Origin of the sequence: Bdellovibrio sp. HCB117 (assembly GCF_047305915.1) — a bacterium.
GTDB lineage: Bacteria > Bdellovibrionota > Bdellovibrionia > Bdellovibrionales > Bdellovibrionaceae > Bdellovibrio > Bdellovibrio bacteriovorus_B.
In genome coordinates, this window is sequence record NZ_CP178622.1 from 2462979 (window position 1) to 2520649 (window position 57671).

Here is a 57671-nt window from a genome sequence, read left to right on the forward strand (position 1 = left end):
CTTTTGCAAAACACCGTTTATTTTTTTACCTGTTCTTCTATTGAAACTATCTATCTCATACTCAATAATATTACCGTTAGCTAAGATTACTTTTATAAGGTTTCCGAAATCATCATAAAGGTATTCTGTCGTGCCTAGCAAAACATATGGCCAACTCGAGACATTATAATCTGTTCTCTTCTCGAGCTCACCGTCTCTTTTATATGTGAACTGTGCAGAATAAGTTTGGTTATTCAAAGTATCGTCGATTGTCATGTAGTCTAAGCGTTCATCGTTAGAGTAACTATATATAATATCTTTATTATTAATAGTTGCCGTCATCCGCGCATTATTAACAACTATACCATTACCAAATAAATCATATTCATAAGTATTAATTTTAGTTACTGACGGAACGGTATCCGTAGTATTCGAAGATCTCTTTAGTCTTCTATTCGTATCGTACTGATAAATTTCAGTATCTTGTACACCATCCAGATTCTGTAGTCTTCCAACTATCAAGCCTCTAGTAAGCTCGATATCGAAGCTTTCTTTATAGATCGTCACACCATTATGCTTAACTAATATCTGAGAAACATCGCCGTAAGAGTTACGTGCAATTTCTTCCGTAACGTTATCAACTATTGATCCCGAAGATTGACCGTTAGAATCATATGTAAGATTAGCGCCACCAATACTCGATAACCGTAGGCCAGAGTCGTACCCATACGTTAATTGAGATGTTGTGCCCCCTACCACTACCTGGTCTTGCTGAGTTAAACCATTCAATGGCGCAAGGACATAGGAATATGCTCCGATAAGATTCCCGACATGATCTTTATAAGTAAATTGAACAGGCGCATTCCCCGTGTAACTTATTTCCGTGGAGAGCCCAACAGGAGTAGTTATGCTAGAAACTAAACCGTTGGCGTTATGCGAATATATATATTCGCCAGCTGAAGTTGTTATCTTCGTTAATACCCCCGTTAAAAGTCCATAGGTGTAAGTAACGGTTCTCCCCGAGGGCTTTTGAATTTGAGTTAATTGCTTATCGGCGTTGTACACGTATGAAGTTGTATTTCTTAAAAAAGTTCCATTCACGTCAACGTAAGGAGTCGAATAACTGTTAATTAAGTCATTTATGTCGAAAGAAAAATCATGAATTCTATCTGTTGCCGAATAGTTTCCTATACTGACTTTCGTATTATTTCCAGCAGAGTCATACGAGTACCGAACTTGATGACCATTATTGTCCAACATCCCAGACAGTCTGCCATATATATCATAATACAACGTATAAATATTCGAATACTCTGAGTCAGAGACTGTTTCAAGTTCACCGAAACTATTGTAGGTGAATGTATAACCTCTTTGTCCCTGCCAAATCCCCGTCATTAAATCGTTATTATAGGTATACGTCGTTGGTAACAAATTACCAATCTTTTCTGAAACCACTCTCTGATATGCATCAATCTTTACTTCTACTGTGGGTCCTCCAGTTGGCACAGATGTGAACGTCTTTGTCGTTGGATTATAAGTAGTCGTTTTAGTCAAAGCTCCCACGGTATCAGTTGCAGTCATTGCTGTTATTGAATATGGGTCGTTTATATTTCCCAACGTAACTGATTGAGTGGACATTGAAGAAATATTTATACCATTTGGCAGTTCGAGTACTGTGCTAGCGGGATAGCGCGATTCAGGGAACCTAGGATCCTGCATGAAATCCGTCGTGAGGATTGAGCCGCTTGACTCAAATATTTCTTGAGAACTATCAAAAGACCTAACCGAAGAAACACCGTTAGGCGTCGTTACCGTTTGCTTTGTCTTTCCTTGACCTGCACCCCTTAACTTAATCCACCCTACATGGTATTATTGCGGGGTAAATAGAGGTTTGTCTATGGCAAGAAAGAGGTATAGCCCAGAACAGGTCGTTCAATTTCTAAGAAACATTGAAATAGAACAAGGACGCGGAGCTACCCAAGAAGAAGCTGTTAAAAAGGTTGGAATCACCCTCCAAACTTATTTTAGATGGCGCAAGGAATATGGCGGACTTAAAACCGATCAAGCAAAGAGACTGCGCGAGCTTGAGTCCGAGAACCAAAGACTGAAGAAGTTGGTCGCGGATCTCGCCCTGGACAACTCAGTCTTAAAAGAAATCAACAAGGGAAACTTCTAAGCCCGTCTCGAAAACGAGAGGCAGTCGAACATGCGATCGAAACATTCTCGATATCTGAACGGCGGGCTTGCAAAATCCTGGGTCAATCTAGATCTTCACAGAGATACACAATTCAATTTGCCCCAGACGAAGACCGCCTAACCCGAGACATAATCGAACTTGCCAATCTTTACGGAAGGTATGGATATCGTCGGATCACAGCTCTTCTACGTGCCAATGGATGGCACGTGAACGCCAAGCGAGTCGCTCGCATCTGGCGTGAACGCGGTCTTAAGGTTCCAAAGAAACAACAAAAACGTGCACGCCTCTGGGATCGTGAAGGATCTTGCATTCGCTTACGTCCAGAGTATCCAAACCACGTTTGGTCTTATGACTTTGTTCACGATCAAACACACGATGGCAGGACGATTAAAATGTTTAACGTAATTGATGAGTTCACGCGAGAAAGCTTAGTAATTAAAGTTGGAAGGAAGTTCACCAGTGCCGACGTCATTGAAACTCTTGGAGACTTATTCTTATCCCGAGGGGTGCCAACCCATGTTCGCTCTGACAACGGACCCGAGTTCATAGCATCAACCCTTCGTCTTTGGTTTGAGCAACTAGAGCTAAAACCATTGTTCATTCAACCAGGGAGTCCTTGGGAAAATGGGTACTGTGAATCTTTCAACGGAAAGCTTCGAGATGAACTTTTGAACGGAGAAATATTTTACTCCCTGAAAGAGGCAAAGATCCTGATCGAACGATGGCGCAGCCATTACAACACAGTTAGGCCGCATAGCTCATTGAAGTATCGTCCACCTGCTCCAGAAACTTTTTCACCAACACCGATAAAAATTGAAAGGCGTCTGATCGCATTATAACTGGTACTGAAATTGGGTTCAGGTCAACAAATGCCTCTAAACAGTACGATGTGTATAAAGAAACGGTTAATATAACAATCTTTTGATTTTTTTGTTTTTATCTTTACAACGATATCTCTACACAACTGTTATCGGGAATAACATTTGTTTCCGTAAAACCCCGCTCTAGAAATGATACCCGTACCACCAACCTCAAAAAAGGTACTGCATGTGTACGTCACACTTCGAGGCGGCAACTTATCAGCGTTTGATTCATAGACAGCCTCTTTTCCAAAAGGCAGATAATAATCCATGACAAGATAGTGGGTCTTTTCACCGATCACTTTTTGAATAGGTGCTGCCGGAGCAAGTTCTGAGTCTACCATCTGAAAATAGATCAACCGAGTTCCATCAACATTTTTAACAACTTTGGTAGGCTCGCCCCAAGCTTTTTCAAGCTCTTGATCTGTAAATCCAATCCAACCATCAATCTTCTTTTGATACTTCTTTTCCGTCGCGCAAGAGACAATACCGAGTAACAGCGTAACAAGGCTGAAAACTTTAATGAAAGGTTTCATTTCACCCCAACTTGTCTGGTTGTCCTTCAAAATAGGCAGGACTATTATCGGTGCTTTACAAACTGCTCAAAATTCCTCTTGTTTTCAAAATACAAAACATTGCCGGCAGGGTTTGCGGCAATGACGGCGCTCGCTTTATCCACCGTTTTTCCCGTCAAAGCGTCTTTAGCTATCCTTGAACTTTGGTTTTCACTTAAAGTCTTTTTACAGTTTTCGCAGCAGCCGTAATAAGTTTTGCCGCCAACCGGTACAGCGATTTGTGGTCTTGCAAAATGGGTTTCGTTCACCATGCAGACTTCTTTATTTGGAACGATCTTCCAGTTTGAAGAAAAACCTAACACCGAAAAAAGGAAGGTCATTGCAAAGGCGATAAGAAATTTCATTTCGATACTCCATTTTGTAGTGGGCAAACAGCTCCTACCCTAACATAGGAGCCTTCGGGAGCTTTTGTGACAGGATAATACTTGAACCTACGGACTAGGTGCTTCCTCTTCGGAAGGATTTTGCTGTTCCGTTTCTTCTTCTTCCTCGTCATCTGGCGGAAGCTCGGCTTTGTTCTTCTTTAGATTTTCATCAACAATAGACGAAGGAGTTTTAGCTAAGACGGAATTACAAACCTCTTTGGATCTGAAGAAGTGCTTCCACATCTCGTCATCCGATTTGCCTTTTAATTCTGGATCTTGCAACTCAGAGCCCATATAGGAACTATACTTCGCAAATTCTTTTTGACGTTTTAGACGAGGCAGCTTGCGTTCGCCATCACACTCCCCTTGAGAAGCTTTTCCACCTTCCGCGATAAAGCTGTAAGCTTTCGGAGGAGTTCTTCTTTTCGCCAAAGCATAAGAGCCCGGGCTTAAGATAGGTTGAAGAAGTAAGACGCACGCAACAGTCATTATTTTTTTAAATCGAATATTCAACATATTCAAAAATGCTAGCAAGAAAATACCCCTAAGAGAAGTTTCTTACTCATTCTTTATGCTCTAAAAGACTCGGGTACCCAACCGCGTCGAAGCAAATTACATATTATTGCCCCTGATCGTGGCGCGCATATGCGCTTGGGTATATAATCCATGAATCGATAGGAGTTTTTGTGAAAGTATACGTCTTCAAATCTCTACCACCGTTTCTATGGGGATACACACGTGACATCAGAGCAATGTGGGCCTTAGAAGAATGCGGAATCAACTATGAAACAGTAGGATTGGATTGCGGCCCCAACGGCCTTCAAGACGAAACATGGTTTGAAGAAGTCTCCCCTTTCAAACAAGTCCCAGCAATTGACGACAATGGATACTTACTAACAGAATCCGGCGCGATCTTACTTTACATCGCAGAAAAATCAGGAAAGTTGATTCCCTCAGATCTTCAAGGAAGAGCCCAAGTCTATCGCTGGTTAATCACTTCATTAAACAACATCGAACCCTTCGCACTCCCCATTTTCTTCGCAGATCTACAAGGTGATTCAAATCCTCATTTAAAAGCGTTACGTCCGTGGTACGTCGAAATCCTAGAAAGATTCTTCCCTACCATCGATGCCATGTTAAAAAATCAACCCTACATAACAGGATCTGATTTCACCGTAGCCGACATCGCGTTCACCTGCGTTTTAAGAGAACTCAGAAAAAATGAAGTTCTAAAAAAATATCCACAAATAGAAGCCTACCGCCAAAATTGCGAGTCCCGCCCCGCATTTAAGAAAGTACTAATCAACTACGAAGAACGCCTCAATATCCCAAAGGAAAGCGCAAAGTAATTGCATGCTCAAAGCGTCTCATTTTCGGCCTCTACAGCCCAATAACCAGTGAGATATTGACAAAATATCTATCTCGGACAATAATTATCCGAGATAGATAGGAGTTAACATGCAAAGACTTAATTATTTCGCTCTTGCCATGCCCGCATTCCAGCACTTAGGAGCTATCGACCAATATTGCAAAAGGAGCTCGGTCGACCAGTCCATCATGCGACTCGTTCAAATTTATGCGTCCCAGTTAAATGGTTGCGCGTTTTGCGTAGACATTCACTGCAAGGAAGCTAAGATTGCAGGAGAACGCGAGCTTAGAATTTACCATGTGCCCGTCTGGGAGGACTCCCCACTTTTTACGGAAAAGGAAAAGGTTGCTTTCGCGTGGACGAAAGCCGTCACTTTGATAAACCAGGGGCCTGTATCTGATGAGTTATTTCAAAAGATGCAACAACACTTTAGCGATCAAGAGATTGTAGATCTTAATATGCAAATCGCATTTATTAATTTGTTCAATCGCTTCGCGGCAACATTTAAATCAGTCCCAGGCGATCGAGATAAAGTGTTAGGCCTGGAGAAAGCGAATCTCTCGTGATTTTAGGCAACCAGGTTGAGTGGGCACTTCACTGCGTGATGATCTTGGCTTTTGCACCAGAGGGAAAGCTATTAAACTCAAGAGCATTAGCAGAGTTCCATGGCGTACCAAAGGAGTATCTTTCTAAGTGCCTTCAACTGCTGTCACAAGCTGGACTGGTAAAAACAACCTCAGGTCCTTATGGTGGCTACAGTTTAGCAAAAGCACCAGATAAGATCTCTTTTCTGGATGTTGTGGAAGCTGTGGAAGGCACAACTAAGACATTTAAATGCAACGAAATCCGCAGAAACAACCCGTGTCTTGCAAAGTCAGATCGAAAGTTTTCTGGTCTGTGCGATATCGCGGCTGTCATGCATGAAGCAGACGAAGCATGGAGACAGTCTCTTCGCAGAAGAAAAATTTCCGATATCACAAATTATCTTACCGATGGAGTAAGCAAGGAAACTGTTAAAAACTTCGAAGGGTGGCTGAACGAAAACTAATAGCAACATTGAAGGCGGCAGAAGTACTTTGAAAGCCCAGTTTTTCCGAAACTTTCATCCAATAGCCATCAAAGAAACTCAGTAGTGAGAGGCACTGCGAGCGCGTTGGACGCCAGAGGCGTCTAACGTGACGCAGGCGGGAGTCCGCCGAAGCGCCTTGCGCGTAGAAGGACGGACCGCATAGGTTTTGCCGGCTCGAAGCCGGCAAAACCGCGTCCGCCTCAACAAGGACCCCGAAAAAACAAAAAGCCCTCGGTAAACCGAAGGCTTTCTAAAAAAGATTGGTAGTGAGAGGCGGACTTGAACCGCCGACCTACGGATTATGATTCCGTTGCTCTAACCAGCTGAGCTACCCCACCACACGAATCACACAAAGGTTTCCCCCGGCGTGAGGCACGATTTTTAATTGTTAGAGTGCACTAAGTCAATAATGGGCTTTGCGTTATAACGCGAATTTTAAATATTCCTATCTTTCCTCGCCTTAGGTCTTGACCCAGCCGGAATCTCACACTGCAATGACAGGTGTAGTAAGAAAACCACGGAGGGGGATATACTATGAAAAAACTAATGATGGCACTTGCCGTGCCGGCCGTCCTTATTGGCTGTTCAAAGGATAATAAGCCTAAAAAACCGACATCCGACAACGTTACTAGCCTATTTTGGATGCAAGAAGCCCAAGTCATCACGATAACGACCGTTGATGGCAACCCAATTCAAAATGCTCAAATCTTAATCGGCGATGCTTTGAATGCTCCATTTTCAGGCAACTTCCTAACAACAGATGCAAATGGCCAAGTGGCAATTCCAGCAGCTTGGACAACGGTAGAATCTGTAACAGTGGCCGCTCCCGGCTATGTTCGTGCGACATATTTCGCACAAGAGCCAGGTCCAATCAGCTTCAAACTTCGCGCGCAGCCAACAAAAACTCAATATGAAGTTAAAGGGATCTCTTCCGGTCTTCCGATCCAAGATAAAGACGGATTTGTGGACTTCGCGCTGGTGATGCCGGCTTTCACAAAACTCGATATGCTGGCGTTCGACATTAATAATGTGATCAGCCCGCAAACAGATCGTATTTCAGCGATGGGACAAGATATTGATGTACCAGCGAACATCTCGCTTCCAAAACAAAGCGAAAAGTACTCTTTGTTCACGATCACTTTGGATAAGCCAAACTATCGTATTTACTACGGCCAACAAGGTGTGAACCGCGTTTTCGCGGCTCGCGGACGCTTCCCGTTCAAATCTACTGTGGATGCTCTTCGCGACGGCGCTGAGTTCTATGAACTGATCAACGATTTCAAAATCACTGGCGGAGCCGTTCGTGATATCGAAATCAAATCAGGTCAAACAAAACTCGACATGCCAACTCGTGAATTGAATTTCACAGAGACAAAAGCAATCACGGCGCCGCAATACCGCGCGGATGAAATGTTTATCGCTGTTGGTATCGCAAACCAATCTGGTTACATGATCCCTACAGACGTTAAAAAAATCGCGCAAGGAAAGTCGGCGAACCTCAATGCACTGACAGGTTCAGATCAAAAAGTTTTGGGCGTGCTTAAAAGAACAGCAGAAATGAAAAGCGGAAACGATCGCATGAGTGCGACTCTTCTGCCATTCACTGCTGGAACGAAACCAGAAATGCTTCCTTTGATCGCTGATCCAACAATTGCGGCCGATGGAGAAATCTTGATGCCGAAATTCAATACGGTTGCGGGAGTAAATCCGATTGCGACTTACTCTGTTCTTTCAAAAGAAGAGGAAGTTCAGCAAGGTGGAGCCAAAGTTAAAATCCTTCAGCCACAATGGGAAGTTTATTCTCAAAACTGGCTTGAGCGCATGAAACTGCCCCAATGGCCTAACGATCAGGCTATTGCAGGCAAAAAACGTTGGGAAGTAAACTTTGTTGGCTCCCAAACTGCTTCCCAAGCGCCGGTCGGTCCTGCTATGATTGAAGCCGCAACACATGTCACACACAGTTCGGTCTCTTTCTAAGAAAATTCTCGTATTACTTGTGATTCTCACAGGCTGCACTCTATTTGGTTGCAGCCTGTTTGATAAAAAGCCCTCAGCCCATCAGCGTATGGGACAAATCAACAAACAAAAAGTTTTCTATGCCTCTTACGATGCCGTATGGAGAGCCGCGCACGCCGTTTTGAAATACCCTATCGCCCAAGAAAACCAAGACACCGGCGTTATTGAAACTGAATACATCAAAGGCCTGGATGGTTGGTTGCCACCCAATGAACAACGCCCACCTTCTAGCGGTATTCGTTATAAATTGATCATGACCTTTGCTAAAGGCACGACTCAAGGACGCGAATCCACACGCGTGACAATCGATAAAAGAATGGAAATTTTAAGAGATTTCTTTTCCGAACCAGAACCAATGGAATCCGATGGTCTTGAAGAAAAGATCATTTTCTATCGCATCGAACGCGAGCTAGTTATTAACGAAGCTCTGAAGCGCGCAAACTAAAGAGCGATCTTTTCTTTCTTAAGATAATTCTTCCAAAGACCTACTAAGGCGTCCGTCGATACAACAGACTTATTAAGCTTTACGCCCGTCAGTTTTTCCAAACCACGAACTGCTGGCAATTGGACACGTTGATCTTTATCCGAAAGAAGGCCTGCAAAAATCTTAAGCTCATGATCCACGGGTTTTTTTGCCAAAACTTCGACGATCTGATGACGAATCCAAAGACTTTGCGTGTTTTTGAAATTGTATTTTTGATTAAGCTCTTCCCACAAAAGATCGCGGTTTTCTGAACTGAGATTGTTTTCCAGCGCACTCACCGCCGCCGAGCGAACCACCAAGGCTTTATCTTTAAGAAGCTTTGTCGCTAGCTTTTGACCTTGGATAGGGTTTACTTCCGCCAAAGCCACCAGAGCCGCATTTCGCATGTACCACTGTTTGTGAGATCCGGCTTTTAATAAATCTGGCGTCGCCTTTTCGCCGCGAGCTTCCGCTGCCGCCATTAAAGCGCGCCAACGAAGACTCATGGGTTGAGCTTCATTGAAAGCCACAGAAATAAATTGAGAGTAGTGCTTATCGCCCTGGCTTTGAATTGCCATGCGACGGTTTTCACCGGGAAGTTTAAGAACTTCCATCGCCGAAGTTAAAGTACTAGATGAAGGTTTAGCTGCGACTGCGAAAGTACTTGAAGAAAGTCCAGCAAACAATACAGAGGCCACAAGAATTTTATTCATCGCTTAGCTCTTTTTAGAAACGAAGTTTTCGAATTCATTCATAAGCTTGTCAGTTTCATCGGTGGTTGCTGCGGCCTTCTGGCTGCCATCACCGGCTTTGTCCGCCGCTTTATCCAAGGCCTTTTGACCTTCAACGGCTGCTGCAAACTCTTTCATCAACTCATCATCAATCAAATCAGCTGCACCCGTGGCTGCCGGTTCAGCCGGAGCATCTGGTGTTGCGGCATCGGCTTGAACAGGAGGCTCCACAGAAACGGGCTCACTAGGAGTTGGTTCTGGCTCAGGTTCTGGAGTTGCTTCAACAACAGGTTCTGCTGCCGGAGCCGTCGCCGCAGGTTGCGCTCCACCCGCCTTCAAGGCCTCAAGTTCTTTTTTCAAGTTGTCATTTTCTTCGCGATAGCGAGAAAGATCGGCGATGTCTTCGCTGATGATTTCGTATTCAGCCAGACGAGCTTCAAGATCCCGAAGCTTTCCGTTCATCTCTTCTTTTTCAGCAGCACTCATGCCACCAGCATCACCACCGCCGGTTGCTGCCGGAGCAGATGATGCAGCTTCCGCTGCCTGCAAAGCATCTTTCAACTGAGCTTGAAGAGCTTCTACTTTTTTTGCACTTTCGTTTAAGGAAGAGCGAAGTTGCACAACTTCAGCCGCTGATTCCGCAGAACCACCTTCACTAGCACCCGCGTTAGAAAGAGAGGATTGCTCCATGGCATCCAAATCAACATCGGTACTAAGATCTTCATTATGCGCAGAGCGAGAGGCTTTACCGCCGCCACCCGATTGTTGGTTCTCTAAAATTTTCTGAAGAGTTTTTTCAAGTTGAGCCGCATCTAATCCATTGCCAGCGTCAACACTGTCCCCTTTGGATTTCTTCGCAAAAAAACTGCGATAAGCCAGGATAAGAGAGAGAAGAATCACAAGAGCAACTAAGCCCTCGATGATGCGCGTATTATAATGATCCCAAAAGGAGAGGAATTTATCCATTGTCACAGTCAAAATTGTCCCTTATCCCACCCCCTCCGTCAACCAATGTACGTCGATGAAGTCTACTGGACCTTTGAATGAAGGTAATGTTAGGGTAGCCCTATCGAGGTGATACATGTCTCAACGTCCCTTTGACTTACTTATCCAAGGCGGAACTTGCCTTCTTCCCCACTCAACTTCGACGGGTTTGATCGAACAACAGGCCGACATCGGCATCATTGATGGCCGCATTGAAAAAATCGCGACCTCTCTTCAAGGCCCTGCCTTAAAAACTATCAAAGCGACGGGCCTGCATGTGCTTCCGGGAGTTATCGATAGCCAAGTTCACTTCCGCGAACCTGGACTGACTCACAAAGAGGATCTTGAAAGCGGAACACGCGCCGCCATCCTCGGTGGAGTCACAAGCATCTTTGAAATGCCAAACACCAACCCCGGCACAACGACGGCCGAAGCCTTTCAAGATAAACTCAATCGCGCCAAAGACCGTGCTCACTGCAATTATGCTTTTTTCATCGGCGGAGCTCATGACAATGTAACGAACATCGCCGAACTGGAACTTCTGCCTCATTGCTCGGGTGTGAAAATCTTTATGGGAAGCTCCACAGGAACATTGCTAGTCGAAGATGATGAAACCTTAGAAAAAATCTTAAGGCAAGGTCACCGCCGCGTGATCTTCCACTCAGAAGATGAAATGCGTCTGAGAGAAAGAAAGCACATTGCCACAGAAATGGCCGACCCGCACTATCATCCGGTGTGGAGAGACGTTGAAACGGCCGTGAACTCTACGACTCGTCTTTTAAAACTGGCCCGAAAAACCGGAAGAAAGATCCACGTTCTGCATGTTTCCACCGGTGAAGAAATGGATTTATTAAAAGACCAAAAAGACATTGCGACAGTGGAAGTACTTCCGCAGCACTTAACTTTGTACGCTCCCGACTGTTACGACAAATTGGGAACATATGCACAGCAGAATCCTCCCATTCGCGAAAAGCGACACATGGATCGCATTTGGAAGGCCGTACTTGATGGAACTGTGGATGTGATCGGTTCCGATCATGCGCCCCATACCAAAGAGGAAAAGGACCGACCTTATCCATCAAGTCCTTCCGGAGTTCCAGGTGTGCAAACACTGGTTCCTATCATGTTAAACCATGTGAATGAAGGCCGTTTAAGTTTAATTAGATTTGTCGAAATGGTGACAGCAAACCAAGCACGCGTCTTCGGCATTGTTAACAAAGGATATCTTCGCCCAGGATTTGACGCCGATGTGACGATTGTCGATCTAAAAAAACAAAAGACCATCGACAATTCTTGGATTGCAAGTAAGTGCGGATGGACTCCGTTTCACGGCATGCAAGTCAAAGGCTGGATGACTCACACGATTGTGGGTGGAAAACTTGTGATGGAAAATGACGAAGTCATTCTGCCGTCGCAAGGTCAGCCTGTGAATTTTAAGGACACGCGTTCATGAATCCTGCCGGAAGTCCGAAAGCGCAAGCGGCCAGCCTTTTCTTTGCTGGCCTTCTTCCCGTTATCGCCTTTACTTTGATTGAAGAATATTACGGAACCGTGGCGGGGCTGATTGCCGGGATGGTTTTCGGTGTCGGCGAAATTTCTTACGAGCTTTATAAATATAAAAAAGTATCTAAGATCACTTGGTTCGGAAACGGCATGCTTTTAGTTCTTGGAGGAATCTCGCTCATTTCTTCGGAAGGCTTGTGGTTTAAACTGCAACCCGCAATCATGGAAGGGGTCTTTGCTTTAGCCCTTTGGGGTTCCGTCGTTATCGGAAAGCCTTTACTTGTGTACCTGGCTGAACAACAAGGTCATCAGTTTCCCGATTTTATTAAAGATAAAATGAAGGGCATTACAGTTCGATCAGGTCTTTTCTTTGCCATTCATACAGGCCTTGCCATCTGGGCCGCTTTGGCATGGAGCACATCCGCGTGGGCTCTATTAAAAGGCTTAGGAGTCACGATTAGTTTTGTGTTGTATCTCATCATGGAGGGTATTCTTTTACGCCGGGCCGTTTTAAAACAAAGATAGTATGAAATATTTAATCCTACTGTCTTTTGTTATCCTTTCTTCGGCCTGCAGCCGCTCGGGCGTTATGGTCCGCATGTTCGACGATCTTGCAGTCTCAAAAGCCGATGACTACTTCGAGCTGACCAGCAAACAGCGCGAAGAACTTAAAAAAGACCTGCAAAAAGATGTCGACGTCGCTCGCAAAGAGCTTCTGCCCCAAATCGCAAAAAGCCTTCGCTCTATCGAGCCCCAAATCAATAAAGAAAAATTGGATTCAGAAATCCTCACCGCCCAAATGATGGAGTTTCAAAACTATTTTAAAAAACTCTCGAGCTATTTTGGCGAGACCGCCGTGAAAACATCTTTGTCACTGGAACCATCCCAAGTCTTTCACTTTGCCAAAGAAGTCCGTGAAGATATTGAAGATGACTCTGAATCTGACGCTAAAGAAAAGGTAGAAAAGCGTTATAAAAAATCTGTCGAGTTTTGGATTGGTGGTATCTCGTCGTCTCAAAAAGAAAAGATTCAAAAATTCTTAAAACAAAATCCTTATCCAAGCAAACTTCAAAACGAAAACAAGGAATACGTTTTAAACCAATTCCTGGAAGCCAAAAAGAACCCGGAAACTTTAAAGAAGTTCGTTAAAGATTTTTTCAACGACTATGAGTCCGTGCGCCTGCCTGCTTACACAGAAGCCTTGAACAATCACAAAAAAGCCTTCCAGAAATTTTTGATTGAAGAATTCTGGGGCACGGTCAGTAAAAATCAAAAAGAGACGCTAAAAGAAAATATCACGAGCCGCGCAGAAGATTTAGAAAAAATCGCTCAGTACAACTAGCTCCCAGAAAACTCAGGCGCCTTCTTTTCTTTCATAGCCTGAAGAGCGGTAAAGTGATCCGCCGTTCTCTGCGTAATCCCCTGATAAGCCGCCGACAAGTCCAAGATAGTATGAAGATCATTTAAATAAGCCATCTTCATCGCCTTCTTTGTCATCTGCACCGCAACCGGAGCATTGTTCGCAATCTTTTCAGCTAGCTGACGAGTCTCGACTTCAAGCTGAGCCTCCTCAACAAAATAATTAAGAAGTCCCCAACGTTGCGCTTCCTCACCCGCAATCAAGTCCCCCGTTAGAGACATTTGCATAGCTTTAGAAAAACCAATCACGCGCTGAAGAAAGAAAGTTCCGCCGTCTCCCGGCACAAGTCCCAACTTTACAAAAGTTTCCCCGAACTTTGATTTCACAGTACCGACACGCAGATCACACATCATCGCAAGATCACAACCCGCTCCAATCGCTGGGCCATTGACCATGGCAATTAAAGGCTTTGAAAGCTCTTCAATACACTTAGGAATCTGCTGAATACCGTGAATATAGCGCATGCGAAGCTCATTACTTTCACCCGCAAACATTCCCGTTTTATTCTGCATGGCCTTCACATCGCCGCCTGCACAGAATGTCGGACCTTCACCTTTAATCACGATCACTCGGACTTGCGGATCAAAATCAGCATGTCTTAAAACGCGAGTTAAGGAATCCACCATCTCTAAAGAAATCGCATTGCTTTGCTCGACATTATCAAGCGTCAACCAAAGGACATGCCCCGAAAGCTGGGTTTTAAGATGCGTGAAATTTTCAGAATAGAAATTCATAGTAAGCTCCTGACTCGATTGAATCAGAAGAGCCCACCGTCATCAAGGAATGAAATATTCAATCACGGCGGGAAGACCATTTTGTTTTGCCATCATGACTAAGCGCTTGGGTTTTGCCCCTGACGCGGCCTTAACCAAGATACGTCGTCCTTCACATGTGATGTTGTCTGCCGGCATTGCAAGCTCGGTCAGCATGTAGTGACTGTTTTCTATAAGCGGCCAGTTTGCCGTCGATGTTAAATCCGCAGGATTTGTGATTGCCGCTTTATAGACTTTTCCTGCGGAACAGAAATAGATATTTCCAGAATCATACGCAAACCCACCCGGTGCTTTGGAAAGAGTTAACATCTTTCGCACATTGCCGCCATAAACCACATGCATGTCTCCAGCATAAGCCGAGTCACGCACTGGATTTAAAAGCCAACCTGAAAGAGGCGCGAAATAAACGGGCGTTCCCTTATAATGCATTCCACGCGGTCCTAAATGACAGTTGCTAGAACTTCCATCTGGACACGCATCACCCGACTGATCTTGAACGGTGACACCTGCAATATAGTTGGAAGTTGTTGGAGTTAAAAGTCGCAAGTGACTGTTGTTGTGAGCTGTTCCATTCCAATGGAAATGATTCATTAAGATGTTACCACTGCGATAGGCGACGATCTCTGGAGAATATCCGGCAATTAAAAGATCCGACAACGGTATTGTGGTTTGCGTGAAGCTTGCGGTTGTTCCCTCGCCATCAAGCAGGCTTTCCCAAAGACCTGTAGCTCTATTCAAACGACAGACCTTATGATACGAGACAGCAGAGTCGACATCAATCTGCACTCTGTTTTCATAACAGTTCATGTAAACGTCGCCGTTAGCAGGATTTGTCGCAAAGGGATTTGGATTCCACCAGTTCCCTAAGCGAATCAACTGAGTGTTCGCTGCGGTGGCAAAATTGACATTGCCGTTTTGCCCGTTACCTGCCACCAAACGAACTTCAGGAGAAGCTCCCGGCACGATCTCGCGCATTTTATTTTCTTGGTGATCCAAAATAATGACGCTGTCACCGGCTCCGTGATCTAAATAGTGAACCATTGCTAAGCGCATGTCGGTCGCAGAGCCACCATCACCTGCATCTTTACGTTGACCAAAAAGTGTATAGACATTGCCATTGACGACAGTCTTAATAACTCCACGAGTCGAAAAATAAATTCTTCCGTAACGATCGACAAAGGCATCATCCAAGGCCACCGCGCACGAAGTCGCCGGGGTTCCATCTGTACAGGATCCCAAGGCTCCCGTCCCTAAAACACGCGACCATGTACCATCGTCATTAAGTTTAGAAAGTGAATGTTCTGTGGCGCGATTTGAGCGATAAACTCTGCCATCCAAAGCTTGAACATCATAGTAATTCAAACTTGTATTGCCGTAGGGATGATTCGGGTGAACTCCGTTCGCGACCCAGGTGGTAATATCAAGCTCCGTCATATTCCCATAAGAATTTCCTGGGACCGGATTTGTCGCACCGACATAGGCCTTTAAGATCTCGCTTGTTTGTGGATTATAGCGCAAGCTAAAAAACGACCAATCTTTGACGTTCAAATCCCATGTGGGCAGATCTTTGACACCCGTTCCGGAAAAACGGAAAGCTTCAACACGAGGAACGGCCAGCGATCCTTTATATACGCGGATACGTCCGCCGTAGTCTTTGCCTTTGTTTGTATTGTCAGAAATAAAATAAATATCACCATTAGGCAGGGCCATAAATGGCGCGCGCTTACGGATAGCCCAGGTTTGATCATTCGTGAGATTGATTTTCACGTCACGTGGATCTGCGACGGTGTCGGCGGTGTTAGTTCCGAGATTTCCTGCCGGGTCCGCACCGATGATTGTTTCAATCGTCATGGGCTCGACGCTTGTGTCAATTCGACGAATCATGTTGCGGTCATAGACTAAAATACGATTTTGATAATCTAAAGTGGTTCTTAAAATCGCTTTAGCCCGGGCTTGCTCTACGGGAATGCCGTCACCATAAGAGTCCTCGGAGCTTTTAGCTAAGCGAAGAATTAATTTCGAGTTGTTCGTCTTCGGATCAATATACATCAAACCATAAGACGAATCGTTAAAGAAAATCTTTCCGTCGGTCGTCACTAACAATGTACCCGGAGCGGTGTCATTGCCGACAGCGGTATTAAACACCGTCTGCTTCGCGTTTCCATTGTGACCGGGGTCTTGATTTCCCGCGAGCAGATTTAATAGACCACTGTTTAAAGGCGGACTTGTCACTTGCGCGGTCTGACCGTAATTGTCAGTCACACGCACTTGCAACTTGAAGAAAGTGTCGTTGGGGAAGGTCGAATTCCAAACAAAGCATCCCGTGTGGGGAGCGGAATAACTGCAACTTGATCCATTCGTAGAGTTATTTGCTAAAGAATCATCAATCAAAGTATAAGAACTTCCATCTAATGAGGAATAAAGTTCCACTTTCGTGATGCTGCCATTATCTGAAGCCTTCCACTTAACATATACCGGCGCATTGTTGGCAAAATTCATATCGCCATTAATAGGCGGCGTATTCGGAGTCGCAGAGTTCACAGTCAGGATATCCGACACTGTTGGTGAAGGGTCATTGATATATTCAATAGTGTTATAATCTTTTTTAAGCGTCGCCGAGTTCGTGCTGATATTGCCAGCCACATCGCGCACCCAGGCATAGATGTTATAAGAGCCAAAATTAATCCCTAAGAAGAAATCAAAATCGACAAGTATCAAATCCGGCAATTCTTCCAAACCTGGTTTCGGAGCTTTAACTCCCACCCAACAAGAATCATTCGCTGCTGGAACAGAACTGGACGTCTTTAAACAGAAATCCTTCACAGCCGTTTCTGCATCATGTGCTTGTAAGCTCACTGTGACATAGGATCGCACAGTATCATCTGGAGTGAGTGAGCCATTGATTTTTAATTGATTGGCCGTGATCGTCGGCGGCGTCACATCCAGAACCACATCAAAAGTATTTGAAACACCGTAGCCGATATTGCCATAGTCATCCGTTAAAACGGCGCGCACTTTCAAACCGGTATAAAAACTTGTCGGTGTCCATGAGATCTCAAAGGATTTATTATTCATAGGCCCGGCAAGTCCCAAAGTACGACTGGTCGCCGCCGTCCACGTCGTGCCATCCGTTGAGTATTGCAAACTTAAAGTGGCTGCCGCAGAAACTGTGGCTTCGGTGACTCTGACGACAAAAGGATACGCCACATTTTTTGCCAACGTAGGAACCGCATCCAAAGTCATGATCGGAGCTTTACTGTCATAAGTGATCGTAAAAACTGTCGCGGTAGAAATATTTCCCGCCTCATCACGAGCGTAAAAACGAATATTGCGCAGTCCCTGCTGATCTGAAACGCTTAAGTCATATTGATAATTCTGAGACGCCGTTGAACAGCTGATCCAGCCCGCATCCCCAAGAGCTGGCGGCGCATTAACCTCTTTCATTAAAATCATCGTGTGATCCGAACAATCATTCAACGTGAATTTAGCTACCGGCACACTCGTTGTCGCTGAAGTATTTAAAGTCACGTTCGGTGGAACAATCTGCGTATCCTTGATCACACCATGATTTAATACTGATGAGGCATTTCCCGCCGCATCTGAAGAAGTGACAGAAATATTCTTAGCACCATCCCCGGCTGACAAAGTCAGGTTGATTGAATAAGAGCCACCGGCAGAACAAGTTTGCACTGAAGGAGAGGGAGTAAAATTACCGTCTGCGGTCACCGTGAGTCCTGCCTCACAAGTTCCTGATAACGTAAAGGTCGAATGGATTTTCTGACCCGCAACGGGGCTTGCAATCGTCAGCGCCGGCGCCGTTTTGTCAATCACGACCGCCGCACTTTCAAAAACGCCGGATGAGGAAGCCCAGTTGTTCGCTTGATCTCCGGCTAAAACACAAAGACGATAAGAGCCGTCTCCACTGAAGCTCAATGGAATATCCGTCCCCGCCGCCACAGGAGTGGTCGCCATTAAAGCACTATACTGGCTGGAACAATCGGCATCTTTGACAATCGCGTAGCGATATTGGGTGCCACCATCACTAGGCAAAGTTACAGACACGAACCGTGTTGAATCGTTATTACTAAGTGCACTCCCTAAAGATCCCAAACTTGGAAGAAGCAAAGGCGCAATCGTATCTTTATTAAAACTAACGCTTGTCGCAGTTCCAACGTTCTTAGCTACGTCAGACTGTTTAACAGTAAAAACGTTGGAACCTTCGAGCAACCCATCACCAACAACCGTCGTTGCAAAGGTGCCATCACTTTGACAGGAGATCGTCGAAAGCACGACACTGCCTGAAAGAATCTGCACATCACCATCAGCACTTTCGCAAGTTCCCGCTAACGGAATCGAAGAAATAGAATCGAGCCCTAAGTGCGCGGGCAACACAGAAGTAAAAGAAACCACCGGCGCAACGACGTCCTTTAAAACCGAAGATTCGGTACTTGAAGGCACACCCGTTTTTGATTTGATCGAAAGAACCACTTTGTAAGCAGTGTCCGTCCAATCTTGAGTATCGATCTGCAATTCAAACTTACTGTGTGTACAAAGTGTTGAGTACTGATGAGTCTCATGCAAAGCCAACGAAGAGTTCTCAGGAACAAACGAGATCTGAATATTCTGATTCTCGTAATAACACTCCCCTTGAACACTCACATTATTTACATCAGAGGATTTATTGATAACAAAAGACTCAAGACGCTCCCCCGAAGAGTCCGTCAAAACAGGAGGAGTCAGAGCATTAAAATCTAAAAGATTCCCACTGAGCGTACACCCAGCAATAACGTACATTCCAAATAGGATTCCAGCGACGTTCCTCATATTATATTCATCGGAACGCCGAAACCGATTCTAAATACTACAAATCATATTCAAGCTCACTATCTCAAGCAGAGACATGACGAATGTTCCACCAACATCCGAACACTCCAACTATTTAATTTTCACATCGAATAATTGTTCTAAGACCAAAATCCCCCTCTGAAAAAACCAAAAAAACCCGGTACTCTCCCTAAAAATCCCGCAATAATCTAGCCCCCGAATTTCCCCAACGGCGCAGCCCCAAAAACGAATAATACCGCTCTTCTGCCAACACAACAGCAGAAGAAAAACCCCGCACGACAATTTTCTTTAAGGAGTGAGTTGAGATTCAAGCAAAGACTTGCTGATTAGAACTGCGGCTAGGTATAGGCCCGAAGGCTCGGCCTTAGCCGGCGCCACGACGGCGCGAACCGCCCAAAGGGCGGCGGCGATTGAGCCCGGAAGGCGTGCCGACCGAAGCGGCCTATACCTAGCCGCAGTTCTAATCAGCAAGTCCCCCGTTTGAAACAAAATCCCCAGGCCCAGAAACGAAAAAAGGCCCCCGAACGGGAGCCTTTCGAATCAGCCAAGATTACTGTTGGCAGAATGGTAGATCTGGTTGGAGTTGGCAGATAATCTGACAAATCATAGGATCACCCAATGGGCATTCACCCGGCTCACCTGGGTTGCCTGGATCAGGAAGACCGCCACCGTTGTCTGGAGGATTTGGATTTGTACCACCAGATTTAGCACCTACGTTGATGTTCAATGTAGAAGCCGTTTTACCGTCAGCATCTGTCACAGTCACAGTAGTTGAACCGTTAGCAACCGCAGTCAAAGTACCGCTGTTGTCTACAGTCGCAACTGAAGCGTTTGAAGAAGCGAACTTGAATGGAGCTTTACCGTGAAGAACGGAAAGTGCCAATGTAGAAGAAGGTTGGATAGTTGCTGCAGCAGGAACTACAACCATTTTCTTAGACATAACTGCTTCAACAGCTTCGTAAGCGTCAACGCGGCAGTTACATGCAGTTTCGATAGAAACTTTAGCACCTGTCGTTTGAAGAATCGCACGAACTTGAGCACCAGTTAGTGAAGGATCTTGAGCTTTCATCAAAGCTACTAGGCCAGATACAAGCGGAGTTGCCATTGAAGTACCAGAAAGGTTTCCGTACTTATTGTTTGGCAATGTGCTCATGATGTTTTCACCAGGAGCTGCTACGTGAACAGTCGCTGTACCGTAGTTAGACCAAGATGGTTTTGCATCAGATGCGCCAGAAGCTGCAACTGTGATTGAGTTCGGGAAACCGTTGTTTGCCGGATACATCTCAGTTTTATCGTTGTTTTTACCATCGTTAGCTGCGGCTGCGATGAAGATAACACCTTTATCGTCAGCACGTTTGATCGCCTCAAGAAGAGGAGCTGCTGTAGAACGTGGAACCGCCGCACCCCAAGATGCAGAGATAATGTGCGCGCCTTTTTCTACTGCGTAATCGATAGCTTTGATCGCGTTGTTCAAGTCACCAGAACCGTCTTCACCCAAGAAGCGAAGTGGCATCATAGAAACTTCTGGAGCCAAACCGATGATACCACCGTCAACCAAACCAGTTGCACCTACTGCGCCCGCGCAGTGAGTACCGTGACCTGGATTTTGGAAGCCTGTTTTATCCATTGGATCTGCATCGTTTTCTTTGAAGTCATAACCTTGGATCATGTTTGGAGCCAAAGCTGGATGGCGGTAGTCAACGCCTGTGTCGATAACAGCTACGATCACATTGCGGTTTCCTTTGTTACCCGCACGTTGCCAAGCTTTTTCAGCTTGAACTTTCGCGATCGCCCATTGCTCTTTTAATGCCGCAGCATCAACTGGCGCAGTGAAAGCTTTCAATTTGAAGTTTGGAACTACGTACTCAACGCCTGGTTGAGAAAGAAGGCTCGCCAAAGCTTGTGCTTCGTGGCTCTTTACGATGTTCACTTTCACAAGACTTGCTGTTGCGTTGTGATCAGTCATTTGAACAGTCGCAACTTTAGACATTGTCATTGTGTTAAGCATGTTGAGCGCGCTTGTGTTCTTATATTTCACCAAGTATTCGCCAGCGAACGCCTGAGAACCGAACAACAACGCACCTAATAATAATGCACGTTTCATTTTTACCCCCTCCGTGGTGAAAAAATCATATTCAGATTTCAGCCACAAATGTTAGGAAAATCTTAAATAAATCTTAAATTTTTTGACACATTCCATCGAATATTGAACCCACCGAGGCAATTCTTAAGAATGAAGCCCACTGATTTCCAACAGCCAACCAAGGGAACTTCCGAATGAATTATCTGCATGCGATCATCCTGGGTATTGTCGAAGGCATCACTGAATTTCTACCGATCTCCTCTACCGGTCACATGGTGATTGCCAGTTCCGTGATGGGGATTCATGACGATCAGTTTGTTAAAAACTTTGAAGTCATCATCCAATTCGGTGCGATTTTGTCAGTGCTCGTTTTGTACTGGAAACGCTTCCTTCCCGACTGGAACTTCTACAAAAAACTTTTCGTTGCCTTCCTGCCAACTGGCATTATCGGCTTCTTCGTTAAAGACATCGTCGATCAACTTTTAGGAAGCGTGCAGGTCGTTGCGTGGGCATTGATCATCGGCGGAGCCATCCTAGTATGGTCCGACCGGGTTTTTGCGCACCTGACGGCTATGGGGCGCAAAACCGACGATCTTTCTTACGGGGATTCCGTGAAACTTGGATTGTTTCAAGCGATCGCGATGATTCCGGGAGTTTCTCGGTCCGCAGCCACCATCATGGGCGGCTTGACGCTTGGCATGAATAAAAAAGAAGCAGCCGAATTTTCATTCTTCTTAGCTGTTCCAACCATGGCCGCAGCGACCGGTTATAAATTGTTGAAAGTCTATAAGTCGATAGAGCCTGGACAAATCGGCGTGCTGGCTGTCGGTTGTGTTGTCGCATTTATCGTAGCGATGTTGGCGATTAAGTTTTTCATTAATATCGTCGCTCGTTATGGATTCAGAGGCTTTGGTTATTATCGCATCGTCCTTGGCATTATCATCCTTATTATGCTTTATACCGGACACAACCTGCAGCTGACTTAAGATTTCATCTTTAAAGGTACGACATGGAAAAGTTTCTTTTTGAACAGACCGAACTCTTCTCTCACGACTTAACTGTGGCTTTAAAATCCACGGTTTTTGTTATTCCGAACTGGAAATGGGGAGCGCTGGCCATCGCGCTTCTTTTGGGCTTTTTACTTCGTCCGGTTTTCCAATTTCTTTTGAAAGAGTTTAAACGACACAATCCTTTCATCAAAAAGTTCCCGAACACATTTACAGCGTACTTCTTATCGATGCCGCTAGAGCGTCCCGTCGCTTGGCTTTTGGTTATCTTTTTCTGGTTTGCTGTCGGCGATGCCATCGAGCTTTCAGGAAAATTTGGCACTTACTACGACCACATTCTAAGAGGCTTGGTCGCACTTTATCTTATTCGCGTTATTTATTACGCGGTGGACGCCATCACTCGCGTCTTTATGGATGTCGCGGCAAAAACGGAAAGCACTTATGACGATCAGCTCGTCCCCTTCGCTTCGCGCGCAATGAAAGTGGTCGTTGTTGTTCTTGGCGTTCTGATTGCCTTGCAAAGTTTTGGTCTGAACGTCATGTCCCTGCTTGCCGGTCTGGGACTGGGTGGTTTAGCCCTCGCTTTAGCCGCTCAAGATACCGCAGCAAACCTTTTTGGTTCGATCACTATCTTGGTCGATCATCCATTTAAAATTGGCGATTGGGTGAAAGTGAAAGACATGGAAGGAACTGTCGAAGAGATTGGTTTTCGCTCCACTCGTATCCGCACGTTCTACAATTCCGTGATCACGATTCCGAATGCGATGATGGCAAAAGAAACCATCGACAACATGGGAGTGCGCCCGGCAAGACGCATCCGTCAGATTCTGGGGCTGGCTTACGAGACACCTCCAGAAAAAATTGAACAGTTTTGCGATCACGTTCGCTATCTTCTGACTCAGCATAAAGAAGTAAACCCTGAAACAGTCACGGTGGCGTTTAACAATTACAATGCCTCTTCCTTAGACGTCTTAGTCAACTTCCACATCAATGTCGCTACAGGTGCTGATGAGCTCAAATTGCAGCAACAGATCTTCATCGAAATTTTAAAAATCGCGGCACAAATCAAAGTCGACTTCGCATATCCGACTCAAACTGTTTACTACAAGAATCCCGAAATCACTTCGTCTCCTTCCTAGGAGCCGAAGTGTGAAATCACAGATTTGTTAACGCACCGTTTCGATGCGCAGTGATGTGCGCCTGTTTCAAAATGCTGCTACTAAAGATTGATGCGTCCATCAGATCTTCTTCGTCATCATCATGTTAAGTCGGCTCAAGATAAAATCTTTTTCAATCTGCCTTTTTGGTTCGCCGCAGGAATCGCTGCTGTCGTTTCTGTTCTGTATAACATGCTATTTAAAATCTGCGAGGAATGGGCGCTTCATAACTCTCAATCTTCTTTGATTTTAATTACGGCACCGTTGGCCGTTTTAGCTTCATTTCTTATAGGACACTTCTTTTCTAAAGAGGCGTTAGGAAGTGGAATTCCGCAAGTTTTAGCCGCAGCAGAAATGTCTCCCTCAGATCATCCCTTTTTAAGGAAGCTTTTGGGCCTGCGCATGCTTATCGCAAAAATCGCGGGCTCTTCGTTGTGCGTTCTTGGTGGCGGTGTCACAGGTCGAGAAGGTCCAACTTTGCAAGTCTCTGCAGCTATATTCTACCAGCTATCTAAACTTTGGCCGAAGCGCTTTCCAAAACCGCAACTACCCTCGATGATATTGGCAGGTGGCGCGGCCGGCTTGGCCTCGGCATTCAATACTCCCTTAGGTGGCATTGTTTTCGCTATTGAAGAGATGTCGAAATCACATATCAGCCTGATCCGCACGGCCGTTTTCCAAGCGGTGATCATTGCCGGTATTTTGGCACAGCTCTTCTTAGGAAATTACCTGTATTTAGGGGACGCTCGTTTTCAAAGTTATACGTGGCACGCCCTTTATCAAACGGCGGCGATTGCCGCTTTGATCGGCGTTGCAGGAAGCTTCTTTGCAGAAAGTCTTTTTAGAGTCACTTCTTGGAGAAGTAAAAAATCATTTTGGGTCAAAGTTCTTTTAACTTTGATTTTCGGGGCTCTTTTAAGTTTAACGATTTACCTGTGCGGTCCTTCCACCGTCGGAGCCGGTAAAAGTGTCATGGTGTCCTTGCTAGAGAACCCCAACACGCCCGCAGATGTGACTCTGCCCGCCGCCCGCGTTTTTGGAAACTTTTTTACTTACATTGGTGGCGTTATCGGCGGCGTTTTTGCGCCGGCGTTAGCTAGTGGCGCGACGCTAGGGCAATTTTTAGCTCAATCATTCGGTTTTGAATATGTGAAGCTGATGATCATGGTGGGTATGGTGGCTTTCTTAACCGGAATCACTCGCACACCCTTCACATCTTTTGTGTTGGTGCTCGAAATGACCGACTCTCACGAAATCATTTTGTACTTGATGCTTTCGTCCATCATCGCCAACGTGACCGCGAGACTTGTCAGCTCTAAATCATTCTATGAGCAGGTCGCTCACGGCATTCTTCAACAGAATGCCCCGGAGCTTTTAGAAAAGAAACACTGATTATTTTTTGCAGACGCGGGTCCACTGACCCGTGAGTCTTAAAGTCGCTTGCGAAGGAATCACGTTATAGGTTCCTTCAGCCTCGCCGTTCAGATCATAACTTTTCGGCGTTACTTTTCCACGTAAAGTACCCTTCGCATTGAGTTCGTTCTTTTTACAACTTAAAGAGGCTTGCAGGTTTTCACCTTTCAAATTCCAATTATCTAATTTGCAGTCGTTCTTTTTTAATTCTTTGACGATCGTCTCTTTGACATTTTTAGTTTGTGAAGCCGAGATGCACTCTTCCCCTTCTGCAGGAGGAAGTGGCAACCCATTGAGGACTAAAACACTTTTCGTTTTCCAAAGACCGGGTTCTAATTTTTGCGCAAAAGAGGTCGAAGATAAAAGAAGTAACAGGATGATGGTGCTTTTCATAAGGTCCTCCGAAGTCTTAACTGTACCAGGGAGGACGCACTTTTAGCAAATTTGTGAAGAATAAATTGTGTTAGAGCAAACTATCGTTGACCTGCAGCGGAGTTTCCCGCACCTGCAGAAGCATTTTGCGCCGAAGGGCTGCTAAAGTCAGCGGAAGCGCTCGCACACGTCTCTAATGCCGCATTCAAAGCACGAATTCCTTCCATGGAGCTGGAAAAGCTCTGAGCTGTTTTATCAAGCGCAGATGCCGAGTTCGCTGAATTTAGATCCGTGATATTCCAAAGCTTATTTCCCGTGGCCTCTTTAATTTGCGCCTTAAGGCGATCTGCATCCTGATCGATCACTTCTTTCTGGCGTTTTTCAAGCTGAGAAGATTGGTTTCCGAAAGCGACCGCCATTTTTGCATAGCTATCTAGGAAACTTGAACACTCTTCCGCCTTCTTCTGGGTTTCTTTCAAACCGCCCGCTTTCGTCGAGATCATATTGTTTTTGCCGGCCTCTTTGAAATAAGAATCCATCAAACGATCACAAGCGCGGCGAGTCGCTGTCACGCACTTTAATTCATTCTTAGAAGGATTCGCTAAAGAGCCTTCCGCAGAGTATCCATAACAAATTGTCGAAGCTCGAAGTTTGTCTTTGTAGAAACTTGAAGTTCTTGCGTAAAGCGAAGACTTACCTTTTTCTTTAGAGTTGGTCACTAAAGTTTCAGAAACAGTCAATACCTCAGATCCTTCGACGTTTTCTGTACCCCACTTCATGCTGTATTGATTATCGCCCTCTTTGCTCTTCACCCATTTTTCAGAATTATTAAAGCTGGTGTTCGATGAGTTGCCGCGAATTTTTGAGCCGTCGAAATTGAAATCGCCCCAATAATATTTTTTGAGCATCGAAGGATTATCAAAAGCATAAGAGGCAGAAGATAGACAAACGATCGAAAGAAGAGTCAAAAATTTCACAAAGAAGCTCCGGTTAGATGTTCAGGATTCTTCAATGTTATCATCAAAGTGTCTCGTGACACTAAGGAGCTTGTCTTCGCACGACCTAAGAAGAGTCCAGGACGCGAAGAATCGTTGAGTAGGCTGGCCGTGACAAAGAGTCACGGCCAACCTCTCTGCGTTACATTCCTAAAGACGTTCGACACGAAGGCGTGAGGCTCTCTTTGTTTTTGGTTAAGCATGTTTTCAATGCTTCCATCTCTGTGTACTTATCACAGTGTTTAACTTTATCTTCCTTACAAGCGGTCATCACCTCTTGAGCTTTGGCTTTTCCTTGCGCGACCAGCTTTGAGCTTTGCGATTTCAAGGAATCTGTGTCCGCGGCTCCGGCACTCAATACGAAAAAGAAAAAGGATGCAAATAAGATGCTTTTCATAACTCCTCCAAGGACCCGATGCTAGCGGTAGGATTTTTTAAACACAAGTTATTGTCTAAACAGTAAACAATAGACAGTGAAAAGGCAGAAGATCTCAGGACGAAATATTTCATTCACAGCATTGATCAGGATTACACTTAAGCAAGCCAGTCATATATTTCCCACTTTCAGAGTGATTGAGTTTAGGATGCGCGGCATGCGGTACGTTTACGGAATAACACTCTCTCTACTGCTTTTCTCTTCACCGGGAAAGGCCAACTCTCCTATTGCCGTTAAGGCTGTGGTCATTGAGGACGTTCTTGAAGACTACAAAAATTTTCTGAACGGGCGAAATCCTTTATCTATTAAAGACTTTAGTGGGCCTTACTCGCGCCGAGATGTCATAGAATTGATTTTATTTCAGCAAGCGCTGACCGAAGGGGGCCTGCACACTCCGGTGATTCTAATTCCAATGCCGACTTATCAACGAGCCATTGCGGAACTGGAAAAAGGTTATGCCGATGCTACAGCAAATCCGGTTTGGGAGACCGATTTGCCAGAGGCCTCCACCTGGAAATCTATTTCTACCGTGGATGCCGGGCAATTCGTAGCAGGACTTTATGGTAAACCCAAAAAAATCGCTGAGCTTTCAAACTTGCCGATCAGTGAACTCAAAAGAAAAAGCATCACCACAAGCTACGTCTGGGACAGTGATGTTCAAGCCTTAAAAAAAGCGGGCTTTAGCAACATAGTTGATGGTGGAAATTGGGAAAGAATGATTCGCATGGTGAAATACGATCGCGTTGACTTGTTATTGTCTTCGTTTCGCCCGGAAAAAGATCTTTCATTCCAAATACAGGACACGAAGTACATTCCCTTGTCGGGATATAAAATAGTTCTTGAGGGCCGTCGAGTCTGGGGCGTTTCGAAGGCTTCTAAGAACTCGAAGTCCGTTATTGCCGCTCTTCATGCAGGAGTCCCTCTTTTGAAACAAAAAGGTGTTATCGAAAAAGCTTATCGCCAGTCAGGCTTTTTCAATCCGCAGGTGGATCACTGGAAAGTGATTAATGACGTTAAGTCTCTCAAATAAAAAAACCGCAGGATTTAGGCCCGCGGTTTTTTTTATTATAACTTTTTTGACTGAACTATTTCTTCTTCTTCTTCGTTGTCAGACCCGCATCCGCACGAATCTTTGAAGCTTCTAGCTTCATCTTTTCTGCTTCCGCTTCTGCTTTACCAGTATCTAATTTGATCTTGGCTTCTTCGGCTTTGTTCTGAGCAACTTCCATTTGTTGCTCTAGCTTCTCGCGTTCGGTCTTGGCTTTTTCAGCTTCATCACGCAGACGTTTTAACTCGGCATCAGCCCGCAGGCTTTCTGCTTCACTTTCAGCAATCACTTTTTTAGCGCGAGCGATTTCAAGACTGGCCGCCGCTTGTTCTTTCTTCAGGTTGTTGCGATTGCCTTCAAGCTCTTGACGAGCCTTCGCGGCAGATTGTTTCGCTTTTTCTTCCTGAGATTTAATTTCGTTTACTTTTTTGCGCTCTGAATCTGCTTGCTGAACGGCTTCTTTAGATGACACTAAAGCAGCTTTCAGCTCGCCTTCCACTTTTTCAATCATCGCTTTGGATTGTTCTTCTTGAACTTTCAAACGAGCAATTTCAGCTTCGGCTTTCGCTTTATCCGCTTCCGCTCTGGCAATTTCTTGTTTTGCTTTGGCTTCGCGGGCTTTGGATTCTGCCACGGCTTTTTGAGTCAGCAATTTTGCTTTTGAAAGATTTTGCTCTGCTTTATTAGCGTCGGCTTTAGCTTCCTCAGCTTCTTTACTAGCCTGTTGACCGGCTTCGGTTGCTGATTGCGCCTGCTTTTCTTGGTCTTTCGCCTGATCTCTTAATTCGTCAGCTTTATCTTCAGCTTGCTTTCGCTTAGCCAAAGCCTCATCGCGAACTTGCGTGGCTTTTTTTGTTTTTTCTTGGGCTGCTTTGATACGAGCTTCTGCTGCGGCTTGCTCTTTTTCAGCATTGGCTTTTTGCCGTTCGTGGTCCGCAGTTTCTGCTTTCAGTTTTGCAGACTCTCTTTCTGATTCAGCTTGTTCTTTCTTAGATTCGTTTTCTAAAGAACGAGCCTTATTGATCGCGGATTGCGCTTCAGAGCGCGCTTTATCGCGGCGACGGCGGTCTTCTTCCGCACGTTTTTTAGCTTCATTGGCTTCGGCCTTCGCGGCTTCAGCGTCTGCTGTAGCTTCTTCGGCTTCGATCTGTGAACTATCAGCTTGTGCGAACGCATGTTGCGGTAAGCCTTGAGTCATCAACGCTGCCAAAAGAAGTAGACCAAGAGGTTTCAACTGCATGGGAGTCTCCTTACGATGTTTAACAGCAATAAGGATATAGAAATTTTGGGCAAAAAAAAAGCGACCAGGATTGGGGGGGGAGGGTCCTGGCCGCCATGGGGGGTTGACTTGTACTAAAGCAACGGCGATGCCACGACCAATGTTTCGTCAAAACCAATCAAATGCGCTTTTGTGTATCCCGCGCTGACTAGTCTTTAGACGATAACTGACAATTGCGGGCCTTAGATTGAGACCTTTTCTCCTGTTTGGCACCTGAAAAAATATTTTGAGAATCCCCGGCTTTTTGTCTCGCTCTAATGCGGTTGTCTCATTTTGAAATACAATTTTCTGTAATCCTTCGAGGTTTTTAGCGGAATCACTCACATTATTTAATTATCCCTCCGATATAAAAGTATGGTCACACTTCGGTACGTCCTTTTTATTGTGCTGCCCATAACTGTTGCGCTATTTGATAGCTTGGCTTTGGCATCGCCCCAGAGTCTGAGTTATCAAGGGCGTATTCTTAAATCTGACGGTTCCCCCCTGGAATACAACAACGTCAGCTTTCTTTTTGAAATCACTTCGGCTGATGGAAGCTGTGTCTTGTATCGCGAACAAAAAGACGGCGTAAATATGCAAAGTTCAAACGGAGTCTTTGATGTCCCGATTGGAACGGGCACACGCCTTTATCCCACGGCACCCGTCTTTGAACTTTCTGAAGTTTTCGTAAATGGAAAGTCTCATAGTTGTTATGGAAGTGGTAGTTGGTCCGCCAGCAACACCTCGGAACGTCAGTTGAAAGTTCAATTCCACGACGGAAACGGCTGGAAGGTCATTTCGCCAGCCAATATCATTCGCTCTGTGCCCTTTGCTTATACTTCTTTTAGCGCGCAAAAAATTGCAGATAAAACCGTCAACGACCTTTTACTAAAAAACGCCGCACCGGCAACGACATGTCTATCAGGTGAAGTGCTAAGCTGGAATGGAGCTCAGTTTGTATGCGTCACTGATGCTGGCGGCTCCGGGGTGATTTCCGATATAATCGCCGGAACTGGAATTTCTGTTTCAGGAATAACAACCAAAACCATCAACCTAGCAAACACCAGTGTCGCTGCTGGCAGCTATGGCTCCGCCACTCAAGTACCGACCTTCACCGTCGATACCCAAGGCCGATTGACAACGGCAAGTGCCGTGACAATCACCGGTGTTTCACCCGGTGGCAGTGCTGGCGGAGATCTATCGGGATCTTATCCCAACCCTACTGTAGCAAAATTAGCTGGAAAGAATTTGGCAGTCACATCACCTAGTGGTGGGCAATTTTTGAAGTACGATGGCAGCGAGTGGGAAAATGCATCGCTGTCCTCCGCCGATTTAACGGATGCGGGCTCACTTCTAAAATCTTCGCAAATGCCTGCGACGTGTGCCGTGAACCAAACACTCACCTTCGTTTCACCGACGGGCGCATGGACATGTTCCAACATCGGGTTGAATTGGTCTCAAATCACAGCGGGAAAACCGACAACACTGATCGGCTATGGCATCACAGATAAAGTCATTAATAATGCTGGTACGGACGCGGGAACAGATATCACTTCCCTTCAATCAGGTTTAAATTCTTCAAAGCCTGCGGCGGGAGTTGCGGGAAGAATTTATATCTCCACCGACACCAAAGAAATTTATCGTGACAATGGCACCACTTGGATTCGTGTCGCCACGGAATCTGGAACCAGCACCGCGACATTAACAGGAGTCACTGCGGGCACAGGACTTTCTGGTGGAGGAACTTCTGGCAACGTCACTCTGAATCTTGCCAACACATCGGTGACGGCGGGTTCTTATGGATCCAGCACACAAGTACCCACATTCACTGTCGACGCTCAAGGCCGTTTGAGTTCGGCTTCGCAAGTCACAATTTCTGGAGTGGCCCCCGGAGGAACTGCGGGCGGAGATCTTTCAGGAAGCTTTCCAAATCCCACGGTCGCAAAAATTCAGTCGACCAATGTTTCTGCGACCGGGCCGTCTATCACAGGACAAACACTTCGCTATCAATCGAGTCAGTGGACACCGGCGTTTTTAAATATGGCGGATATTCGCTCAACGATAACTCCGTTTGGTGGTGTTTTTGCGGCGACCGCGTGTGGTGCAGACCAATCTATGTATTACGAATCCTCGTCGGACACTTTTAAATGTCAAAATATCACTCTGGCGGCTTCGCAAATCACGAGTGGTCAAATTGCCTCGGCACGATTGCCTGCAAGTGCGAACTATTGGCAAGATGGAGGCTCAGGTAAAATCGTCTATAGCGGTGGTGCCATTTCCGCAGCAGGTCTGATTGAATCGACCAGTGGTGGATTTAAATTCCCCGACGGCAGCACCCTGACTTCTGCCAATGGAATCAGTGCTGCGGGAAGTGCATTTATCGGAGCCGCAAGAACTGTCGCTACAGCAAACTGCAGTTGGGGTCTTGATAGCACAACGTTTGCGACACTCAATACGGCCAATGCAAACTGTGCTTTACCGACATTGGAAGGGTCTGCCCTTGTGCCGAGTGAAGGTAAAATCCCTGCCGTGCGTTTTGCGAATTTGAAAGCGGGTCGATATTTAGTTTATGCCTATGGTGCCTTCTATTCAAATACCGGCAGTTGCTTCTTTCGCATTACTGATGGCACTCAAACCTCTGAAGCGACAAACACTCATGCCGCGACTACGGATCGAACAAGTCTGATCGTTGGCGAGTTCAATTACACTGCAGACCAACCTACAATCACTTATAAAATTGAAATACGCAGGTGGACGGGCTCGGGTTCTTGTAACATCAGCAATGCCGTCGATTATGGCGCCGGACAAACTTTTAAAATGAGTCTGTACCGAGTCGAAAAACCCGCAGAAGCTTCTGATAATTTAGGTAATCACGTCGCTACAAACAATCTGGTTTTAGGTAATCACTACTTATCCGGTGATGGTTCTAACTCTGGAATTGGAATCACGGCTTCAGGCAATGTGGGCGTGGGCACCAACGCACCTGTCACAACCTTAGATGCTCGCGGCGAGGTTCGTATCGGTAACACAGGCGCAAGTTGCAGCGGCGCGATTGAAGGCGCCACTCGTTATAATAGCACGTCAAAGAAATTAGAATTCTGTGACGGCAGTACTTGGCGCCCCGTCACTTCGACCACAAGAAGAACCGTGTGCACCTATGATAACGCCGCCTACAGCACACAGGTGAACGGACAAAATCTAATAAACTGGGGAGCCGGTCATTGTGACAACGGTTACCCTAGCAGTGGTTGTGTAGGTTATCTTTCTAAGGCCGTGGCCTGTGGAAGTGATAGCGATTGGGCCGCCCTGGGCCCGAATGAAACGCCTTACAATGGAGGCGTGGCCGTGGGTGCCAATGGCGGTATTTCATGGTCGATGGCGACTCCATGTAACGGAGTCTGGGTGCGCGCTGTATACGAATGTTCTAACTAAGAAAGGTAGAGCACGTGGTTATGAAGACCTTTATGTACGTTTTTAGAATAGCGATGCTCTTCTTCATCATCACTTATTCTCTTGTGGCGAATGCTTCGCCGCAAAGCTTAAGCTATCAAGGCCGAATTCTAAAATCAGACGGCACACCCTTAGAGTTCAACAACGTCAGTTTCCTTTTTGAGATCACGTCTGCTGATGGAAACTGTGTTTTGTATCGAGAGCAAAAAGATGCCGTGAACATGCAAAACTCCAATGGCGTCTTTGATGTGCCTATCGGATTGGGCACACGTCTTTTTCCAACAGGCCCGGTGTTTTCTCTTTCTGATGTTTTTGTGAATGGCATCACGTACACCTGTGCCGGCAGCGGTTCTTGGATTGCCAGCAACTCGGCGGAAAGACTTTTGAAAGTTCAGTTCCATGACGGTTTAGGTTGGAAAGTGATTTCTCCGGCGAATATTATTCGCTCTGTGCCGTTTGCGTATACATCCTATAGTGCGCAAAAAATTGCAGATAAATCCTTAAATGATCTTGTGCTGAAATCCACCATCCCGGTTGCATCTTGTACTGCGGGGCAAGTCATTACTTGGGATGGAGGAATTTTTAAATGTGTGACCGATGCCGGAGGATCCGGCGTTGTTGCTGACGTCCTTGCAGGAACAGGAATTAACGTCACGGGAACAACCTCGAAGACCGTGGCTTTAGATAACACAGCCGTCACGCCGGGCTCTTATGGGTCTTCAAATCAAGTTGCGACTTTCACTGTTGATGCCCAAGGTCGATTGACCTCGGCTTCGAACGTCACCATTACGGGGACAACGCCTGGTGGATCGGCCGGCGGTGATTTAAGTGGCAATTATCCAAATCCTTCCGTCGCTAAAATCCAAGGAACAACGGTGTCTGGGTCTTCACCCTCAGGAGTCGGTCAGGTATTACGTTATCAATCCAGTCAATGGACCCCCGCCTTTTTAAGTATCGCGGACATTCGCTCAACGATCACTCCCTTTGGTGGGTCTTTCGCCAGTGCTAGTTGCACTGCCGATCAGTCGATGTACTATGAATCTTCGACGGACACATTTAAGTGTCAGAACATAGGAATCTCTGCGACGCAGATAACGAGCGGTCAAATCGATGTGTCGCGACTGCCTTCCGCGGCCACTCTTTGGCAGGAAAATGGCGTCGGCACTGTTTACTACAACGGAAACAAGGTCGGTATCGGTACGAACACTCCCCGAGTGTCTTTGGATATTGGAAGTAAAACGGATGCCTTGGCCGTGCCGGTCGGAACATCGGCGCAACAGCCTGCTTCTCCTACTGCAGGTTTCATTCGCTTCAACACGACCTTAGCGGCCCTGGAAGTTTTCGATGGCTCAGCATGGGTGGCATTAGACAACAGCAATAATTATGTCAGTCCGGCAGGACTTATCACGGCGTTTTCTAGTAACAGTTGTCCTACCGGGTGGCTAGAAGCCAACGGAGCTGCGATTTCACGTTCAACCTATGCCGCCCTTTATACTGCTATCGGAACAACTTTTGGAAGTGGCGACGGAAGCACAACTTTTAATCTTCCAGATCTACGCGGAGAATTCATTCGCGGATTTGATAATGGAAAAGGGGTCGATGCGGGCCGCGTGTTGGGTTCAAAACAAAAAGGCTCTCTTATTGTGGGTGACGATGGCAACGGTGTGAACTCGATTTCATTCTCTGGCACTTTTGCCGCTACCACTCAATCCGATCCTATTATAGCTTCTGACTATCCGGGTGTGGCGGCTTCAACTGCGAACGCAGACTTCACCAACTTTTACACTAGCGCTGCAAATCCAGGCTATTTTGGCGCTGCAAGACCTCGCAATATCGCGCTCATCTATTGTGTGAGTACAGCGAACAGTTCGCAAAGAACAGTCGCCAGTGCGGGTACCGGAACAACAAATACCGTTCCCGTTTGGACAAGTTCTACAGCACTAGCCGACAGCCCCATCGTTGTTTCTGGAGGAAATGTCGGTATCGGCACTACAACACCTTCCGCGAATTTAGAAGTAAATGGATCGATTAAGTTCGGTGGACAGAAGATCGCGCGAGTCACGACTTGTAAACGCGCCGGAAGTGCTTCAGCATTTAACGCAAATTGCTTTTACTGGAAGTGGGCCGCGGGTGAGTGTGACAACGGTCTGCCCTCAGGTAATTGCACAGGATTTATGGTGAAGGCGGCTCACGGCGGCGAAGACCAAGATTGGGAAGTATGGGTGCCCGGCGAGACTATGACTCCCGCGACCTGCGGCCCTAACACAACGACCGCCCCCAACGGTGGCATGACGTGGTGGTGCACGGGATGTGCAAACTCAGGACTGCGCGTATCGGCCACGTACATGTGCGATCAATAGTTCTCTGAGAATTAATTTTGACCGCAATTCTGACAAAGCACCAGCCCTTGGTCGGTTACGGACTCGACAGGGTTCGAGGGCTTTTCTATTCTAAAAAAATGAATCTACTTAAAACCAAAAAGCTCTTGGCGCTGGGACTTCTTTCTTGGAGTCTTCCCGCCTCTGCCTTGCACATCATGATCGATCCCGGTCATGGCGGTGTTGATACCGGCGCCGTGCATGGAGCCGCAAAAGAAGCGGATTTGGTTTTAAAAGTCGCTCAACGTCTAAAAACTATTTTAGAAAAGAACACCGACTTCAAGGTTAGCATCACGCGCACGACGGATCGCAATCTAGGACTTCCTTCACGCGTGAAAATGGCAGAAGATGCGAAAGCTGATTTGTTCGTCAGCCTTCACGCCAACGCCGCTTCCGATCAGCGCGCAAAAGGTGTTGAATTCTTTTTTCAGAACAATCTTCCCCCTGATGAAGAAAGTTTATTTTTAGCCAGCCAGGAAAATCAGATGGTTCTGAACAGCAAAGAACTTCACGATATTTCCGGAGGCGATGAGCTTTCAAAAAAGGGCGACGTCGCGGCGATCGTGGAAGACCTGCGCCGTCAAAACCGTATGGAGAGCAGCTTGCACTTATCCAAAACTCTGACGCAAGTTTGGAATGCGGATAGCACTGCGACTCATGCCACGATTAAACAAGCTCCCTTCTATGTCATTTCAAAAACGTCAATGCCGTCAGTGCTTATTGAAATTGGCTTTCTGACGAATCCTCGTGAAGCCAAAAGGCTTTTAACGACGGAATACCAGAGTGATCTTGCTCAAAAAATCTACAGCGCCCTGCTCTCTTACAAAGAAAAGATGGACAACCGCACAGCGAAGACATTAGATTAGCCCCATTCCCACCTGGAGGTTATTCATGCGCGCCGACGGCCGTCTTTTTGATCAATTAAGACAAGTAAAAATCACTCCTCACGTTTCTGAATATGCCGAAGGCTCTTGCATCGTTGAGTTTGGTAAAACCAAAGTTCTTTGCACAGCCACTTACGAATCCAAAGCGCCACAATGGTTGATGGGAACAGGTGCAGGCTGGGTGACGGCGGAATACGGCATGCTTCCTCGCTCGACTCACACACGCATCAAACGTGAAAAATCAATGACCGGTGGACGCACGCAAGAGATCTCACGCTTGATTGGTCGCTCTCTTCGCGCGGCAGTGGATTTAAAACTTCTTGGTGAAAAACAAATCATCGTCGACTGTGATGTTCTTAATGCTGACGGCGGAACTCGCACGGCTTCTGTGACGGGCGGCTTTGTTGCCTTGGCATTAGCATGTAAAAAACTTGTTGATGTCAGCGAAATCAAAGCCTTCCCTTTGATCAACTATGTTTCTGCGATCAGCGTCGGTCTTCATAATAACAATGTTCTTTTAGATCTAAACTACGACGAAGATTCTGCGATCGGAACAGACATGAACTTCGTGATGACCGATAAAGGTCATTTCGTGGAAGTGCAAGGCACTGCCGAACACACGCCGTTTTCTCGTGAACAACTTTTCACGATGATGGATGTCGCAGAAAAAGGCTGCCGTGAACTTTTCATTCACCAGGCTTCTGTTGTAAATGAAATCTATCGTTTGGCGGGAAGATAAGATGGAACTTTGGATTGCCACTGGGAACAAAGGCAAGCTGACTGAATATAAGCAGCTTTTGCGCGAAATCGCGGAACTAAAAATTTTCTCACAAAGCGATATTCCGTCTTTCACTCCCCGTCCTGAAGATGGAAAAACTTTCGAAGACAATGCTCGTATCAAAGCCAAAACTTTGCGCGCGGTGAAAAACAATGTGTGGGTTTTAGGTGAAGACTCGGGCCTTGTTGTTGAAGGTCTTAACGGTCTTCCAGGAATTCACTCCGCAAGATACGCGGGCCCTAAAGCTTCGGACAGCGAAAACGTGGCGAAGCTTTTAAAGATGATCACATTAAAACCAATGCCGAACAAGAACGCGAAGTTTGTGTGTTCGACGGTGGTTTACACGCCCACTGGAGAAGAATGGGTTTTCACGGGCGAGATGAAGGGCACGATTGCTCCAAAACCCGCCGGCCTTCATGGCTTTGGCTATGATCCGGTGTTCATCCCTGAAGGACAAACTCAGACTTTGGCGGAATTGGGAGCTGGTTATAAGAGCCAACACTCTCACCGTTCGCAAGCTGTGAAAGCGTTCTTAGAGCGCCTTCAAAAAATGTAGTTCTACGCGCCCTTGGCTCCTTCAAAGGTTTACTTCCACGGTGGAAGCAAACCCCTCGTGACGGTTGCCGGGCTGTTTCCCTCTTGAAGTGGGACCTCTTTAACTTCAATTTTTACCTTAGAGCCCTCCCCACTTCGTAATTTTTTCCATCTTGCCCTCGTTAAAAGTTAATGCCGTTTTTATCAGCATTATTAAACGCGTTTTCAGAGGGAAAATCCTTTTACCTTCTGCGAAAAAGTGGACAAGCCCCCTCCCCTTTGTTACCGTTCTGAAAACCATTTAACACTCAGGAGACTACGAGTGATGAAGGGCCTAAAAATCTTTACCGCCAATGCCAATCCGACCCTGGCTAAAAAGGTGGCCGAAGCTGCTGGAGTAGAGCTCGGTTACTGTGAAGTCAGCACCTTTGCCGATGGGGAAATCCAAGTCGAAATTCACGAAAGCGTACGGGGACAACATGTATTCGTTGTTCAAAGTACCTGCCCTCCCGTGAATCAGAATTACATGGAGCTTTTTGTGATGCTCGATGCTTTACGCCGAGCCTCCGCTGCCTCCATCACAGCCGTCATCCCGTATTACGGGTATGCCCGCCAAGATCGTAAGGTCGCTCCGCGCGCACCGATTTCGGCAAAACTTATGGCCGACTTGATCACGACGGCGGGTGCCGACCGTGTGGTTTCCGTGGATTTGCATGCCGCTCAGATTCAAGGCTTCTTTAACGTTCCTGTGGACCACTTATTCGCAATTCCGACTTTGGCTCGCGCTTGGCGTGAGGCCTATGGCCAAGGCACTGAGTTTGTCGCGGTGAGTCCAGACGCTGGTGGGGTTGAAAGAACCCGCGCCTTTGCTAAACGCATCGAGTCCTCAATGGCGATTATCGATAAGCGACGTTCTGGCCCAAATGAGGCCAAAGCCCTGCACCTGATCGGGGATGTTACGGGTAAAACCGCTGTTATCGTTGACGATATGATTGATACGGCTGGAACTCTTACACAAGCAGTTGACAGCCTTCTGAAAAATGGGGCAAAACGTGTGTTCGCCGTTGCTACACATCCCGTTTTATCGGGTCCTGCGATCAATCGTTTGAAAGAAAGCCCTATCGAAAAAGTATGGGTCACTGACACGATCCCGCTATCTGAAGCGGCGAAAAACTGTGGAAAAATTGAAGTGGTTTCTGTGTCGCCGGTTTTGGCTGAAGCGATTAAGAGAATTCACGGAAACGATTCTGTCAGTTCTTTGTTTGACTAAATTTAAACCGCTCTCTGCCAAGGGAGCTTATTATTAACATCCTCTATTGGACTAGAAGGAAGATAAAATGAAAAACAGAATCGAACTATCTGTTGGAACTCGCGAAACTGGTAAACACAACAGCCGCGCACTTCGCAACTCTCGTAACGTACCTGCAGTTATCTACGGAGCTGTAGAGCCTATCAACGTATCCGTTGGTGAAAAAGAAATCGTGAAATACAACACTCGTGCTTACGAGAATGCTCTTTTCACTTTGAAATCTGAAGACAAAAAAGCAAACGGTATCGTTGTACTTGTTAAATCAGTAGACGTTCACCCACTTTCTCGCCGTCCTCAACACGTAGACTTCTTCGCTTTGGATCTTAAGAAAGCGGTTCGCGTTAACGTTGAAGTTCGTCTTGAAGGCAGACCTTTGGGTCTTTCTGAAGGCGGTTTGTTGAACGTTGTTCTTCGTTCTGTTGAGGTTGAAGTATTGCCTACAGACATCCCAGAGTTCATCACTGCTGATATCTCTAACTTGGGCGTAGGCGACGCTCTTCACGTTTCTGACTTGCAAGTTTCTGGTTCTGTTAAAGTTATCACTGGTGCAGAACAAACTATCGCGGTTGTTAACGCTCAAGAAGAAGAAGTTGCTGCGACTCCAGCTGCAGCTCCTGCGGCTGCTCCTGCTGCTGCGGCACCAGCTGCTGCAAAAGCTCCTGCTGCGAAAAAATAATTCGCTTCAGGTCAAGTATGCATTTTCAAAGGCAGCTCTCATCGAGCTGCCTTTTTTATTTGAGGAAGAACTATGTGGTTGATTGTTGGTCTTGGTAACCCTGGCGGAGAATACAAACTCACTCGTCATAACATCGGCTTTATGGCCGTTGATTATTTCATGCAAGGCCTGGGCAATCCTCCGATTAAGAATCAATTCAAAGCCGAAGTAGCGCAAGTGAAGTGGAAGGAACATCAGCTTCTTTTCTGCAAACCTCAAACTTATATGAATCTTTCTGGTGAGTCGGTTCAACCTTTGATGGGCTTTTATAAAATCCCTCTTGATCACTTGATTGTGATTCACGATGAAATCGATATTCCTTTCAACGCCATTCGCATTCATAAAAATCGCGGGCATGGCGGTCACAACGGCATTAAAAGTGTCTCAGGTTTATTGGGATCTGCCGATTACGTTCGTCTGAAAATGGGCGTGGGACGCCCGGAAAACCCGCACATCCCGGTCCCTGACCATGTGCTAGGGAAGTTCTCAAAAGACGAATTCGACAAACTTCCTGATTTCCTCAATCGCGGTATAGACGCGATTGAGAGCATTATCCTTGATGGAGTTCAAAAAGCTTCGACAAAATTCAACGGTTAAGCTAGAGTCAGTTGATTTTTGACTCTCGAAAAATGAGGTTTTCATGGCTTTACAGGTTGGTATCGTTGGTTTGCCCAACGTGGGTAAAAGTACGCTTTTCAATGCGTTGACTTCAGCAAAAGCAGAAGCAGCGAACTACCCTTTCTGTACAATCGATCCAAACGTGGGTGTGGTGACAGTTCCAGATCCTCGCATGGATAAAATCACGGGCTTCATCAAACCTCAAAAAGTGATTCCGACAACGATGGAATTCGTGGATATCGCGGGTATCGTTAAAGGAGCTTCACAAGGTGAAGGTTTAGGTAATCAGTTCCTTTCACATATCCGTCAGACTGATGCGATTGTTCACGTGGTTCGTTGTTTTGACGATCCAAATATCGTGCACGTGGCAGGATCCGTAGATCCACTTCGTGACATCGAAATCATCAACACCGAGCTTTTGCTTGCTGACCTGGACTCTGTTGAAAAACGTCTTCAACGTACTGAAAAACAAGCGAAGAACTCGACAGATAAAAAGCTTATCAAAGAAGTGGAAGTTGCTAAACGCGTGAAAGAGGCTTTGGGTAAAGGCCTTCCTGCTCGTTCGGTAACTGTCGATGAATTGGAAGCTCCGATTCTTCGTGAGATGCATTTGCTAACAGCAAAACCTGTTCTTTATGCGATGAATGTATCTGACACAGATTTCGCAGCTGGCGGCAATGACTGGACAAAATCCGTGATTGCGCGCGCGTCTGAAGAAAACAATAAAACAATTCTTATCTGTTCTGCGATGGAAGCAGAAATTGCGCTTCTTCCACCGGAAGAGCGTAAAGACTTCCTTGAAGCTATGAACGCGGAAGAGCCAGGTTTGAACCGCTTGATCCGTGAAGCTTATGCTTTATTGGGTCTGCAAACTTACTTCACTGCGGGTGAAAAAGAAGTGCGTGCTTGGACGATCCGCGCGGGAACGAAAGCTCCTCAAGCAGCGGGTGTGATCCATACGGATTTCGAAAAAGGTTTTATCCGTGCTGAAACTTATCACTGTGAAGACTTGTTCTCTTACAAATCAGAACAAGCTGTTAAAGAGGCTGGCAAATACCGCCTTGAAGGTAAAGAGTACGTCGTCAAAGACGGCGACATCTTATTCTTCCGCTTCAACGTTTAACATCTTTTAGGAGAGGGGCCCACAAGGCCCCTTTTTAGTTTATGAATGAACTGCTGAAACTTTCTGCTACCGAAATTGCCGCAAAAGTCGCTCGTCGTGAAGTGACTCCATCTGAAGTTTTAGAAGCGCACATTGCGCGCATCGAAGCGGTGAATCCGTCACTCAATGCCATGGTTGAAAAAGATTTTGAGCGCGCTCGCAAGCTTGCTAAAGAGCAAGACGAACGCGTGGCTAAGGACAACACCAACCTTCCCGTCTTTTTCGGAGTGCCTTTCACTGTGAAAGAGATGTTTGCCTATAAAGGCATGAAGCGCACCGGTGGCAGCATTCATAAAAAAGAACTCATCCTTGATTGGGATGCAACCGTCGTTGAAAGAATGAAAAATGCAGGCGCGATCCCAATGGGTTCAACGAACGTTCCGGAGCTGGGATTTTGGTTTGAAACTTTCAATCCAGTTTATGGTCGCACGAACAATCCTTACGATGTCACTCGCACTTGTGGGGGCAGCAGTGGCGGCGAAGGCGCTCTTTTAGGAGCTGGCGCATCGCCAATGGGACTTGGCAGTGATATCGGCGGCAGCATTCGTATGCCGGCTTTCTTCTGTGGAGTCTCTGGTCACAAACCTTCACGCAAGCTTGTTCCTTTGACGGGACACTTCCCTTTTGAGCGCGAAGAGCTTTTGGGTCTGAGCGAAGAAAAGTATCCTTACACCTCCATGGGTCCAATGAGTCGTAAGGCTTCGGATCTTTACCCGATGTTAAAAGTGATGATGGGTGCCGATGGACTTGATCCTCACACGATGGAAAAGCCCGTCCTGGAAGAGCGAACTCAAGAATGGGCTGGAAGAAAAATTTTAATCTGCCCTGAGCCTATTTTCCATCGCACACGTTCGACAGATTATGAACTTGCGCAAGTGGTTCGCAACTGCGGAAAGTTATTTTCTGAATTAGGAGCTGACGTTCAAGAACTCGATCCACGATTCTTCGTGCATGCGACAAGCCTTTGGTTTTCGGCATTGAAGAGTTCAAAGAACCGCCATCTTTACGAAACACTGATGGGACCTGAAAAAGATTTCTCTATCGGTAAAGAACTTCTGAAAGTAGCTTTGGGTCGTGGCGATTACACTTTCCCAAATCTGCTCGTTTCCTTAGGCGAAAAACTGAATATCGGAGGCGAAGACTTCGCCGAAGACATGCAGGCTTTAGCAAAAATGAAAGCTGAACTTGATGAGATGTTAGGTGAAGAAGGACTTCTTCTTCTCCCTCCACACCCCAGAGTCGCACCAAAACACAGAGCACCTTTATGGTCGCCGTTTGATTTTATCTATACAGCGATCTTTGTTACCACTGGCCATCCGGCAACAGTAACACCGACAGGCCTCAACTCCGAAGGTCTTCCTCTAGGAATCCAAATTGTCGCAGGTCACATGAAAGATCATCTCACCCTTTCCTGCGCCGAGTTCATCGAAGCCACCTTCGGCGGCTGGCAACCCCCGAAATAGTGCCTGCTTCTTTTTTGGGTCTACAGCGCATCAATTGATGCAGCGTAGACCCAAAAAAGAAGCAGGCACCTTAAAGACGGAACTTAGATTTTAGGGCATCTAGGATGATGTGGAAACTCCAGACTGTTAAAAATAAAATCAATGATGGATACAGAATGAGGTGTGGAAAGCTTGAGAGGGTTTTCCAGCCTTCGCGTACAAGAATACCCCAGCTTGTATAGGGTGGGTGAATTCCTAAACCGATAAAGCTCATGAAACTTTCGTATAAGATGTTTGTGGGGATTTGCAGCGCTACTAGGATTAACAAAGTTCCTAACATGTTTGGAAGAACGTGGCGCAAAAGAATGTGTGTTCTTGTTCCGCCTAAGGCCATCGCGGCTTCAACGAAGGGTTTTCTTTTTATCTCTAGAACCATCCCGCGTGTGACACGGGCTAAGCTCATCCAGTGAGTGGCGGAAATACCCAGACATAATGTTGCTAACGATTTTAGAAATATGTCTTCAAAGGGCAGAATCACCTGCAAGCTCATGCACAAAATCGAAACTAGGATGAAGCTTGGGATCGCCATTAGAATATCTAAAAAGCGCATCAGCACTCGATCAGTAACGCCTTCAAACCATCCGGCGATGGCACCATAAATAAATCCGAAAATAAAGGATAATAAAGAACACAAGAGTCCTACTAAAAGAGAAATTCTTCCGCCTAAAAGAACGCGAGAAAGAAGCTCGCGGCCTAGGGTGTCTGTGCCAAAAAGATGACTCTTCCCTGCTGGCAATAAAATATTATCGACGTTTTGTTCTAAACCAGTGCCGAATCCCAGCCACGGATAAAAAATCGTCAGCACAGCGAGTACTGAAAGAAAACTCACCGCGAAAATCAGAAGAAGCTTTTTCATGCTTCCTCCCTTAATCGCGGATCGGCTATTTTAATCAGAACATCGATGAATGAATTTACTAAAACTAACAAAGCACCATAGAACAATGTCAGACCCACGATAAGCGTGTAGTCGCGGTCATTTAGCGCAGATATAAACTCTGTTCCCAATCCGGGAACGGCAAAAAGAACTTCCACTAAGAAAGAACCTGAAAGAAGAGAAACGATCAAAGGTCCGACATAGCTTAAAAAAGGAATCAAAGAATTCTTAAGGACGTGGTGAAAAAGAATATTCCAAACCTTCACACCTTTAGCGCGCGCGGTTCGTACGTAATCTTGTTGTAAGTTTTCATTTAAAGAATTTTTCAAAAGACGAATTAGCACCGCTAACGGACGAAGACACAATGTCAAAAGCGGCAACACGTAGTGAGAAGGCCCCGTCAAAAAGGCCACAGGGAAAACATTCCAGTAAAATCCAAAGAAATAAATTAACAAAGGCCCCCAGAAAAGACTGGGTAAAGAAAGAAACGCGATCACCGTTTGATCGATCAGATGTTCAACCCAGGTGTCTTTGAAACGAACCGCGACCAACGAAATCACAAAGGCGCCGATTAAAATAAAAAGCAAAGCCAAGGCGTTTAAGGTCAAAGTATTGGCAACACCTTGAAAGATAATCTCGGTCACCGTGCGCTCAGGTCGAGTCATAGACACGCCCAAATCACCTTGAACTAAAGAAGTAAGATAAGACGTCGCCTGCCCGACCCAAGATTGATCGACTTTCCAGTGCTCTTGAAGTTTTTCTTTTACGAGAGGATTGAGGGCCGTCTCTTCATCAAAGGGGCCGCCAGGAAGTGCCTTAAGCAAAAAAAACGTTAGCGCCGCTAGGACTGCTAGCGACGCTATAATTTCGAATATTTTTTTACAAACGAACCGAAAAACGTTTCCGCTCAAATGTCATCCCAATTTTCTTTTCCTGCAAGATCGGCCATGTGTTTTGCTGGCACTGAACCCGCCATGTAAGGGAAAAGATCTTTTTTGTTGCCGTACAAGTTAGAGTAAATATAAGCATTTGAAACCACGCGCTTCACGTAGTTACGCGTTTCTAAAAACGGAATGTGTTCGATGAATTCATCTGTTTCTAAGTTACCAAAGCTTGCCAACCAATTCTTCACACGGTGAGGTCCTGCATTGTAACCGGCCGCCACCAACGGAATTGCATTTTCAAAACGATCCATTAAGCGCTTCAAGTAACGAGAACCGACTTTCACCGAAGTTTCTGGTTGCAATAACAAAGGCGCCTTAAATTCTTTTTCACCCAAAAGAACAGCCACTTTATGACCAGTGAATGGCATCACTTGCATTAAGCCCAAAGCTCCCACAGGAGAAATCGCATCGCGACGGTAGTTTGTTTCTGCACGCATGATACCCCAAACAAGCTCTTCAGGTACTGTGAACTTCTTGGTGTACTTTTCAACATACTCACCGTAGGCGCGAGGATAAGCGAACTCCCAAAGATAGCGAATACCTTCAAGGCCGTGAGCCGCTCTTTGGCCGCTGAAGTTGATTTGCGCAATATAGGACGAGCGATTGAAGTGCCCCGCCGTATTGTACTCGCCCATTAAAGTACGTAGATATTCACGGTTGGACGTTTTTCTTTCAATGTCATAAAGGTCCCAGCGAGCCCATTCGTACTCACCCAAGATCATCATGTCACGCGCGCGCTCAAAGCGCTTCATCAAAACTGGATTTGAGAATGTCGTCACCTTTTCGCCACCGACATCAGGAAGAGCCTCATCCGTCACGACTTCCACGGATTTAAGATCCGGGTTATCAACCGCATCTGCCTCTTCGTCTTCACTCTTTTCATCATCAGCAGAATACTGAGTCAGAACCAATGTTTCTTCAGACTCTGTTTCATCCCCGCGATACTCTTCTTGATTGGTTGGCATCAAGAATTCACCGGCAGAGAATCGAGAGATCACGCGCGGTTGTGTTGGCAGAGGTGAGGCCGCTAACTTCGGCGTTTTAATTTCAGCCATTTTCTTAAGACGGGCTTGCGCCGTGATCGAGTAATAGCCCATCAACGGATCGTTCGCCAAATCTTCCATCATGTTTTTCGCTTGATCGACTTTACCTTGGCGGAAAAGACTCATCGCCATCCAGTATTCCAGACGATCTTGTGGCAATGATTTCCAGGCTCTTTTATTTCTGCGTTTCAATTCATTCAAACGAGAAAACGCTTTATAAGAACCTTGATAGTCGCCTTTTAGATATTGCAACCAGGCCAGGTGCCACTGAGCATCTTTATTCAGACCTGATTTCGGATACACTTTCATGAACTCTTGGAAGCGTCGAGCCGCTCCATCGTAGTCTTGAAACTGGTAGCTGAGGAACGCCGACTGATAAAGTGCCTGACGACCTGTTTTAGAACGAGGGCTTAATTTATAAGCTGAGTAATAAGACCCTACCGCCAATTGAACTTCACCGGCTCTAGCTGCCGCCGAAGCAAAAAGAATTAAATAGTCGAAGTTTCTTTTATTCGCTTCATAGTACGGTTTTAAAATATCAACGGCCTTATTCACTTCCCCTTCTTGAAGGAAGAATTGAGCCTGAAGCTTGTCGGCAAGATACTTATCTGTCTTTGCCAACTTTTCTTTCATGATATTGATTTCGCCTTGAGCCTTTTGATCAAGACCGGCCCATAACAGATAACGAACGCGCGTGCGGAAATCTTCCGTCGTCACATTACAGTCCGTAGGTTTTCCTTCAAATTCATTCTTGGAAAGATCTACGCTCCAATCCTGAACTTTGGGATACGCCGGATAGCGCTCGTAAAGTTTAACCAGCCACTTACACATTTGACCATGACGAGTCAGACCTTTTTCGGCCACGGCCAAATTATAGATCACGTCCGGATAGTCTTCCGTGTTACGGGTTCTTTTTTCAAGTTTGACGAAATAATTGCTCGCCAGCTTAAAATTCTTCTTCTCAAGTGCGACTTGTCCCAGAAGATTTGAAGCTTCGATGGACATTTTCACATTCGGCGAAAGATCGAGAACTTTTTTAAGCTCCACTTCCGCTTGATCCAGTTTGCTGGATTTCATGAACGACTGCGCCAAATAAAAGCGCGCGTATTCTTCTAGAGTGGTTTTTTCTTTTAAAATAGCTTCAAAGCCAGTGATAGCTTCTTCGTATTTCGAAGAGCGGAACTGCTCCAGCGCCTTTTTAAAAGAGTCTAAATCGGATTTTGGGGTTTGTGCTCCGGCCATGGAGCCCACAAACAAAGAAACGGCTAAGCACGCATGTGCAATCTTCATATGTACAGTCCTTGTATCTCTCATCCAATAATGATACCGAATAACTATGGCAAAATCGAAGGCGAAAAGTATTTATACCTGTCAAAATTGTGGAGCCCAACGACCAAGGTGGGAAGGAAAATGCTCGGACTGCGGCGCGTGGAACTCCTACGTCGAAGAATTGCAGCTTCCAGAGGTGAAAACCAGAGGTTGGTCTACGGGAACCTCTGAAAAAGGCTCTCCGGCAGCGAAGCCGATTTCACTAGACCAAAGCCTTGAAGAAGTCAAATTGGATCGTTTTGATACAGGGTATGAAGAGCTCAACCGCGTTTTGGGTGGCGGACTTGCGCGCGGAAGTTTTGTGCTGCTGGGCGGCTCTCCCGGCATCGGAAAGTCGACTTTGCTTTTACAAATGGCGGGCGGCCTTGCGAAGAACAAGCATAAGATTCTTTATATTTCCGGCGAAGAAAGTGTATCGCAAACCGGCTCACGTGCTCATCGTTTAGGCATTCGCTCCCCACTGATCGAAATCGGTTGCGAGAGCAATCTTCATAGCATCATGGAACTTGCACGCCACAAAAAGCCCGATGTGCTTGTCGTCGACTCTATTCAAACAATGTATTTGCCGGATCTGCAAGCAGCGCCGGGATCAGTATCACAGGTCCGTGAGTGTGCGGGTCACCTGATGGGCCTAGCAAAGCAAGATAACATCACGGTGATCCTCATTGGTCACGTCACGAAAGATGGAAATATCGCAGGTCCTAAAGTGCTTGAGCATATGGTGGACTGTGTTCTTTCATTTGATGGAGATGCCTCTTACAACTTCCGTCTTTTGCGCGCCCTGAAAAATCGTTTTGGTGCGGCTCAAGAGCTAGGCGTTTTTCAAATGAATCAAAAAGGTTTGGAAGAAGTCTCGAACCCTTCAGAACTTTTCTTAGAAGAGCGTGGAAACCAACTTATTGGCTCGGCGGTCTTTGCTTCGATGGAAGGCACGCGTCCTTTACTGTGTGAAGTGCAAGCATTGACTTTATCAAGTCCCATGGCGATGCCTCGTCGCACGGCTTTGGGTATTGACGTGAACCGTCTGCATTTATTGACCGCCGTTTTAGATCGCCACTTGGATATTCGCTTAGGCCATAACGATATTTTCATCAATGTTGTTGGAGGGCTTAAACTGATTGAACCTGCGGCTGACCTTGCTGTCGCGGCCGCCATTCTTTCAACCGAAGGGCGACGTGATCTAGATTCCAAAACTTGTTTCTTTGGCGAAATCGGATTGACCGGCGAAGTGCGCGGAGTTTCATTCGTGGAAAATCGTATTAAAGAAGGCGATAAACTGGGATTCCAGCATTTCGTCATTCCTTATTCGAACAAGCGCCACCTTGCGGACTTAAAATTATCCAAAGATAAGAAAATTTCTTTTATACGAAACGTGCAAGATTTGAGTAAACTGATCTAAAGAGGTTTAGCAACTATGACAGACGCACTCAGCGCCATTCAAAAAGAAACCTATAAGCCCGGCGATTTCATCTTCTTTGAAGGTGACATCGAAAATCACTTCTACATCGTGGAAACCGGAGTCGTGAATATTTTCACTAAAGATCAGATGGGAAAAAGAATTCCTATCGTCGATATTGTCGATGGCGAATCTTTCGGTGAATTCGCGCTGATTTCTAAAATGCCAAGAAGTGCTTCTGCTCAAGCCGTCACGGATGTGGTGTTGGTGAAAGTTTCTGAAGACGGATTCAAACAGCTTTTAGAAGAGCTTCCCACTTGGGCGGAATGCATGCTCAAGTCCTTCGTGGATCGCTTGCAAAATATGACCGAAAAAGTACGCGAGCTCGAACAATTTAAAAAACACGAATAAAAAAAAGCCCCAAGAAAACTTGGGGCTTTTTGCTTTTTATCCATGCAATAGCTTAGGGGTAACGAACTGCATAGATTTGTGGAGTTCCATTGCTAGAACTTACAGTCAAACGAACATCACCGTAGTTACCGTAAGATTCCAAACGAAGATCGATAGCTACGATTCTTTCGCCGGCTGTGATGTACTCAGAAGTGTATGAGTTTCCAGGATACAACATCTGAGACGCCAAGTTACGGATCACCAACTGACGACCGCTTTGAGTATGAAGAATCGCTTCATGCACCAGGATAGAAGCCGATGAAGCATAAGCGCGAACATGATCTACGTAAGATGGATAGCTGAAGTTCACGCGCACCCATTCTCCCCCACTGCGACGAGTGATATCACTGAAGTACACGCTGTTGTCATAAGATGACGGCGGCGTAGGGTACGTCGGATAGTTTGGATAGTTCGGGTATGTTGGATAATTTGGATGCGACGGATACGTAGGATGTCTTGGGTAATCCGGATATCTTGGTGGAGGGTTTGGATCACGGCGAGGAGGATTATGCCCACGACGGTCGCGCTCTTCACGGTCACGACGATCTCTTTCTTCGCGATCACGGCGGTCTCTTTCATAACGATCGTTATCACGACGGTCATCGTGACGGTCATGTCCAGGACGAACGGGCCCATGATTATCACGGCCACCACGGTCTTGAGAGAAGGCCGCAGGTGCCTGCAAAAGAACCGCAGAAACTAAAAGACTTGTTAAAAGTGGTTTCATAAAAACTCCTTGTTAAATCAGACAAGGAGCCCTTATTCCAAGATCCGTGCCGGACAAGATGACACCAGCCTGATCACGAAGAGCTATTTTTTGGGGTACTTCAGGAAAATTTCGCGTTGCAAATCCATCATCAAGCTTAAAAGACGGCTTTCAAGAAGATTATCAACGTGTAGAAATTGCAGCCCGGCCATTTGCGTGGGCGGAGCGGCCCCAACCGGGTCTTTCTTTTGGGCAAAACGCACTTCCACTTCAAACTCGATCGCGCGGCGCACTCCCAGACGGAGATTGCCCTTTAAGACATCCCCGATTTTAACTTCGGGGGCCGTAGCCGGAAGCTCAATCTTAATTCCGCCCGCACTGATATCTTTCACGCGACAATCTAAAAAGTAAGCTTTACCGCCAGCGTTGGTCAGAATAAAAACAGCATCGTACTTATCGGGCAAATCAATGCGCGCGTTGGCACGGCGTTGAAGCTGAAATAAATCCGTATCAATTTTTAAAACAGCCCATCCCGCTTCAAAATACAATTCGGTCTGAAAGAAATAACGTTCACTTTTAAATGCAAAATTCACCACGCACTTTTGCGCGGTCGCAATGCCTTTTGAATCCGCCGTGTGATGGCATAAAAGAGCTTCATCCTTTTCCGTCTGCACCGCGATCAAATGAAAAATATCTTCTTGAGAAGCACCCTTAACGGATACCTGCATTTTGTCGTGAGCCACTTCGCGGAAAAGCATTTTCTTTTCCGAAAGTGCGACCTTCTTAAAGATCATTTGCGGGGCATTGGGATTGTTCGAATTCATTAAACTTTCTCCAAAGCCTTTTCCCAGCGGAGCATACGCTCTTTGCGTTTTGCCGGAGTCATCTTTACTTTAAATTCTTTGTTGATCTTCCAGACGCGACGAATTTCTTCTAAGTCTTTCCACATTCCACAGCCCAGGCCCGCGATGAAGGCGGCTCCCAGTGCGGTTGTTTCCAGATTTTGCGGGCGCACTACATTCACGCCACAATAGTCCGCCTGCATTTGCATTAAAAGATCATTCGCAGCCGCGCCACCATCAACACGCACACTGCGGATTTTTTTACCCAGATCTTTTTGCATAGTTACTAAGATATCCACGTTCTGAAGAGCCATGGCTTCTAAGGTCGCGCGCGCCACGTGAGCCTTTGTCGTTCCCCGAGTCAGACCACTGATAACTCCGCGTGCTTCGGGCTTCCAATGAGGCGCCCCGAGTCCCGTCAACGCAGGCACGAACTCGACACCCTGAGTGTCATCCACGGTTTTGGCCAAAGCTTCGATATCTGATGACTGTTGGAATAATCCCAATCCGTCACGCAGCCATTGAACAGCGGCTCCACAAACAAAGGCGCCACCTTCCAACGCGTAAACCAGTTCGCCGTCTTTCAGTTTCCAAGCAATCGTTGTTAGGAGTTTGTTCTTCGACTTCACTGCCTTTTTTCCGGTGTTCAGCAACAAAAAGCTGCCAGTACCGAAAGTACATTTGGAGTCACCAATATCAAAACAAGTTTGTCCGAAGAGGGCCGACTGTTGGTCCCCTAAAATACCTGTGATAGGAATTCCATCCGGCATGAAGCCCAAACCTTGAGTGCGCCCGAAATCCGCATTGGAAGGACAGATTTCTGGAAGAATGGATTCCGGTACATTGAAAAGTTTTAGAAGCTCTTCATCCCACCAACCCGTATGAATATTCATCAGCATCGTGCGCGAAGCATTGCTGACATCGGTTTTGTGAGATTGACCATTGGTGAGTTTCCACAAAAGAAAGGTGTCAACAGTTCCGGCAAGCACATGTCCTTCACGGGCTTTTTTCATGACGTTAGGGACATTCTTAAAAAGCCATTGAATTTTTGTCGCTGAAAAATAAGGATCCAGGACCAAACCTGTTTTGGCCGTAATCATTTTTTCTTTTTTAGCTTTTTTTAATCTTTCGCAAATTTCTTGTGTACGGCGGCACTGCCAGACGATGGCGTTGTGAAGGGCCTTTTTCGTTTTCGCATCCCACAGCATCACTGTTTCGCGCTGATTGGTGATGCCGATGGCTTGAATTTGCGATCCTTTAATACCCGCTTTTTCTAGAGCCAAACGCATGGATCTTTGTGTTGAGTACCAAATGTCCTCAGGGTCATGTTCCACCCACCCTGGCTTGGGAAAAATTTGTTTGAAAGTTTCACGGGCCTCTGCGACAAGACCTCCGGCTTGATTGATAATACAAGTCCGAGAGCTCGTTGTACCTTGGTCAATCGCCATGATAAAAGTAGAAGACATATTACCCCCAGATTCAGATGGACGTTACTACATCATGAAGAATTTCTTGCAGAAACCCAACGAAAAAATTTTTGGTCTTCGGAACCTTGACCGAGACACATTAATTTTTCGCGTGCTGCCAAGATTCCTTCTAGAGATCCTACGCAAATACTTCCGCCTGGAGATCACGGGCGCCGAAAACATTCCTCGCCGAGGGCCGGTCATCATTGCCCCTAATCATTCGGGTTATACTGGATTTGATGCTTTTCTTTTGGGGCATATTGTTCAAGAAGAAGCTCGCCGCGTCCCCCGTGTTTTGACTCATCACTTTTGGTTTTTGACCGAAACGACGGCCATCCCCGCACAAAAAATGGGTTTTACTGAAGCAACCTTTGAAAACGGCATGAACGCACTCAAAAAAGGTAATGCCATTGTGCTTTTCCCTGAGGGCGAACAAGGAAACTTCAAACCCACTTCAGAACGCTATCAGCTGCAAGAATTTAAACGTGGCTTTGTGCGCATGGCTTTAGAAAGCCAGTGTCCCATCGTACCGGCTATTATTTTAGGTGCGGAAGAAACCCACATCAATTTAAAGAAATTGAAATTCACGAAATTCCTAAAAGGCAGTGTCATTCCATTGCCGTTGAATATCGTTCCCTTGCCGGCAAAGTGGCGCATTCATTTCTTAGAGCCGATCTATCTTCCTTATAAACCAAGCGCCGTAAATGATTCCGAGCTTGTGCATGAAATCGCCCAAGACATTCAAGAAAAAATGCAAGAGGCGATCAAAGAAGAGCTTTCTAAGCGCGGAAATCCATTTCTTTAAAATTCCATCGCGAGACTAAGACCTCTTGTTTCCCCGTCAAATATAGGAAGCACCGTCATAAAACTTTTCCCGGTATTCAGCGCCGCCGCTCTTCCCCAATAAATTCCCAATGCCGCTCCGGCCACCACGTCACTGGCCCAATGGATATTTTCATTCACCCGCGAGACACCGATAAAGGTCGCTGCCAGATAAGCAGGAATCCCCGCTTTGTATCCATAGGCATAAGCCAGCGATGTCGCCGTCGCAAATGCGGAAGACGAGTGCCCCGACGGAAACGACAGTCGATCCCGACCGCTGGGACGTTCGCGGTTGACAACAAAGGCCGTGGTGATGTGGGTGGCTGCTGTGAGCATCAAAGCTTTACTGTGAGCAACTCCATTCACCGGATCCAACGCTAATTGTAAGACGGCAATGGCAATGCCCGGCCCACCACTTCCAAGGTAACCACCAATATCCGCCACATTGGAATCCATCCACTTATCTTCTTCGCGCAGATTATGAAGATAAATGGTTCGGTCATACTGTTTCGTTGCCGCGACGGATAAAGCTCCACTTAAAAGAATCATCTGCCCACCGGTATCAAAAGAGTTCACGATCGTGGGCTTAAGCTCGTACTCCCAGAAATTGCGGGGCTCAAGAGTTTTCAGATTCTCTTTCATATCGTCCCCGTGAGCAAAGGGACCACTTAAAACTATCAAAAAAGACAGAAGGTATTTCATCAGGCACCTCGGACTCTTTTGCTAACAGATCGCAGAAAGCGATATGAAAGTTTTCCGACTAGAAATCCCAGAACGAAGCCTGCAATCACGTCGGAGGGAAAATGCACTCCACAATAAATGCGTGAATACCCCATTAAAATGGCCAGCGGATATAAAAGGTATGCCGATCTGGGGTAAAAAGAGCTGACAAAGGCCGCGACGGCAACGGCATCCGCCGCATGACTTGAAGGGAATGAAAATCCCCCGGCCAAGGGACCACGCAAGATCACTTCTTCAAGTAAATTCGAATTCATTGGACGAGGTCTTGCAAAGATATCTTTAAGAAAAGAACCTGATAGAGCATCAGCGAGACTGGCGACAACACCCGCGCCCAGAAGAACTCCGAGTCCCCTCCATCTTTCTTTATAAAAGATTCCGATCAAAAGAAGAGGTAAAAGAAAATAATAAAAAATGGAACTTTTAAAAAAGTCCGTCCACAACGGGAAGAAAGCATCAAAGGCCTCGTTCGCCGTCGTAAGATTGATCAGGTGAAAAAGCGCGTGATCTAGTTTTTCCAACATGGGCGCTCCTTAAAATGCCAAAATTCCGACGGCCCAACTCAAACTGTAGATGTTTGAGTTGTCCGTCCTGGAGCTTGAAGAAACGACCACAGGCACGTCTCCATCCATGCGGACGTCGTCTTCTTGCTCTAAAGATTGAATCGTGAAGGAAATTTCTGAAAACCAAACTTGGCCTTTTTGCGTTTTATTTAATAAACCCCAACCAATTCCTGCGACGGGCCCATCTAAGTGAATACGACTGACGGAAGGGTCCGAGACATTTGATGGCGTGTCTCCGTTTAAAAAAATCACTGTCGGAGCGCGGCCAATAAAAAGGCGTGCATAAGGAGTTCCCCATTCAGGGGTTTCAAGATCGGGGATCTGCGCTCTTAAACCTAAAGTGAATAATGTGTCCCAAACAAGGTAACTGCGCACCCGATTGAATTTAACATTCGCACTCCACTCCACCGCCCACTGAGGATGAAAGACATAGAGCAAGTCGGTTTTTAAGTTCAGTCCCAAGCCCGCATCGTCACGCTCATGTTTTGAGATGTATACGGAAGAATTCAAACCTCCACCCGCAAGAAGATGAATCCCTTCACTCCAATATGACGGAGTAAATTCGTCAGCGAAGCTGGGAGCAGAAAATAAAATCGTGAAAAGAAAGATCCACTTTTTCATTAAAACCCCACAACAACCTGCAAGCCGACAGACCGATCTGAGACTTGCGGAAGAGCTGCGATGTTTTCAGGATGGTTCGGCAGCAAAGTGAATGGATTTAAGATGTATCCTAAAGACTTTAAGGCGACGGAATCTTTGGCGCGGAAGTAAGTGCTTAACCGCTCAAATCCCATTCCCACCAAAGTTCCATAGATGGGAGTTTGATAGATGTCTTGGATGCTGGGTTTCTCGGTGTAAGTTTCGACGGCGAATTCAAAAGCGAGTGATGATAGAAACGTCCACAGAAACGCCTCTGTTTGTTCGTAGCCGCGATAACGATAATAAAGATAATAGTAATTTCCCGAAAGCGCGTGCTTAAAGATATTGAAATCAAAACTGTCTTTATCAAACTCGGGATGAAGCGGATAACTGAAGAAGTTATCCCAAGACCCATGATCCGTGATCGTATCTTTCTGAGTGATCAGATAGACCGTCCACTGCGCACCATAGACAGCGGAAAAATCCAGGACCTTCTGCTGAAAAGTAATTCCAGAAGAGGTGTTATCTTGCGAGGGATTGGCGAAAACCAAAGACGCGCTGAAAAGAACCGCGAACAGACTAAGAACATGAACTCGGAAGTTCATAAAAAGCTCCACGAACCACATGAAAAACAAACTCGTGGGCCGAACTAACTATTTAGAACCTCTAATATTTTCGACCTCTAAGTATGTATGTGATTACTTACTTATATGAACGCAGACTACACCCAACCCAAATAAGTAATCAAGCAATTACTTAAAAATTAAGCAGTGGGGGCCGAACTATAGAAAGAAATATCGAGACCGTTGAAAGACTGCGGTGGGAAATGCACGAAATTATAAGACTATTGCTTACGTTTATCAGGAACGTCTTGAGCGACAACGTTCAGAATGTTGTGCCATTTTGAGACAAGAATACCCGGCTCTTCGGAATTACGACTGGCCAACTGCTTTACGAGCAAGGCGGAAAGTCCGACGGCGATGGTGAGGAGGAGCACATACTCCACCACGATTTGACCACGTTTATTCATGAATTAGATGATATCACACTTCCGCAAGAGCTAAAGCAGGAGCAGTGACAGCTGGACGCCAGTTTTCCATTGTGAGACGCAAAGTCTCTATCAAAAGATCTAGGTTTTCGTCTTCGATAGGACCACGAAGTCCAATCACCACGTCGTCGTGCCACTTTTCAACTTCCAGAGGACCTGGTTTTCCGATGGCGCCTTCGAAGGAAAGAGCAAAACTATCTACGGTAGGATAAACCATCACAAGGATGTTTGCTCCTGAAGCTTTAGAAACTTCTTTGGCCTTCGCCATTTCCGCGCCCAACTTCTGTTGAATCAAGAAATAGATTTTCAAAGCCAGAGCTTCATGAAACTGAGCAAAGTAAATGCGAACGGGACCATCAAAGATGGCACTGTTAAAAGCAGGATTAAAATACTTCGACTGCATTAAAGTGGTGTATGACGATCTCATGTTGTAGCTTCCCCTCCACGACACAGCTCAAGACTAGGAAGAAATGCCGTGTTTATTCAAAGGAAATTTTAAGAATCTTAAATTTTCTGACGCAGCAGATTATTTAAAGACTACTAAAAACCTTCTTTCCTCTCGAAAAAACCGCTTTCTTCGGCGCATCCCCCACGCTGTAAAACAGGGTTCGCCAGTCCTTCTCGATGCACAAAATATCAGCAGACTTCCCGACCTCAATGGAACCCACCTCTTGCTGCAGATTCAAAGCATGAGCAGCTCCGACGGTGTACGCTCCAATCACTTCAGGAAGTGTCATCTTCATTTCCAGACGTGCTAACAACCCCACAAGATTCAAATCCTGCGTGGGTGAAGTCCCCGGATTAAAATCAGTCGCTAAAGCCACGCGCGCACCGGCTTCAATCATATCGCGGGCGCGTGGATAATTTGTTTTTGTATAAAGATCGGCTGCGGGCAGAAGGACACAAGTCACTTCAGACTTCGCCAAAGCTTGAATCTCTTTATCCGAGACTTGTAAAAGATGGTCACCTGACAAAGCCCCTAAGCGGACAGCCACATCACTGCCGCCGCTTAAAGACATTTGATCGGCGTGAATCAGAATTTCAAACCCCATCTCTTGAGCTTTACGCAAATACGCTTCGGATTCCGTTTTCGGAAAAAAGCCTTTTTCGATAAAGACATCTACGCGACGAGCGAGTTTCTTCTTTTTAACCACCGGTAAAACTTTATCGCCAAGGAAATTTAAATACTCTTCATAGGTTTTGAATTCCGGCGGGAGCGCGTGCGCTCCTAAAAATGTACAAATTGTGCGCAAATTTTTTATCGTGTTCGCCGCTTCCAGCATTTTCAGTTCATCTTTTAAGTTCAAAGCATAACCGGATTTGATTTCCACCGTTGTTACCCCTTGAGAGATGAAATGGTTTGCTCTGTCCTGCCCCTCTTTCGCAAGTTCAGAAACTTTCGCCGAACGTGTCTTCTTCATCGTCGACAAGATGCCTCCACCGCGCGCAGCGATTTCTTGGTAACTGACACCTTGATTGCGCATTTCAAACTCTGCGGCACGATCGCCTGCAAAAATCAAATGCGTATGACATTCCACAAAACCTGGCAGGACCGTGAGCCCCTTCATGTCGATTTCTTTTAAGTTCTTTTTTCGGGACCATTCCTTCGGAAGTTTTTTATGCGGCCCCACCCAAGCAATACGGTCCTTTTCAATCAGTACGGAAGCGTTCGTTTGGATGCTAAGATCTTCTTCTTGCACATGACGCCCGCCTTTTGCGGAAGCCCCTTGCAATGTCAGAAGTGTGGAAATATTTTTTAAAAGAATGCCCATGGTTTATTCAAACACATGCACGCCTAGGATCAAGCAAAAATAAAAACGGCGCCCTTAGAGCGCCGTTTCACCATCTTAACTGTAATAAAATATTATTGCGGCGAGAACCACATATCGATGATGGATCCCTGCTTCTCTTTGCCTTTTTCTACAAAGACAAAGGTGCTGCGCTCACGCGCTTCTGCTCGAGAACCAAACGGTGTCTTCGCACTGTCATCGTATTTCAATGAAATCGACTTGATGCGCGACTTTAATGGTACAAGCTCGGAAGCCTGCGATTTACCATCACCATTTTTATCAAACCACAGAAGAAGTTTTGCAAAGTCTTTGTCGTTTTTATCGATCACGCCATCGCCGTTAGAGTCAAACTCTCGCAGGGCTTCGAAACCGTTTTTAAACTTCTCACCTTCATTACCAAAAAGCTCGTCCACTTTTGTGATCTTCTTATCGCCATCACGGTCGATAGCCACGAAAGCTCCCGGAGCTTTCTTTTCTGGCCATGACGTCTTACCTGAAGGATTCAGAGGGAACTCTGAATGACCGTCAAAGCGAGGACGATTGTCGTCGAAGAAGACCATTAATGGAGAGAAGTAACCGCCGCAGTAACCGTTTTCTCCAGGGAAGAAAGCAGAAACACTGTATTGGCGACCGTCTTTGGAAGAACTTGTATAAACGCTGGCTGAAAGTGGACCGTCAGTACCCATGTACTCTTGGCCCGCTTTTGGCGCAAATCTTTGAGTGAAAGAAGTTCCGTGAAGTTTAACATCGAAATCTTCACTGATATTTCCTTC

At 46.0% G+C, this 57671-nt stretch carries 53 protein-coding genes and 1 tRNA gene (2 of these 54 cut by a window edge); 26 read left to right on the forward strand and 28 right to left on the reverse strand.

Translation table 11 applies throughout. The features are described from left to right. Positions 1 to 1617, reverse strand: partial view of an RHS repeat-associated core domain-containing protein gene (locus ACLWBD_RS11695; RefSeq protein WP_413568296.1) — the 5' portion only. It extends 807 nt beyond the left edge of the window; the window shows 1617 of its 2424 coding nt (coding positions 1-1617); it begins with the start codon at positions 1615 to 1617; its stop codon lies off the left edge, out of view. A gap of 259 nt (positions 1618 to 1876) precedes the next feature. Between ACLWBD_RS11695 and ACLWBD_RS11700 the strand changes: the two genes are divergently transcribed. Beyond that, positions 1877 to 3015, forward strand: a protein-coding gene (locus ACLWBD_RS11700) for an IS3 family transposase (protein ID WP_413568297.1) whose coding sequence is annotated in 2 segments (ribosomal slippage) — positions 1877 to 2135 and positions 2135 to 3015 — 1140 coding nt in all. Because the reading frame shifts where the segments join, the coding sequence is not laid out codon by codon here. Positions 3016 to 3143: 128 nt separating this feature from the next. Here the strand turns inward: ACLWBD_RS11700 and ACLWBD_RS11705 are convergent. The 3 genes from ACLWBD_RS11705 to ACLWBD_RS11715 all read right to left on the reverse strand — a co-directional run bounded on the left by ACLWBD_RS11705 (position 3144) and on the right by ACLWBD_RS11715 (position 4465). Continuing rightward, complete coding sequence (locus ACLWBD_RS11705; protein ID WP_413568298.1) at positions 3144 to 3572, reverse strand: hypothetical protein; 429 nt, start codon at positions 3570 to 3572, stop codon at positions 3144 to 3146. A 44-nt stretch (positions 3573 to 3616) separates the two neighbouring features. Next, positions 3617 to 3955 carry a TRASH domain-containing protein gene (locus ACLWBD_RS11710; RefSeq protein ID WP_413568299.1) on the reverse strand — a complete coding sequence of 113 codons (339 nt, stop codon included), beginning with the start codon at positions 3953 to 3955 and terminating at the stop codon, positions 3617 to 3619. 87 nt (positions 3956 to 4042) lie between these two features. Further along, positions 4043 to 4465 (reverse strand): hypothetical protein, encoded by a 423-nt coding sequence (locus ACLWBD_RS11715; RefSeq protein WP_413568300.1) that lies wholly within the window; start codon positions 4463 to 4465, stop codon positions 4043 to 4045. A gap of 197 nt (positions 4466 to 4662) precedes the next feature. Between ACLWBD_RS11715 and ACLWBD_RS11720 the strand changes: the two genes are divergently transcribed. The 3 genes from ACLWBD_RS11720 to ACLWBD_RS11730 all read left to right on the forward strand — a co-directional run bounded on the left by ACLWBD_RS11720 (position 4663) and on the right by ACLWBD_RS11730 (position 6393). Then, positions 4663 to 5325: a glutathione S-transferase family protein gene (locus ACLWBD_RS11720; protein WP_413568301.1), complete on the forward strand. Its 663-nt coding sequence runs from the start codon at positions 4663 to 4665 to the stop codon at positions 5323 to 5325. A gap of 109 nt (positions 5326 to 5434) precedes the next feature. Continuing rightward, a complete protein-coding gene (locus ACLWBD_RS11725) occupies positions 5435 to 5911 on the forward strand; it encodes a carboxymuconolactone decarboxylase family protein (RefSeq protein ID WP_413568302.1) in 477 nt (158 codons plus the stop codon). Beyond that, positions 5908 to 6393 (forward strand): RrF2 family transcriptional regulator, encoded by a 486-nt coding sequence (locus tag ACLWBD_RS11730; RefSeq protein WP_413568303.1) that lies wholly within the window; start codon positions 5908 to 5910, stop codon positions 6391 to 6393. The genes ACLWBD_RS11725 and ACLWBD_RS11730 overlap by 4 nt, the downstream gene beginning before the upstream one ends. A 282-nt stretch (positions 6394 to 6675) precedes the next feature. On the opposite strand, the gene ACLWBD_RS11735 is transcribed toward ACLWBD_RS11730, so the two are convergent. Beyond that, positions 6676 to 6752, reverse strand: a tRNA-Met gene (locus ACLWBD_RS11735). A gap of 196 nt (positions 6753 to 6948) precedes the next feature. Here ACLWBD_RS11735 and ACLWBD_RS11740 point away from each other — a divergent pair. Together ACLWBD_RS11740 and ACLWBD_RS11745 are read left to right on the forward strand one after the other, a co-directional pair. Continuing rightward, on the forward strand, positions 6949 to 8391 hold the full coding sequence (locus ACLWBD_RS11740) for a carboxypeptidase-like regulatory domain-containing protein (protein WP_413568304.1): 1443 nt from the start codon (positions 6949 to 6951) through the stop codon (positions 8389 to 8391). After that, entirely contained in the window at positions 8363 to 8875 is a 513-nt protein-coding gene (locus tag ACLWBD_RS11745; protein ID WP_413568305.1) for a hypothetical protein, read from the forward strand. Before ACLWBD_RS11740 ends, ACLWBD_RS11745 begins: the two co-directional genes overlap by 29 nt. Here the strand turns inward: ACLWBD_RS11745 and ACLWBD_RS11750 are convergent. Together ACLWBD_RS11750 and ACLWBD_RS11755 are read right to left on the reverse strand one after the other, a co-directional pair. Then, a complete protein-coding gene (locus ACLWBD_RS11750; protein ID WP_063204578.1) occupies positions 8872 to 9606 on the reverse strand; it encodes a HEAT repeat domain-containing protein in 735 nt (244 codons plus the stop codon). The genes ACLWBD_RS11745 and ACLWBD_RS11750 overlap by 4 nt on opposite strands. A gap of 3 nt (positions 9607 to 9609) precedes the next feature. Continuing rightward, positions 9610 to 10590 (reverse strand): hypothetical protein, encoded by a 981-nt coding sequence (locus ACLWBD_RS11755; RefSeq protein WP_413568306.1) that lies wholly within the window; start codon positions 10588 to 10590, stop codon positions 9610 to 9612. 115 nt (positions 10591 to 10705) lie between these two features. On the opposite strand from ACLWBD_RS11755, the gene ACLWBD_RS11760 reads away from it, so the two are divergent. From ACLWBD_RS11760 to ACLWBD_RS11770, 3 genes are read left to right on the forward strand one after another with little or no spacing between them, the layout of a single operon-like run. Continuing rightward, positions 10706 to 12061: a dihydroorotase gene (locus tag ACLWBD_RS11760; protein WP_413568307.1), complete on the forward strand. Its 1356-nt coding sequence runs from the start codon at positions 10706 to 10708 to the stop codon at positions 12059 to 12061. Further along, positions 12058 to 12636, forward strand: coding sequence for an inner membrane-spanning protein YciB (locus ACLWBD_RS11765; RefSeq protein ID WP_413568308.1), 579 nt, complete (start codon positions 12058 to 12060; stop codon positions 12634 to 12636). Before ACLWBD_RS11760 ends, ACLWBD_RS11765 begins: the two co-directional genes overlap by 4 nt. A 1-nt stretch (position 12637) precedes the next feature. Then, the gene (locus tag ACLWBD_RS11770) at positions 12638 to 13453 is read left to right on the forward strand and encodes a DUF6279 family lipoprotein (RefSeq protein ID WP_413568309.1); all 816 of its coding nucleotides are present in this window, start codon (positions 12638 to 12640) and stop codon (positions 13451 to 13453) included. Here the strand turns inward: ACLWBD_RS11770 and ACLWBD_RS11775 are convergent. The 3 genes from ACLWBD_RS11775 to ACLWBD_RS11785 form a co-directional block, all read right to left on the reverse strand. Beyond that, the gene (locus ACLWBD_RS11775; protein WP_413568310.1) at positions 13450 to 14265 is read right to left on the reverse strand and encodes an enoyl-CoA hydratase-related protein; all 816 of its coding nucleotides are present in this window, start codon (positions 14263 to 14265) and stop codon (positions 13450 to 13452) included. The genes ACLWBD_RS11770 and ACLWBD_RS11775 overlap by 4 nt on opposite strands. A gap of 42 nt (positions 14266 to 14307) precedes the next feature. After that, positions 14308 to 19128: a hemagglutinin gene (locus ACLWBD_RS11780; RefSeq protein ID WP_413568311.1), complete on the reverse strand. Its 4821-nt coding sequence runs from the start codon at positions 19126 to 19128 to the stop codon at positions 14308 to 14310. Between the two features lie 571 nt (positions 19129 to 19699). Beyond that, positions 19700 to 21253, reverse strand: a complete 1554-nt coding sequence (locus ACLWBD_RS11785; RefSeq protein WP_063204585.1) for a S8 family serine peptidase — start codon at positions 21251 to 21253, stop codon at positions 19700 to 19702. A 173-nt stretch (positions 21254 to 21426) separates the two neighbouring features. On the opposite strand from ACLWBD_RS11785, the gene ACLWBD_RS11790 reads away from it, so the two are divergent. From ACLWBD_RS11790 to ACLWBD_RS11800, 3 genes are all read left to right on the forward strand, one after another. Continuing rightward, complete coding sequence (locus ACLWBD_RS11790) at positions 21427 to 22218, forward strand: undecaprenyl-diphosphate phosphatase (protein WP_063204586.1); 792 nt, start codon at positions 21427 to 21429, stop codon at positions 22216 to 22218. A 23-nt stretch (positions 22219 to 22241) separates the two neighbouring features. Beyond that, on the forward strand, positions 22242 to 23378 hold the full coding sequence (locus ACLWBD_RS11795; protein WP_413568313.1) for a mechanosensitive ion channel family protein: 1137 nt from the start codon (positions 22242 to 22244) through the stop codon (positions 23376 to 23378). A gap of 90 nt (positions 23379 to 23468) precedes the next feature. Next, positions 23469 to 24788, forward strand: coding sequence for a chloride channel protein (locus tag ACLWBD_RS11800; RefSeq protein WP_413568314.1), 1320 nt, complete (start codon positions 23469 to 23471; stop codon positions 24786 to 24788). On the opposite strand, the gene ACLWBD_RS11805 is transcribed toward ACLWBD_RS11800, so the two are convergent. From ACLWBD_RS11805 to ACLWBD_RS11815, 3 genes are all read right to left on the reverse strand, one after another. After that, entirely contained in the window at positions 24789 to 25202 is a 414-nt protein-coding gene (locus ACLWBD_RS11805) for a DUF3617 domain-containing protein (protein WP_063242827.1), read from the reverse strand. 80 nt (positions 25203 to 25282) lie between these two features. After that, positions 25283 to 26158, reverse strand: a complete 876-nt coding sequence (locus tag ACLWBD_RS11810; RefSeq protein WP_413568315.1) for a hypothetical protein — start codon at positions 26156 to 26158, stop codon at positions 25283 to 25285. A 160-nt stretch (positions 26159 to 26318) separates the two neighbouring features. After that, positions 26319 to 26573, reverse strand: coding sequence for a hypothetical protein (locus ACLWBD_RS11815; protein ID WP_413568316.1), 255 nt, complete (start codon positions 26571 to 26573; stop codon positions 26319 to 26321). Positions 26574 to 26769: 196 nt separating this feature from the next. On the opposite strand from ACLWBD_RS11815, the gene ACLWBD_RS11820 reads away from it, so the two are divergent. After that, on the forward strand, positions 26770 to 27642 hold the full coding sequence (locus tag ACLWBD_RS11820; RefSeq protein WP_413568317.1) for a hypothetical protein: 873 nt from the start codon (positions 26770 to 26772) through the stop codon (positions 27640 to 27642). 55 nt (positions 27643 to 27697) lie between these two features. On the opposite strand, the gene ACLWBD_RS11825 is transcribed toward ACLWBD_RS11820, so the two are convergent. Further along, complete coding sequence (locus tag ACLWBD_RS11825; protein ID WP_413568318.1) at positions 27698 to 28900, reverse strand: hypothetical protein; 1203 nt, start codon at positions 28898 to 28900, stop codon at positions 27698 to 27700. Between the two features lie 393 nt (positions 28901 to 29293). Here ACLWBD_RS11825 and ACLWBD_RS11830 point away from each other — a divergent pair, with 393 nt between their 5' ends. From ACLWBD_RS11830 to ACLWBD_RS11875, 10 genes are all read left to right on the forward strand, one after another. Beyond that, complete coding sequence (locus tag ACLWBD_RS11830; protein ID WP_413568319.1) at positions 29294 to 32350, forward strand: hypothetical protein; 3057 nt, start codon at positions 29294 to 29296, stop codon at positions 32348 to 32350. Between the two features lie 20 nt (positions 32351 to 32370). Continuing rightward, on the forward strand, positions 32371 to 34728 hold the full coding sequence (locus ACLWBD_RS11835; RefSeq protein WP_413568320.1) for a phage tail protein: 2358 nt from the start codon (positions 32371 to 32373) through the stop codon (positions 34726 to 34728). A 98-nt stretch (positions 34729 to 34826) separates the two neighbouring features. Continuing rightward, positions 34827 to 35612 carry an N-acetylmuramoyl-L-alanine amidase family protein gene (locus ACLWBD_RS11840; protein ID WP_063204597.1) on the forward strand — a complete coding sequence of 262 codons (786 nt, stop codon included), beginning with the start codon at positions 34827 to 34829 and terminating at the stop codon, positions 35610 to 35612. Positions 35613 to 35637: 25 nt separating this feature from the next. Continuing rightward, positions 35638 to 36369 carry a ribonuclease PH gene (gene rph, locus ACLWBD_RS11845; RefSeq protein ID WP_063204598.1) on the forward strand — a complete coding sequence of 244 codons (732 nt, stop codon included), beginning with the start codon at positions 35638 to 35640 and terminating at the stop codon, positions 36367 to 36369. A 1-nt stretch (position 36370) separates the two neighbouring features. Continuing rightward, a complete protein-coding gene (gene rdgB, locus ACLWBD_RS11850) occupies positions 36371 to 36964 on the forward strand; it encodes an RdgB/HAM1 family non-canonical purine NTP pyrophosphatase (protein WP_063204599.1) in 594 nt (197 codons plus the stop codon). Between the two features lie 303 nt (positions 36965 to 37267). Further along, the gene (locus ACLWBD_RS11855; protein WP_172795332.1) at positions 37268 to 38212 is read left to right on the forward strand and encodes a ribose-phosphate diphosphokinase; all 945 of its coding nucleotides are present in this window, start codon (positions 37268 to 37270) and stop codon (positions 38210 to 38212) included. 67 nt (positions 38213 to 38279) lie between these two features. Then, positions 38280 to 38927, forward strand: a complete 648-nt coding sequence (locus tag ACLWBD_RS11860) for a 50S ribosomal protein L25 (RefSeq protein WP_063204601.1) — start codon at positions 38280 to 38282, stop codon at positions 38925 to 38927. 72 nt (positions 38928 to 38999) lie between these two features. Further along, complete coding sequence (pth, locus tag ACLWBD_RS11865) at positions 39000 to 39563, forward strand: aminoacyl-tRNA hydrolase (RefSeq protein WP_063243898.1); 564 nt, start codon at positions 39000 to 39002, stop codon at positions 39561 to 39563. 43 nt (positions 39564 to 39606) lie between these two features. Further along, positions 39607 to 40707, forward strand: a complete 1101-nt coding sequence (gene ychF / locus ACLWBD_RS11870; protein ID WP_413568321.1) for a redox-regulated ATPase YchF — start codon at positions 39607 to 39609, stop codon at positions 40705 to 40707. 41 nt (positions 40708 to 40748) lie between these two features. Next, positions 40749 to 42209 (forward strand): amidase, encoded by a 1461-nt coding sequence (locus tag ACLWBD_RS11875; RefSeq protein ID WP_413568322.1) that lies wholly within the window; start codon positions 40749 to 40751, stop codon positions 42207 to 42209. Between the two features lie 70 nt (positions 42210 to 42279). Here the strand turns inward: ACLWBD_RS11875 and ACLWBD_RS11880 are convergent, their stop codons facing one another. From ACLWBD_RS11880 to ACLWBD_RS11890, 3 genes are all read right to left on the reverse strand, one after another. Next, positions 42280 to 43104 (reverse strand): ABC transporter permease, encoded by an 825-nt coding sequence (locus ACLWBD_RS11880; protein ID WP_413568323.1) that lies wholly within the window; start codon positions 43102 to 43104, stop codon positions 42280 to 42282. Next, a complete protein-coding gene (locus tag ACLWBD_RS11885; protein ID WP_413568324.1) occupies positions 43101 to 43946 on the reverse strand; it encodes an ABC transporter permease in 846 nt (281 codons plus the stop codon). Before ACLWBD_RS11885 ends, ACLWBD_RS11880 begins: the two co-directional genes overlap by 4 nt. Positions 43947 to 44029: 83 nt before the next feature. Then, the gene (locus ACLWBD_RS11890) at positions 44030 to 46399 is read right to left on the reverse strand and encodes a transglycosylase SLT domain-containing protein (protein ID WP_063204606.1); all 2370 of its coding nucleotides are present in this window, start codon (positions 46397 to 46399) and stop codon (positions 44030 to 44032) included. A gap of 46 nt (positions 46400 to 46445) precedes the next feature. On the opposite strand from ACLWBD_RS11890, the gene radA reads away from it, so the two are divergent. Together radA and ACLWBD_RS11900 are read left to right on the forward strand one after the other, a co-directional pair. Continuing rightward, positions 46446 to 47837 carry a DNA repair protein RadA gene (gene radA / locus ACLWBD_RS11895; RefSeq protein ID WP_063204607.1) on the forward strand — a complete coding sequence of 464 codons (1392 nt, stop codon included), beginning with the start codon at positions 46446 to 46448 and terminating at the stop codon, positions 47835 to 47837. A 15-nt stretch (positions 47838 to 47852) separates the two neighbouring features. Next, complete coding sequence (locus tag ACLWBD_RS11900) at positions 47853 to 48245, forward strand: Crp/Fnr family transcriptional regulator (RefSeq protein ID WP_063204608.1); 393 nt, start codon at positions 47853 to 47855, stop codon at positions 48243 to 48245. Positions 48246 to 48297: 52 nt separating this feature from the next. Here ACLWBD_RS11900 and ACLWBD_RS11905 read toward each other — a convergent pair whose 3' ends face one another. The 3 genes from ACLWBD_RS11905 to glpK form a co-directional block, all read right to left on the reverse strand. Further along, positions 48298 to 49011: a beta-sandwich domain-containing protein gene (locus ACLWBD_RS11905; RefSeq protein WP_413568325.1), complete on the reverse strand. Its 714-nt coding sequence runs from the start codon at positions 49009 to 49011 to the stop codon at positions 48298 to 48300. Between the two features lie 83 nt (positions 49012 to 49094). Next, complete coding sequence (locus ACLWBD_RS11910) at positions 49095 to 49814, reverse strand: flagellar brake protein (RefSeq protein ID WP_063204610.1); 720 nt, start codon at positions 49812 to 49814, stop codon at positions 49095 to 49097. Continuing rightward, complete coding sequence (glpK, locus tag ACLWBD_RS11915; protein WP_413568326.1) at positions 49814 to 51298, reverse strand: glycerol kinase GlpK; 1485 nt, start codon at positions 51296 to 51298, stop codon at positions 49814 to 49816. The genes ACLWBD_RS11910 and glpK overlap by 1 nt, the downstream gene beginning before the upstream one ends. 112 nt (positions 51299 to 51410) lie before the next feature. Between glpK and ACLWBD_RS11920 the strand changes: the two genes are divergently transcribed. After that, positions 51411 to 52103, forward strand: coding sequence for a lysophospholipid acyltransferase family protein (locus ACLWBD_RS11920; protein ID WP_253696301.1), 693 nt, complete (start codon positions 51411 to 51413; stop codon positions 52101 to 52103). Here the strand turns inward: ACLWBD_RS11920 and ACLWBD_RS11925 are convergent. From ACLWBD_RS11925 to ACLWBD_RS11960, 8 genes are all read right to left on the reverse strand, one after another. Beyond that, a complete protein-coding gene (locus tag ACLWBD_RS11925; RefSeq protein WP_413568327.1) occupies positions 52100 to 52762 on the reverse strand; it encodes a phosphatase PAP2 family protein in 663 nt (220 codons plus the stop codon). The genes ACLWBD_RS11920 and ACLWBD_RS11925 overlap by 4 nt on opposite strands. A gap of 59 nt (positions 52763 to 52821) precedes the next feature. Further along, positions 52822 to 53382 (reverse strand): phosphatase PAP2 family protein, encoded by a 561-nt coding sequence (locus ACLWBD_RS11930; RefSeq protein WP_413568328.1) that lies wholly within the window; start codon positions 53380 to 53382, stop codon positions 52822 to 52824. 9 nt (positions 53383 to 53391) lie between these two features. Beyond that, positions 53392 to 54042: a hypothetical protein gene (locus ACLWBD_RS11935; protein ID WP_413568329.1), complete on the reverse strand. Its 651-nt coding sequence runs from the start codon at positions 54040 to 54042 to the stop codon at positions 53392 to 53394. After that, on the reverse strand, positions 54042 to 54665 hold the full coding sequence (locus tag ACLWBD_RS11940; protein ID WP_413568330.1) for a DUF3943 domain-containing protein: 624 nt from the start codon (positions 54663 to 54665) through the stop codon (positions 54042 to 54044). The genes ACLWBD_RS11935 and ACLWBD_RS11940 overlap by 1 nt, the downstream gene beginning before the upstream one ends. Positions 54666 to 54904: 239 nt before the next feature. Then, positions 54905 to 55090: a hypothetical protein gene (locus ACLWBD_RS11945; RefSeq protein ID WP_063204617.1), complete on the reverse strand. Its 186-nt coding sequence runs from the start codon at positions 55088 to 55090 to the stop codon at positions 54905 to 54907. A 13-nt stretch (positions 55091 to 55103) separates the two neighbouring features. After that, positions 55104 to 55535 (reverse strand): hypothetical protein, encoded by a 432-nt coding sequence (locus ACLWBD_RS11950; protein ID WP_063204618.1) that lies wholly within the window; start codon positions 55533 to 55535, stop codon positions 55104 to 55106. Positions 55536 to 55638: 103 nt separating this feature from the next. Continuing rightward, positions 55639 to 56880 (reverse strand): imidazolonepropionase, encoded by a 1242-nt coding sequence (gene hutI, locus ACLWBD_RS11955; protein ID WP_413568331.1) that lies wholly within the window; start codon positions 56878 to 56880, stop codon positions 55639 to 55641. Positions 56881 to 56972: 92 nt separating this feature from the next. Further along, positions 56973 to 57671, reverse strand: the 3' portion of a protein-coding gene (locus ACLWBD_RS11960) for an EF-hand domain-containing protein (protein WP_413568332.1). The gene runs 444 nt beyond the window's last position; only the last 699 of its 1143 coding nucleotides appear in the window; the start codon falls outside the window, past its right edge; its stop codon occupies positions 56973 to 56975.

What these genes read in the sequence shown, in the direction of transcription:
- ACLWBD_RS11900 (WP_063204608.1), top strand. Translation starts at nt 47,853, where the DNA reads ATGACAGACGCACTCAGCGCCATTCAAAAAGAAACCTATAAGCCCGGC.
- ACLWBD_RS11725 (WP_413568302.1), top strand. Translation starts at nt 5,435, where the DNA reads ATGCAAAGACTTAATTATTTCGCTCTTGCCATGCCCGCATTCCAGCAC.
- ACLWBD_RS11910 (WP_063204610.1), bottom strand. Translation starts at nt 49,814, where the DNA reads ATGAATTCGAACAATCCCAATGCCCCGCAAATGATCTTTAAGAAGGTC.
- ACLWBD_RS11740 (WP_413568304.1), top strand. Translation starts at nt 6,949, where the DNA reads ATGAAAAAACTAATGATGGCACTTGCCGTGCCGGCCGTCCTTATTGGC.
- ACLWBD_RS11840 (WP_063204597.1), top strand. Translation starts at nt 34,827, where the DNA reads ATGAATCTACTTAAAACCAAAAAGCTCTTGGCGCTGGGACTTCTTTCT.
- ACLWBD_RS11815 (WP_413568316.1), bottom strand. Translation starts at nt 26,573, where the DNA reads ATGAAAAGCATCTTATTTGCATCCTTTTTCTTTTTCGTATTGAGTGCC.
- ACLWBD_RS11785 (WP_063204585.1), bottom strand. Translation starts at nt 21,253, where the DNA reads ATGAAACGTGCATTATTATTAGGTGCGTTGTTGTTCGGTTCTCAGGCG.
- ACLWBD_RS11790 (WP_063204586.1), top strand. Translation starts at nt 21,427, where the DNA reads ATGAATTATCTGCATGCGATCATCCTGGGTATTGTCGAAGGCATCACT.
- ACLWBD_RS11765 (WP_413568308.1), top strand. Translation starts at nt 12,058, where the DNA reads ATGAATCCTGCCGGAAGTCCGAAAGCGCAAGCGGCCAGCCTTTTCTTT.
- pth (WP_063243898.1), top strand. Translation starts at nt 39,000, where the DNA reads ATGTGGTTGATTGTTGGTCTTGGTAACCCTGGCGGAGAATACAAACTC.
- ACLWBD_RS11890 (WP_063204606.1), bottom strand. Translation starts at nt 46,399, where the DNA reads ATGAAGATTGCACATGCGTGCTTAGCCGTTTCTTTGTTTGTGGGCTCC.
- rph (WP_063204598.1), top strand. Translation starts at nt 35,638, where the DNA reads ATGCGCGCCGACGGCCGTCTTTTTGATCAATTAAGACAAGTAAAAATC.
- ACLWBD_RS11935 (WP_413568329.1), bottom strand. Translation starts at nt 54,042, where the DNA reads ATGAAAAAGTGGATCTTTCTTTTCACGATTTTATTTTCTGCTCCCAGC.
- ACLWBD_RS11830 (WP_413568319.1), top strand. Translation starts at nt 29,294, where the DNA reads ATGGTCACACTTCGGTACGTCCTTTTTATTGTGCTGCCCATAACTGTT.
- radA (WP_063204607.1), top strand. Translation starts at nt 46,446, where the DNA reads ATGGCAAAATCGAAGGCGAAAAGTATTTATACCTGTCAAAATTGTGGA.
- ACLWBD_RS11745 (WP_413568305.1), top strand. Translation starts at nt 8,363, where the DNA reads ATGTCACACACAGTTCGGTCTCTTTCTAAGAAAATTCTCGTATTACTT.
- ACLWBD_RS11780 (WP_413568311.1), bottom strand. Translation starts at nt 19,128, where the DNA reads ATGAGGAACGTCGCTGGAATCCTATTTGGAATGTACGTTATTGCTGGG.
- ACLWBD_RS11930 (WP_413568328.1), bottom strand. Translation starts at nt 53,382, where the DNA reads ATGTTGGAAAAACTAGATCACGCGCTTTTTCACCTGATCAATCTTACG.
- ACLWBD_RS11760 (WP_413568307.1), top strand. Translation starts at nt 10,706, where the DNA reads ATGTCTCAACGTCCCTTTGACTTACTTATCCAAGGCGGAACTTGCCTT.
- ACLWBD_RS11770 (WP_413568309.1), top strand. Translation starts at nt 12,638, where the DNA reads ATGAAATATTTAATCCTACTGTCTTTTGTTATCCTTTCTTCGGCCTGC.
- ACLWBD_RS11715 (WP_413568300.1), bottom strand. Translation starts at nt 4,465, where the DNA reads ATGACTGTTGCGTGCGTCTTACTTCTTCAACCTATCTTAAGCCCGGGC.
- ACLWBD_RS11710 (WP_413568299.1), bottom strand. Translation starts at nt 3,955, where the DNA reads ATGAAATTTCTTATCGCCTTTGCAATGACCTTCCTTTTTTCGGTGTTA.
- ACLWBD_RS11880 (WP_413568323.1), bottom strand. Translation starts at nt 43,104, where the DNA reads ATGAAAAAGCTTCTTCTGATTTTCGCGGTGAGTTTTCTTTCAGTACTC.
- ACLWBD_RS11905 (WP_413568325.1), bottom strand. Translation starts at nt 49,011, where the DNA reads ATGAAACCACTTTTAACAAGTCTTTTAGTTTCTGCGGTTCTTTTGCAG.
- ACLWBD_RS11820 (WP_413568317.1), top strand. Translation starts at nt 26,770, where the DNA reads ATGCGGTACGTTTACGGAATAACACTCTCTCTACTGCTTTTCTCTTCA.
- ACLWBD_RS11775 (WP_413568310.1), bottom strand. Translation starts at nt 14,265, where the DNA reads ATGAATTTCTATTCTGAAAATTTCACGCATCTTAAAACCCAGCTTTCG.
- rdgB (WP_063204599.1), top strand. Translation starts at nt 36,371, where the DNA reads ATGGAACTTTGGATTGCCACTGGGAACAAAGGCAAGCTGACTGAATAT.
- glpK (WP_413568326.1), bottom strand. Translation starts at nt 51,298, where the DNA reads ATGTCTTCTACTTTTATCATGGCGATTGACCAAGGTACAACGAGCTCT.
- ACLWBD_RS11860 (WP_063204601.1), top strand. Translation starts at nt 38,280, where the DNA reads ATGAAAAACAGAATCGAACTATCTGTTGGAACTCGCGAAACTGGTAAA.
- ACLWBD_RS11705 (WP_413568298.1), bottom strand. Translation starts at nt 3,572, where the DNA reads ATGAAACCTTTCATTAAAGTTTTCAGCCTTGTTACGCTGTTACTCGGT.
- ACLWBD_RS11825 (WP_413568318.1), bottom strand. Translation starts at nt 28,900, where the DNA reads ATGCAGTTGAAACCTCTTGGTCTACTTCTTTTGGCAGCGTTGATGACT.
- ACLWBD_RS11835 (WP_413568320.1), top strand. Translation starts at nt 32,371, where the DNA reads ATGAAGACCTTTATGTACGTTTTTAGAATAGCGATGCTCTTCTTCATC.
- ACLWBD_RS11940 (WP_413568330.1), bottom strand. Translation starts at nt 54,665, where the DNA reads ATGAACTTCCGAGTTCATGTTCTTAGTCTGTTCGCGGTTCTTTTCAGC.
- ACLWBD_RS11805 (WP_063242827.1), bottom strand. Translation starts at nt 25,202, where the DNA reads ATGAAAAGCACCATCATCCTGTTACTTCTTTTATCTTCGACCTCTTTT.
- ychF (WP_413568321.1), top strand. Translation starts at nt 39,607, where the DNA reads ATGGCTTTACAGGTTGGTATCGTTGGTTTGCCCAACGTGGGTAAAAGT.
- ACLWBD_RS11800 (WP_413568314.1), top strand. Translation starts at nt 23,469, where the DNA reads ATGCGTCCATCAGATCTTCTTCGTCATCATCATGTTAAGTCGGCTCAA.
- ACLWBD_RS11945 (WP_063204617.1), bottom strand. Translation starts at nt 55,090, where the DNA reads ATGAATAAACGTGGTCAAATCGTGGTGGAGTATGTGCTCCTCCTCACC.
- ACLWBD_RS11925 (WP_413568327.1), bottom strand. Translation starts at nt 52,762, where the DNA reads ATGAAAGAGAATCTGAAAACTCTTGAGCCCCGCAATTTCTGGGAGTAC.
- ACLWBD_RS11875 (WP_413568322.1), top strand. Translation starts at nt 40,749, where the DNA reads ATGAATGAACTGCTGAAACTTTCTGCTACCGAAATTGCCGCAAAAGTC.
- ACLWBD_RS11950 (WP_063204618.1), bottom strand. Translation starts at nt 55,535, where the DNA reads ATGAGATCGTCATACACCACTTTAATGCAGTCGAAGTATTTTAATCCT.
- ACLWBD_RS11855 (WP_172795332.1), top strand. Translation starts at nt 37,268, where the DNA reads ATGAAGGGCCTAAAAATCTTTACCGCCAATGCCAATCCGACCCTGGCT.
- ACLWBD_RS11755 (WP_413568306.1), bottom strand. Translation starts at nt 10,590, where the DNA reads ATGGATAAATTCCTCTCCTTTTGGGATCATTATAATACGCGCATCATC.
- hutI (WP_413568331.1), bottom strand. Translation starts at nt 56,880, where the DNA reads ATGGGCATTCTTTTAAAAAATATTTCCACACTTCTGACATTGCAAGGG.
- ACLWBD_RS11750 (WP_063204578.1), bottom strand. Translation starts at nt 9,606, where the DNA reads ATGAATAAAATTCTTGTGGCCTCTGTATTGTTTGCTGGACTTTCTTCA.
- ACLWBD_RS11795 (WP_413568313.1), top strand. Translation starts at nt 22,242, where the DNA reads ATGGAAAAGTTTCTTTTTGAACAGACCGAACTCTTCTCTCACGACTTA.